At 54.7% G+C, this 57,671-nt stretch carries 50 protein-coding genes (2 of these 50 running past the window's edge); 28 read left to right on the plus strand and 22 right to left on the minus strand.

Annotation, left to right across the window (positions count from 1 at the left end; translation table 11 throughout):
* On the plus strand, nt 1-1,991 hold the 3' portion of the coding sequence (gene glgP / locus WB237_RS19555; RefSeq protein ID WP_336215580.1) for a glycogen phosphorylase. It extends 457 nt beyond the left edge of the window; 1,991 of the gene's 2,448 nt are visible here — the last part of the coding sequence; its start codon lies beyond the left edge, outside the window; the stop codon is at nt 1,989-1,991.
* A gap of 89 nt (nt 1,992-2,080) precedes the next feature.
* Here the strand turns inward: glgP and glpD are convergent, their stop codons facing one another.
* Nucleotides 2,081-3,589 carry a glycerol-3-phosphate dehydrogenase gene (gene glpD / locus WB237_RS19560; RefSeq protein WP_028018040.1) on the minus strand — a complete coding sequence of 503 codons (1,509 nt, stop codon included), beginning with the start codon at nt 3,587-3,589 and terminating at the stop codon, nt 2,081-2,083.
* 188 nt (nt 3,590-3,777) lie between these two features.
* On the opposite strand from glpD, the gene glpE reads away from it, so the two are divergent.
* The 3 genes from glpE to WB237_RS19575 are packed head-to-tail and all read left to right on the plus strand — an operon-like array spanning nt 3,778 to nt 5,763.
* Nucleotides 3,778-4,110, plus strand: coding sequence for a thiosulfate sulfurtransferase GlpE (glpE, locus tag WB237_RS19565; RefSeq protein WP_114979336.1), 333 nt, complete (start codon nt 3,778-3,780; stop codon nt 4,108-4,110).
* A 47-nt stretch (nt 4,111-4,157) separates the two neighbouring features.
* Nucleotides 4,158-4,988, plus strand: a complete 831-nt coding sequence (glpG, locus tag WB237_RS19570; protein WP_336215583.1) for a rhomboid family intramembrane serine protease GlpG — start codon at nt 4,158-4,160, stop codon at nt 4,986-4,988.
* A 16-nt stretch (nt 4,989-5,004) separates the two neighbouring features.
* Nucleotides 5,005-5,763 carry a DeoR/GlpR family transcriptional regulator gene (locus WB237_RS19575; protein WP_248352029.1) on the plus strand — a complete coding sequence of 253 codons (759 nt, stop codon included), beginning with the start codon at nt 5,005-5,007 and terminating at the stop codon, nt 5,761-5,763.
* A 62-nt stretch (nt 5,764-5,825) separates the two neighbouring features.
* Here the strand turns inward: WB237_RS19575 and malT are convergent, their stop codons facing one another.
* The gene (gene malT / locus WB237_RS19580; protein WP_336215588.1) at nt 5,826-8,531 is read right to left on the minus strand and encodes an HTH-type transcriptional regulator MalT; all 2,706 of its coding nucleotides are present in this window, start codon (nt 8,529-8,531) and stop codon (nt 5,826-5,828) included.
* Between the two features lie 587 nt (nt 8,532-9,118).
* Here malT and malP point away from each other — a divergent pair.
* The gene (gene malP / locus WB237_RS19585) at nt 9,119-11,512 is read left to right on the plus strand and encodes a maltodextrin phosphorylase (RefSeq protein ID WP_028018037.1); all 2,394 of its coding nucleotides are present in this window, start codon (nt 9,119-9,121) and stop codon (nt 11,510-11,512) included.
* A gap of 9 nt (nt 11,513-11,521) precedes the next feature.
* Nucleotides 11,522-13,603, plus strand: a complete 2,082-nt coding sequence (gene malQ / locus WB237_RS19590) for a 4-alpha-glucanotransferase (protein WP_336215591.1) — start codon at nt 11,522-11,524, stop codon at nt 13,601-13,603.
* A gap of 38 nt (nt 13,604-13,641) precedes the next feature.
* On the opposite strand, the gene gntT is transcribed toward malQ, so the two are convergent.
* The 3 genes from gntT to gntX form a co-directional block, all read right to left on the minus strand.
* Entirely contained in the window at nt 13,642-14,958 is a 1,317-nt protein-coding gene (gntT, locus tag WB237_RS19595) for a gluconate transporter (RefSeq protein WP_336215593.1), read from the minus strand.
* A gap of 307 nt (nt 14,959-15,265) precedes the next feature.
* On the minus strand, nt 15,266-15,841 hold the full coding sequence (gene nfuA / locus WB237_RS19600) for a Fe-S biogenesis protein NfuA (protein ID WP_028018035.1): 576 nt from the start codon (nt 15,839-15,841) through the stop codon (nt 15,266-15,268).
* A 61-nt stretch (nt 15,842-15,902) separates the two neighbouring features.
* Entirely contained in the window at nt 15,903-16,586 is a 684-nt protein-coding gene (gntX, locus tag WB237_RS19605) for a DNA utilization protein GntX (RefSeq protein ID WP_336215596.1), read from the minus strand.
* 37 nt (nt 16,587-16,623) lie between these two features.
* On the opposite strand from gntX, the gene bioH reads away from it, so the two are divergent.
* Together bioH and WB237_RS19615 are read left to right on the plus strand one after the other, a co-directional pair.
* The gene (gene bioH / locus WB237_RS19610) at nt 16,624-17,397 is read left to right on the plus strand and encodes a pimeloyl-ACP methyl ester esterase BioH (RefSeq protein ID WP_336215598.1); all 774 of its coding nucleotides are present in this window, start codon (nt 16,624-16,626) and stop codon (nt 17,395-17,397) included.
* 111 nt (nt 17,398-17,508) lie between these two features.
* Entirely contained in the window at nt 17,509-17,778 is a 270-nt protein-coding gene (locus WB237_RS19615; RefSeq protein WP_237995682.1) for a YdgH/BhsA/McbA-like domain containing protein, read from the plus strand.
* Between the two features lie 33 nt (nt 17,779-17,811).
* Here WB237_RS19615 and feoC read toward each other — a convergent pair whose 3' ends face one another.
* The 5 genes from feoC to greB all read right to left on the minus strand — a co-directional run bounded on the left by feoC (nt 17,812) and on the right by greB (nt 23,791).
* A complete protein-coding gene (gene feoC, locus WB237_RS19620) occupies nt 17,812-18,048 on the minus strand; it encodes a [Fe-S]-dependent transcriptional repressor FeoC (RefSeq protein WP_041911908.1) in 237 nt (78 codons plus the stop codon).
* Nucleotides 18,049-18,058: 10 nt separating this feature from the next.
* Nucleotides 18,059-20,377 (minus strand): Fe(2+) transporter permease subunit FeoB, encoded by a 2,319-nt coding sequence (gene feoB, locus WB237_RS19625; protein WP_336215603.1) that lies wholly within the window; start codon nt 20,375-20,377, stop codon nt 18,059-18,061.
* 30 nt (nt 20,378-20,407) lie between these two features.
* The gene (feoA, locus tag WB237_RS19630) at nt 20,408-20,635 is read right to left on the minus strand and encodes a ferrous iron transporter A (protein ID WP_010436417.1); all 228 of its coding nucleotides are present in this window, start codon (nt 20,633-20,635) and stop codon (nt 20,408-20,410) included.
* A 265-nt stretch (nt 20,636-20,900) separates the two neighbouring features.
* Complete coding sequence (locus tag WB237_RS19635) at nt 20,901-23,231, minus strand: Tex family protein (protein ID WP_336215605.1); 2,331 nt, start codon at nt 23,229-23,231, stop codon at nt 20,901-20,903.
* An 86-nt stretch (nt 23,232-23,317) separates the two neighbouring features.
* A complete protein-coding gene (gene greB / locus WB237_RS19640; RefSeq protein ID WP_028018028.1) occupies nt 23,318-23,791 on the minus strand; it encodes a transcription elongation factor GreB in 474 nt (157 codons plus the stop codon).
* Between the two features lie 228 nt (nt 23,792-24,019).
* Here greB and ompR point away from each other — a divergent pair, with 228 nt between their 5' ends.
* Entirely contained in the window at nt 24,020-24,739 is a 720-nt protein-coding gene (gene ompR, locus WB237_RS19645; protein ID WP_001157751.1) for an osmolarity response regulator transcription factor OmpR, read from the plus strand.
* On the plus strand, nt 24,736-26,082 hold the full coding sequence (gene envZ / locus WB237_RS19650) for a two-component system sensor histidine kinase EnvZ (RefSeq protein ID WP_023309494.1): 1,347 nt from the start codon (nt 24,736-24,738) through the stop codon (nt 26,080-26,082). The genes ompR and envZ overlap by 4 nt, the downstream gene beginning before the upstream one ends.
* 98 nt (nt 26,083-26,180) lie before the next feature.
* On the opposite strand, the gene pckA is transcribed toward envZ, so the two are convergent.
* From pckA to WB237_RS19675, 5 genes are all read right to left on the minus strand, one after another.
* Nucleotides 26,181-27,800 carry a phosphoenolpyruvate carboxykinase (ATP) gene (gene pckA, locus WB237_RS19655; protein ID WP_336215609.1) on the minus strand — a complete coding sequence of 540 codons (1,620 nt, stop codon included), beginning with the start codon at nt 27,798-27,800 and terminating at the stop codon, nt 26,181-26,183.
* 331 nt (nt 27,801-28,131) lie between these two features.
* Nucleotides 28,132-29,010, minus strand: a complete 879-nt coding sequence (gene hslO, locus WB237_RS19660) for an Hsp33 family molecular chaperone HslO (protein ID WP_023309492.1) — start codon at nt 29,008-29,010, stop codon at nt 28,132-28,134.
* Between the two features lie 23 nt (nt 29,011-29,033).
* Nucleotides 29,034-29,435, minus strand: coding sequence for a ribosome-associated heat shock protein Hsp15 (hslR, locus tag WB237_RS19665; protein ID WP_336215613.1), 402 nt, complete (start codon nt 29,433-29,435; stop codon nt 29,034-29,036).
* Nucleotides 29,432-30,115: a GMP/IMP nucleotidase gene (yrfG, locus tag WB237_RS19670; protein WP_049007368.1), complete on the minus strand. Its 684-nt coding sequence runs from the start codon at nt 30,113-30,115 to the stop codon at nt 29,432-29,434. The genes hslR and yrfG overlap by 4 nt, the downstream gene beginning before the upstream one ends.
* Nucleotides 30,116-30,181: 66 nt before the next feature.
* Nucleotides 30,182-32,317, minus strand: a complete 2,136-nt coding sequence (locus WB237_RS19675; protein ID WP_336215617.1) for an intracellular growth attenuator family protein — start codon at nt 32,315-32,317, stop codon at nt 30,182-30,184.
* Between the two features lie 325 nt (nt 32,318-32,642).
* On the opposite strand from WB237_RS19675, the gene nudE reads away from it, so the two are divergent.
* Entirely contained in the window at nt 32,643-33,203 is a 561-nt protein-coding gene (gene nudE, locus WB237_RS19680; protein WP_114979350.1) for an ADP compounds hydrolase NudE, read from the plus strand.
* Between the two features lie 88 nt (nt 33,204-33,291).
* Here nudE and mrcA read toward each other — a convergent pair whose 3' ends face one another.
* Nucleotides 33,292-35,844, minus strand: a complete 2,553-nt coding sequence (mrcA, locus tag WB237_RS19685; RefSeq protein WP_336215620.1) for a peptidoglycan glycosyltransferase/peptidoglycan DD-transpeptidase MrcA — start codon at nt 35,842-35,844, stop codon at nt 33,292-33,294.
* Between the two features lie 120 nt (nt 35,845-35,964).
* Between mrcA and WB237_RS19690 the strand changes: the two genes are divergently transcribed.
* From WB237_RS19690 to trpS, 12 genes are all read left to right on the plus strand, one after another.
* Nucleotides 35,965-36,741 (plus strand): DNA utilization protein HofM, encoded by a 777-nt coding sequence (locus WB237_RS19690; protein WP_336215622.1) that lies wholly within the window; start codon nt 35,965-35,967, stop codon nt 36,739-36,741.
* Nucleotides 36,738-37,232 carry a PilN domain-containing protein gene (locus tag WB237_RS19695; RefSeq protein WP_336215624.1) on the plus strand — a complete coding sequence of 165 codons (495 nt, stop codon included), beginning with the start codon at nt 36,738-36,740 and terminating at the stop codon, nt 37,230-37,232. The genes WB237_RS19690 and WB237_RS19695 overlap by 4 nt, the downstream gene beginning before the upstream one ends.
* A gap of 3 nt (nt 37,233-37,235) precedes the next feature.
* Complete coding sequence (locus WB237_RS19700) at nt 37,236-37,697, plus strand: HofO family protein (protein WP_336215626.1); 462 nt, start codon at nt 37,236-37,238, stop codon at nt 37,695-37,697.
* The gene (locus WB237_RS19705; RefSeq protein ID WP_336215628.1) at nt 37,687-38,091 is read left to right on the plus strand and encodes a HofP DNA utilization family protein; all 405 of its coding nucleotides are present in this window, start codon (nt 37,687-37,689) and stop codon (nt 38,089-38,091) included. Before WB237_RS19700 ends, WB237_RS19705 begins: the two co-directional genes overlap by 11 nt.
* Nucleotides 38,018-39,241, plus strand: coding sequence for a DNA uptake porin HofQ (gene hofQ, locus WB237_RS19710; RefSeq protein ID WP_442892522.1), 1,224 nt, complete (start codon nt 38,018-38,020; stop codon nt 39,239-39,241). Before WB237_RS19705 ends, hofQ begins: the two co-directional genes overlap by 74 nt.
* 286 nt (nt 39,242-39,527) lie before the next feature.
* Nucleotides 39,528-40,049, plus strand: a complete 522-nt coding sequence (gene aroK, locus WB237_RS19715; protein ID WP_003861630.1) for a shikimate kinase AroK — start codon at nt 39,528-39,530, stop codon at nt 40,047-40,049.
* A 57-nt stretch (nt 40,050-40,106) separates the two neighbouring features.
* The gene (gene aroB, locus WB237_RS19720) at nt 40,107-41,195 is read left to right on the plus strand and encodes a 3-dehydroquinate synthase (RefSeq protein WP_336215632.1); all 1,089 of its coding nucleotides are present in this window, start codon (nt 40,107-40,109) and stop codon (nt 41,193-41,195) included.
* A gap of 92 nt (nt 41,196-41,287) precedes the next feature.
* Entirely contained in the window at nt 41,288-42,589 is a 1,302-nt protein-coding gene (gene damX, locus WB237_RS19725) for a cell division protein DamX (protein ID WP_336215635.1), read from the plus strand.
* A gap of 67 nt (nt 42,590-42,656) precedes the next feature.
* Nucleotides 42,657-43,469 (plus strand): adenine-specific DNA-methyltransferase, encoded by an 813-nt coding sequence (dam, locus tag WB237_RS19730; protein ID WP_028018014.1) that lies wholly within the window; start codon nt 42,657-42,659, stop codon nt 43,467-43,469.
* A 41-nt stretch (nt 43,470-43,510) separates the two neighbouring features.
* Entirely contained in the window at nt 43,511-44,188 is a 678-nt protein-coding gene (gene rpe, locus WB237_RS19735) for a ribulose-phosphate 3-epimerase (protein WP_024907923.1), read from the plus strand.
* Nucleotides 44,181-44,942: a phosphoglycolate phosphatase gene (gene gph / locus WB237_RS19740; RefSeq protein WP_336215639.1), complete on the plus strand. Its 762-nt coding sequence runs from the start codon at nt 44,181-44,183 to the stop codon at nt 44,940-44,942. Before rpe ends, gph begins: the two co-directional genes overlap by 8 nt.
* Nucleotides 44,935-45,939 carry a tryptophan--tRNA ligase gene (gene trpS / locus WB237_RS19745; RefSeq protein WP_336215641.1) on the plus strand — a complete coding sequence of 335 codons (1,005 nt, stop codon included), beginning with the start codon at nt 44,935-44,937 and terminating at the stop codon, nt 45,937-45,939. The genes gph and trpS overlap by 8 nt, the downstream gene beginning before the upstream one ends.
* Nucleotides 45,940-46,021: 82 nt before the next feature.
* On the opposite strand, the gene WB237_RS19750 is transcribed toward trpS, so the two are convergent.
* From WB237_RS19750 to nirB, 4 genes are all read right to left on the minus strand, one after another.
* The gene (locus WB237_RS19750) at nt 46,022-46,192 is read right to left on the minus strand and encodes a YhfL family protein (RefSeq protein WP_028018011.1); all 171 of its coding nucleotides are present in this window, start codon (nt 46,190-46,192) and stop codon (nt 46,022-46,024) included.
* 142 nt (nt 46,193-46,334) lie between these two features.
* A complete protein-coding gene (gene cysG / locus WB237_RS19755) occupies nt 46,335-47,708 on the minus strand; it encodes a siroheme synthase CysG (RefSeq protein WP_336215643.1) in 1,374 nt (457 codons plus the stop codon).
* Between the two features lie 109 nt (nt 47,709-47,817).
* Nucleotides 47,818-48,144 (minus strand): nitrite reductase small subunit NirD, encoded by a 327-nt coding sequence (nirD, locus tag WB237_RS19760; protein ID WP_114979362.1) that lies wholly within the window; start codon nt 48,142-48,144, stop codon nt 47,818-47,820.
* On the minus strand, nt 48,141-50,684 hold the full coding sequence (gene nirB / locus WB237_RS19765; RefSeq protein ID WP_336215647.1) for a nitrite reductase large subunit NirB: 2,544 nt from the start codon (nt 50,682-50,684) through the stop codon (nt 48,141-48,143). Before nirB ends, nirD begins: the two co-directional genes overlap by 4 nt.
* Nucleotides 50,685-50,923: 239 nt before the next feature.
* Here nirB and WB237_RS19770 point away from each other — a divergent pair, with 239 nt between their 5' ends.
* A complete protein-coding gene (locus tag WB237_RS19770) occupies nt 50,924-52,225 on the plus strand; it encodes a cytosine deaminase (RefSeq protein ID WP_336215649.1) in 1,302 nt (433 codons plus the stop codon).
* An 18-nt stretch (nt 52,226-52,243) separates the two neighbouring features.
* Here the strand turns inward: WB237_RS19770 and tsgA are convergent, their stop codons facing one another.
* Nucleotides 52,244-53,428 carry an MFS transporter TsgA gene (tsgA, locus tag WB237_RS19775; RefSeq protein WP_028018006.1) on the minus strand — a complete coding sequence of 395 codons (1,185 nt, stop codon included), beginning with the start codon at nt 53,426-53,428 and terminating at the stop codon, nt 52,244-52,246.
* Nucleotides 53,429-53,705: 277 nt separating this feature from the next.
* Here tsgA and ppiA point away from each other — a divergent pair, with 277 nt between their 5' ends.
* From ppiA to argD, 4 genes are all read left to right on the plus strand, one after another.
* Nucleotides 53,706-54,278, plus strand: coding sequence for a peptidylprolyl isomerase A (gene ppiA, locus WB237_RS19780; RefSeq protein ID WP_014885514.1), 573 nt, complete (start codon nt 53,706-53,708; stop codon nt 54,276-54,278).
* Between the two features lie 104 nt (nt 54,279-54,382).
* Entirely contained in the window at nt 54,383-54,967 is a 585-nt protein-coding gene (locus tag WB237_RS19785; RefSeq protein ID WP_336215654.1) for a putative adenosine monophosphate-protein transferase Fic, read from the plus strand.
* Nucleotides 54,968-54,997: 30 nt separating this feature from the next.
* Entirely contained in the window at nt 54,998-55,561 is a 564-nt protein-coding gene (pabA, locus tag WB237_RS19790) for an aminodeoxychorismate synthase component 2 (RefSeq protein WP_336215656.1), read from the plus strand.
* Between the two features lie 87 nt (nt 55,562-55,648).
* Complete coding sequence (gene argD / locus WB237_RS19795; protein ID WP_336215658.1) at nt 55,649-56,869, plus strand: bifunctional acetylornithine/succinyldiaminopimelate transaminase; 1,221 nt, start codon at nt 55,649-55,651, stop codon at nt 56,867-56,869.
* On the opposite strand, the gene WB237_RS19800 is transcribed toward argD, so the two are convergent.
* On the minus strand, nt 56,866-57,671 hold the final stretch of the coding sequence (locus WB237_RS19800) for a YccS/YhfK family putative transporter (RefSeq protein WP_336215700.1). The gene runs 1,282 nt beyond the window's last position; 806 of the gene's 2,088 nt are visible here — the last part of the coding sequence; the start codon falls outside the window, past its right edge; its stop codon occupies nt 56,866-56,868. The two genes, argD and WB237_RS19800, sit on opposite strands and share 4 nt — an antisense overlap.

The raw sequence follows: 57,671 nt of genomic DNA on the forward strand, positions 1-57,671 counted from the left end.
ACGGCATGTTCAAACAGAACATCGTCGACGGACGTCAGAAAGAGTCGCCGGACTACTGGCTGGAGTATGGCAACCCGTGGGAGTTCAAGCGTCACAATACGCGCTACAAAGTGCGCTTCGGTGGACGTATCCAACAGGAAGGGAAAAAATCCCGCTGGGTGGAAACCGAAGAGATCCTGGCCGTGGCCTATGACCAGATCATCCCGGGTTACGACACCGATGCCACCAATACGCTGCGTCTGTGGAGTGCCCAGGCCAGTAGTGAAATTAACCTCGGTAAATTCAACCAGGGTGACTACTTCGCGGCGGTGGAAGATAAAAACCACTCCGAGAACGTGTCCCGCGTGCTGTATCCGGATGACTCGACCTACTCAGGCCGCGAGCTGCGCCTGCGTCAGGAGTATTTCCTTGTCTCCTCAACGGTGCAGGACATCCTTAATCGCCATTATCAACTGCATAAAACCTACGCCAACCTGGCGGAGAAAACCGCGATTCACCTCAACGACACCCACCCGGTGCTCTCTATTCCAGAACTGATGCGCCTGTTGATCGACGAACATAAGTTCAGCTGGGATGATGCGTTTGAAGTGACCTGTCAGGTGTTCTCATATACCAACCACACGCTGATGAGCGAAGCGCTGGAAACCTGGCCGGTGGATATGCTCGGCAAAATCCTGCCGCGCCATCTGCAGATCATCTTTGAGATTAACGATTACTTCCTCAAGACGTTGCAGGAGCAGTACCCGAACGATACCGGCCTGCTGAGTCGTACGTCGATCATTGATGAGTCGAATGGCCGCCGTGTGCGCATGGCCTGGCTGGCAGTGGTGATCAGCCACAAGGTTAACGGAGTGTCCGAACTGCACTCAAACCTGATGGTACAGTCGCTGTTTGCTGACTTTGCGAAGATCTTCCCGACACGTTTTTGCAATGTGACCAACGGCGTGACGCCACGACGCTGGCTGGCGCTGGCCAATCAGCCGCTCTCTGAGGTGCTGGATGAGAATATCGGCCGCACCTGGCGTACCGATTTGAGCCAGTTGAGCGAGCTGGAACAGCACATTGATTTCCCGACGGTCAACAAAGCCGTGCGTGAAGCCAAGTTGCTGAACAAAAAGCGTTTGTCAGTATATCTTGCACTACACCTGAACGTGGTCGCCAACCCGAAAGCGCTGTTCGATGTGCAGATCAAGCGCATCCACGAGTACAAACGTCAGCTCATGAACGTGCTGCATGTGATCACCCATTACAACCGCATCAAGGCCGATCCTACGGCTGAGTGGGTGCCACGGGTGAAGATCTTTGCCGGTAAGGCGGCTTCCGCCTACTACATGGCCAAGCATATCATTCACCTCATCAATGATGTGGCGAAGGTGGTCAACCTGGATCCGGAAATTGGCGATAAGCTGAAGGTAGTGTTCATCCCGAACTACAGCGTAAGCCTGGCGCAGTTGATTATCCCGGCGGCGGATCTCTCAGAGCAGATTTCCACAGCAGGTACGGAAGCGTCCGGCACCAGTAACATGAAGTTTGCCCTTAACGGCGCGCTGACCATTGGTACGCTGGACGGGGCGAATGTCGAGATGCTGGAGCATGTCGGTGCAGATAACATCTTTATCTTCGGTAACACAACGGAAGAGGTCGAAGCGCTGCGTAAGCAGGGTTACTCACCGCGTAAATATTACGAAGAGGATGAAGAGCTACGCCAGGTATTGACGCAAATCGCCACCGGCGTGTTTAGCCCTGAGGAGCCTGGCCGTTATCGTGACCTGGTGGATTCACTGATTAATTTTGGCGATCACTATCAGGTGCTGGCGGATTATCGCAGCTATGTGGATTGCCAGGATAAAGTGGATGAACTGTACCGGCATCAGGAGAAGTGGACCTGTGCCGCGATGCGCAACATCGCCAATATGGGGTATTTCTCGTCAGACAGGACCATCAAAGAGTATGCCGAGACGATCTGGCATATTGATCCGGTAAGGTTGTAAAAACAAAGCCGGGTGGCGGCTACGACTTACCCGGCCTACTCGATCCCGTAGGCCCGGTAAGCGGTAGCGCCACCGGGCTTTTTTTCACGTCAAGATGCTAACGACAGCTCACGCTTTCCCGCATTTTGCAGTAACCACTGCGCCACGCGAGACTGCTGCTCGGCATCCAGCCACATCCCTTCTTTGGTACGACGCCAGATGGCGTCATCCAGGCGGCGAACCCATTCGTGTTCAACCAGATAACGCAACTCGGCTTCGTACAGTTCATGGCCGAAATGTTCGCCCAGATCGGCAATCTCTTTGGCTTCACCGAGGATCCACTCCGTATTACTACCGTAAGTACGGGCATAATGGCGTGCCATCCCTTCGGTGATGAACGGATAGCGGCGACGCAGCTTCGCGGCATAATCATCGCGGTTATCCCCGATATCTCCGCCAGGCAGCACGGCACCTTTGGTCCATGCCGGGCCAATGCCTTTATAGTACGGCACCAGTTTTTCCAGCGCGTGCTCGGCCAGCTTACGATAAGTGGTGAGTTTGCCGCCAAACACCGACAGCAGCGGTGCCTGCCCATCTACGTCGTGAATATCAAGCGTATAGTCGCGGGTGATGGCCTGCGGTGAATCCGATTCGTCATCGCACAGCGGACGCACGCCGGAGTAAGTCCAGACCACATCATTACGAGACAGCTGTTTCTTAAAGTGCGCGTTATACACTTTCAGCAGGTAGTTGACCTCGCTCTCGTCGATCTCAACGTTTTTCGGATCGCCTTTGTACTCCACGTCGGTGGTGCCGATAATCGAAAACTCGTCCATCCACGGGATCACAAACACGATGCGCTTATCTTCGTTCTGCAGAATATAAGCCTGCTTCTGGGTATGTACGCGCGGCACCACAATATGGCTGCCTTTGATCAGGCGAATACCGTATGGCGAAGGCAGGTGCATGCCTTCGTCAAAGAACTGTTTCACCCACGGACCGGTGGCGTTGACCAGGCCGCGTGCTTTCCAGCTGAATTTCTCGCCGGTATCGATGTCTTCCGCGTCGACAATCCACAGACCGTTTTCACGACGAGCAGAGGTCGCGCGGGTGCGGGTTTTCACCTCGCCGCCTTTCTTCACCACCATCTGTGCGTTCGCCAGAACCAGACGAGCATCGTCTACCCAGCAATCGGAATATTCGAATCCGCGCACGATTTCAGGTTTAAGGACCGATTCTGAACCAAAACGCAAACCGTTCGAACCCGGCAGACTGGTGCGTTTACCCAGGTGATCGTACATAAACAGACCGATTCGGATCATCCAGGCCGGACGCAGATGCGGGCGATGGGGCAGGCGGAAACGCATCGGAATCGCCAGATGCGGTGCCATTTTCAACAATACTTCACGTTCAGCCAGCGCTTCGCTGACCAGGCGGAATTCGTAGTGTTCCAGGTAGCGCAGGCCACCGTGAATCAGTTTGGAGCTGGCGGACGACGTCGCGCAGGCGAGATCGTTAGCTTCCAGCATCAGTACGGATAATCCGCGTCCTGCGGCATCGACCGCAATACCGGCACCGTTGATGCCACCGCCTATCACAATCAGATCTTTGGTTTCCATAACACCCTCATGCACTTTCGTTAAAGCTCAGAAATGTTCGATATCGCTCATAATAGCAAAGGAACGCGCTTTTGGTAACATCAAAAAAACAATTTAGAGTGATATGGATAACATAATGGCGTTTACCCGCCGCCAGGACGTACACTACGGGGTAAAATAGTGCCGTTGACCAATGTAAAGAGAACACCATGGATCAGTTTGAATGTATTAACGTAGAAGAAGCCCACCAGAAGATGCACCAGGGAACGGCGGTGCTGGTGGACATTCGCGACCCGCAGAGTTTTGCGATGGGCCACACGCCGGGCGCGTTCCATCTCACCAACGACACGCTGGGCGCGTTTATGCGCGATAACGACTTCGAGACGCCGGTGATGGTCATGTGCTACCACGGCAACAGCAGTAAAGGTGCGGCGCAGTACCTGATTCAGCAAGGCTACGATGCGGTGTACAGCGTCGACGGTGGATTCGATGCATGGCATCGCCATTTCCCGGCAGAAGTTGAGTACGCGTTTGAGCGCTGATCCCGCTATACTGTCCCCTTTTGTGTGGAAATAAGCGACCGCTACCCATGTTGATGATCACCTCTTTTACCAACCCGCGTGTCGCCCAGGCGTTTGTCGACTACATGGCGACGCAGGGTGTTATTCTGACCATCCAGCAACATACTCAGACTGATGTCTGGCTGGCCGACGAGAGCCAGGCAGGGCGGGTAAACGAGGAGCTGGCGCGTTTTCTTGAGAACCCCGGCGACCCGCGCTATCTGGCCGCCAGCTGGCAATCTGGCCAGACGGGCAGTGGGTTGCATTATCGTCGTTTTCCTTTCTTTGCCACCGTGCGTGAACGTGCAGGGCCGTTTACGCTACTGCTGATGGCGGCCTGTATTGTCGTCTTTATCATTATGAACGTGGTGGGTGACCAGAGCGTGATGATCGCTCTGGCGTGGCCGTACGATCCCTCTCTGGAGTTTGATGTCTGGCGCTACTTTACCCACGCGCTGATGCACTTCTCGGCGATGCACATCCTCTTTAACCTGCTGTGGTGGTGGTATCTCGGCGGTATCGTTGAGAAGCGGCTCGGCAGCGGCAAGCTGATCGTTATCACCATTATTAGCGCCCTGCTGAGCGGCTATGTGCAGCATAAATTCAGCGGTCCGTGGTTCGGTGGGCTGTCTGGCGTGGTATACGCCCTGATGGGCTACGTCTGGCTTCGCGGGGAGCGCGACCCGGAAAGCGGCATCTATTTACAACGCGGGCTAATAACCTTTGCGTTAATATGGCTAATTGCCGGATGGTTTGATCTGTTTGGTATGTCTATCGCCAATGGTGCACACGTCACTGGCCTGGTTGTCGGGTTGGCAATGGCCTTTGCCGACACGCTCCATGCGCGAAAACGAACATAATTCTCAGGGATAATTGATGAAACAAACACAACGTCATGACGCCATTATCGAACTGGTAAAAAAACAGGGATACGTCAGTACTGAAGAGCTGGTTGAGCAGTTTGCCGTCAGCCCGCAAACCATCCGTCGTGATCTGAACGATCTGGCCGATCAGAACCGTATTCTGCGCCACCACGGCGGGGCGGCGTTGCCGTCCAGCTCGGTCAACACCTCCTGGCACGATCGTAAAGCCACGCAGACGGCAGAGAAAGAACGCATTGCCCGCAAGGTCGCCAGCCAGATCCCGAACGGGGCGACGCTGTTTATTGATATCGGCACCACACCGGAAGCGGTCGCCCATGCGCTGCTGGGTCATGAGAACCTGCGCGTGGTCACCAACAACCTGAACGTCGCCAACACCCTGATGCAGAAAGACGATTTCCGCATTATCCTCGCGGGCGGCGAACTGCGCAGCCGCGACGGCGGGATTATCGGCGAAGCGACCCTCGACTTTATCTCTCAGTTCCGCCTCGATTTTGGCATTCTCGGGATCAGCGGCATCGACAGCGACGGCTCGCTGCTGGAGTTTGATTATCACGAGGTGCGTACCAAGCGTGCGATTATTGAAAACTCACGTCATGTGATGCTGGTGGTAGACCATTCGAAGTTTGGCCGTAATGCGATGGTAAACATGGGCAGCATCAGCATGGTGGATGCGGTGTATACAGACGTGATGCCGCCGGCGGGCGTGATGCAGGTGATTAAAGATAATAATTTGCAGTTAGAGCTGTGCTAAGAAACCTTTCTCCCTCTCCCTGTGGGAGAGGGCCGGGGTGAGGGCATCAGGCCGCACCAAACCTAAACTCCGTACCCCATCATCTTCAACAATCGCTGCGCATGCTGCACTGCATCCTGACGATGCGCCACGCCCAGCTTTTGATACAGGTTGCGGATATGCGTTTTGATGGTGGTCGCCGCCACCGCCAGTTCACCCGCAATTTGTTCATTGCTGTAGCCGGAGTAGATCAGCCCCAGTACCTGCCATTCACGCTGGGTGAGCGGGCTGGTGCGGATAAGCTCCGGTACTTCCGGGTGGTTCAACAGACGTTCGACAAAGTTCTCATCGAAATGCGCAAACTTATGGCGATGGTGCTGGTTGATTTCGCGCAGAATACGTTGAGCGCGATGCTGATCCAGCTCCGGCAGCGTATTAAGCTGAATCAACTGACGCAGCTGCTGCGCCATCACTTCACCTTCAATCACAAAGTGGCTGATAAACCCGGTGCGGTTCGCGAGTTGCAGCGCCTCCAGCAGTACACGCTGAGCATCATTTTTACGACCCGCCTGCCAGTAGAGCTGGTTCAGCAGCAGCAGGTTGCGGTTGAGATCGCTCATCAGACGCAGGCCGCGCGCGTTCTCGTTCAGCTCTTCCAGCACAATCTCCGCGGGCTCTAATTCACCGAGCAGGATCTGCGCGCGGGCAATGTTGCGCCACTGGCTCTGCAGGAAGTGGTTGTTAGCAAATTCCGGTTTTGGCGTCTGACGCAGCCAGTTGGCGGCGGATTTTTTATCGCCTGTCATTTGCCAGTAAATCACCCGGACCTTATCGGCGTTCGATACCCAGTCGCTATGATACTGACCGTTGCCCAGCAGGTTTTCGAGACGGTTAAGATGATTACGGGCGTTATCGAGATCGCCACGCGCCAGCGAACACTGCACCAGCAGCGCCAGACACTGCAACTGTTGCTGCGGCTGGAAGCCAGAAAGCACGTCCACACCCTGGCGGGCGCAACTTTCAGCTTCATCCAGACGTGACCATGCCCACAGGAGCTGAGCGCGAATACGCAACAGGAACTCGTGCATCGGCAACTGTTCCAGGTGCTGTTCCCGAATCAGCTGGAAGGCTTTTTCCTGATTTTCCCAGGCAGCCTGCAGGAACCCCTGAGCGAACAGAATTTCGCTTTGCTGGATCAGGCTCCACAACGCGTAGTGCCAGACATCATGGCGCCGTGCCATTTGTTCCGTTTGCTGCATCAGCGAAAGGGAGCGCGTCAGCTCGCCTTTGCAGTGCAGCACTTCACCGTGTACCGACGTGGCAACGATCCGGCTGTAGAAGTTGGCCAGCGGCAGTTCATCCAGTGCGACCATCGCCAGGCGTTCGGCTTCATCCGGGTCGCCGTCGTTAATCGCCACCTGGGCCCGCAGGGCGTTAAATTCACCGTGCAGGGGCGTGTCCATGTTGCTTTCCATCTCCTGCTCCGCACGTGCCAGCAGGGTATTCACTTCGCTATAGCGATGTTGGCTCTGCATCAGCCAGGCCTGCAGCAACACCAGACGCGGGTTCTCCAGCAGACTTTCCCACGGCAGCGCTTTGAGGGATTCTTCAAGCAACGTCAGCTCGCTGTGGTTGAACAAGCCCCACGCATGGTTGAGGAGAATATCACGCAGCATGTTGGCATCGCCTGCGGCCAGCGCATGGTGGATCGCCTCGCTCGGGAAGCCTTGTGCCATCCAGCTTTCGGCGGCAGCGCGATGAATTTCCGGCAGTTCAACCGCAAGCTCCCACTGGCAACGCTGGCGCAGGAAACTGCCAAACAGCGGATGGTAGCTGAACCATTCGCCGGGATCGTCCATACGCGTCAGGAACAAGCCCTGACGTTCAATTTCTTCAAGCTGTAGCTGGCCGTTTTCGCAGCCCGTCACGCGCACAATCAGCGCGTCGTTCATGGAACGCAGCAGGGAGCTTTTCAGCAGGAAGTTACGGGTAGACGGATCGACGCTGTCCAGCACCTCATCCACAAGATAATCAGAAAGATGGCTGGCATTGATCCCTGCCAGTCGACGCGCTGACTGATGCGCCGGGCTGTTGTTTTGCCGGGCAGAGAGGGCAATTAACTGCAATGCAGTGGCCCAGCCTGCGACATCGTCACACATCCGGCTGCTTTCTGATGCCTCAATGGGGGAGGTCAGACGGCAGTCAAAGAACTGTTTCGCTTCCTGATGAGTAAAAGCCAGCTGCTGGCTGCCCACTTCCAGAAGTTGATCGCGCACGCGCAGGTTGGCAATACCCAACTGCGGCAGGTTGCGTGACAGTACCACCAGGGTCAGGTTTTCCGGTTGATGGCGCAGGAAGAAACGCATCGACTCATGGATCACAGGGTTAGTGATGAGATGGTAATCATCAATCACCACATACAGCGGGCGATGCCATTCGGCCAGTTCAATAAACAACTGAGAGAAAAGGGAGGACAGGCTGGCGTACTGGTGCTTTTGCACCATCACCTCACTGGCGACGCAGTGTCCATTGGTGGCCTGTTGAATAGCGGCAATCAAATAGCTGGCAAAACGCTCTTGCTGGTTATCGCCCTCATCAAGGGAGTACCAGCCAAGATCGCTCTTACCTGCGGCCCATTGCGAAATGAGCGTTGTTTTTCCATAGCCTGCAGGGCTCGTAACCAGCGCCAGTCGGAAATTATGCGCGCCGGAAAGTTTAGCCAACAGGCGCTCGCGGACCACTGTATGGTCAAGGCGAACCGGGCGACTTAATTTAGACGGAATCAACATAGGTTTCACTTCACTGTGGGGAACGAGAGATTTTATTTTTTTTGCGCTTCGTAATTAATACGATATAAGGTCGGCCAGAAAGAGAACTATTGCAAGTTATGTCTGGATTTGGTGGCTCTGAATTTGCACTCTGTCACAAAACATTCAGACAGATGATGGAACTTTCTGGAATGGGCTTTAACGCCGCGTCAATGCTGGCTTGTATGGTTCTGGTACGGCTGCGCTGAAACTGGTTTCAGAAAGGGATAGTGACGTCAAATGTAATAAAGTTCGGGTAAAATTATAAGTGATTAATAATCTCCTTAGTTATTACCCGATTGCAGAAATATTATTCTACGTAAGTAATCATTTCAGAGGGGTTTAATTAACCCCCGAAACTGCATTTCATTTCTTTGACATTCTCCCCGGTTACTTTTTTATCTTCAGGGCACACTCGAACTATGCTCTGAGAGTGGCCTCGATCACATTTTTATGCTCATCCCCGCTACTCCTCCCTGTCTAATCCCCCACAGGAGGAGGAAGAGGTGAAATGAGCCAGGCACACTAGCGCCAACTTGTGTTTTCTTTCTAAAGGATGCCGATCCCCTATGTCACAGCCTACCTTCAACAAAGCTCAATTCCAGGCTGCCCTGACGCGTCAGTGGCAGCGTTTTGGCCTTCATGCGGCAAACGAAATGACGCCTCACCAGTGGTGGCAGGCGGTGAGTGGTGCGCTCGCGGAACAGCTGGATGCTCAGCCTTTGGCAAAGCCGGTGAAAAACCAGCGACACGTGAACTACATCTCGATGGAATTCCTGATTGGCCGTCTGACGGGCAACAACCTGCTGAACCTTGGCTGGTATCAGGACGTTGGTGATGTGCTCAAAGAGCATGACATTAATCTTACCGACCTGCTGGAAGAAGAGATTGATCCCGCGCTGGGTAACGGTGGACTGGGACGTCTGGCTGCCTGCTTCCTTGACTCCATGGCAACCGTTGGCCAGTCAGCAATTGGCTATGGTCTCAACTACCAGTACGGCCTGTTCCGTCAGTCATTTGCCGATGGTCATCAGATGGAAGCGCCGGACGACTGGCACCGCAATACTTACCCGTGGTTCCGCCATAACGCGCAGCTGGATGTGCAGGTCGGGATTGGCGGGAAAGTGACGAAGGAGGGGCTCTGGGAACCGGCATTCACCATTACTGGCGAGGCCTGGGATCTGCCAGTACTGGGTTACCGTAACGGTGTGGCGCAGCCTCTGCGTCTGTGGCAGGCGAAGCACGCGCATCCGTTCAACCTGACCAAATTCAACGACGGCGATTTCCTGCGCGCTGAACAGCAGGGTATCGACGCCGAGAAGCTGACAAAAGTCCTCTACCCGAACGACAACCATCTGGCGGGTAAAAAACTGCGTCTGATGCAGCAGTACTTCCAGTGTGCCTGTTCCGTGGCGGATATCCTGCGTCGTCATCATCTGGCGGGCCGCAAGCTGGCGCAGCTGCCTGATTTCGAAGTGATTCAGCTCAACGATACACACCCGACGATCGCAATCCCGGAACTGCTGCGCGTGCTGATCGACGAGCATCAGCTGAGCTGGGATGACGCCTGGGCGATTACCAGCCGCACCTTCGCTTACACCAACCACACCCTGATGCCAGAAGCGCTGGAGTGCTGGGACGAGAAGCTGGTGAAAACACTGCTACCGCGTCATATGCAGATCATCAACAAGATTAACGACAACTTTAAAGTGCTGGTGAAAAAGACCTGGCCTGGCGACAAAGAAGTCTGGGCGAAGCTGGCAGTGGTTCATGACAAACAGGTGCGCATGGCGAACATGTGTGTGGTAAGCGGCTTTGCCGTAAACGGTGTGGCAGCGCTGCACTCGGATCTGGTGGTAAAAGATCTGTTCCCGGAATATCACCAGCTGTGGCCGACCAAATTCCACAACGTGACCAACGGCATCACGCCGCGTCGCTGGATCAAGCAGTGCAACCCACTGCTGGCAGGGCTGCTGGACAAAACCCTGAAAAAAGAGTGGGCCAACGATCTGGACCAGCTCATCAACCTGGAAAAATACGCCGACGACGCGAAATTCCGCGAGCAGTATCGTGCGATCAAGCGGGAAAACAAAGTTCGCCTGGCAGCGTTTGTCAAAGCGCGTACCGGAATTGAGATCAACCCGAATGCCATTTTCGACATTCAGATCAAACGCCTGCACGAGTACAAACGTCAGCACCTGAATCTGCTGCACATTCTGGCGCTGTACAAAGAGATCCGCGAGAATCCGAAAGCCGATCGCGTACCACGCGTGTTCCTGTTCGGTGCGAAAGCGGCGCCGGGCTACTACCTGGCGAAAAACATTATTCTGGCAATCAACAAGGTTGCTGAAGCCATCAACAACGATCCGAAAGTCGGCGACAAGCTGAAGGTCGTATTCCTGCCAGATTACTGCGTCTCGGCGGCTGAAATGCTGATCCCGGCGGCAGATATCTCCGAGCAGATTTCTACGGCGGGTAAAGAAGCATCCGGTACCGGCAACATGAAGCTGGCGCTTAACGGCGCGCTGACGGTTGGCACACTGGACGGTGCAAACGTCGAAATCGCCGAGAAAGTGGGTGAAGAGAATATCTTTATCTTCGGTCATACCGTGGAAGAAGTGAAAGCCATCAAGGCCAAGGGCTACGACCCGGTGAAATGGCGTAAGAAAGATAAAGTGCTCGATGCGGTGCTGAAAGAGCTGGAAAGCGGTAAATACAGCGACGGCGACAAGCATGCGTTTGACCAGATGCTGCACAGCATGGACAAGCATGGCGGTGACCCGTATCTGGTGATGGCGGACTTCACAGCCTATGTCGACGCACAAAAACAGGTTGATGTTCTGTATCGCGACCAGGAAGCCTGGACCCGGGCGTGCATTCTGAATACCGCCCGCTGCGGTATGTTCAGCTCTGACCGCTCAATTCGTGATTATCAGGCCCGTATCTGGCAGGCAAAACGCTAAGGAAGCGCGATGGAGAGTAAACGTCTGGACAGCGCCGCGCAGGCGGCGGGGATCAGCCTCAGTTACATTAATGCTCACGGCAAACCGCAGTCTATTGGCGCAGACACCAAAAGACGTTTGCTGGATGCCATGCACAAAACCGACGCGAAAGCGTCGGTTGCGCCGGTGCCGAATGTGAATGTTTTCACTTCAGGCAAAAAGATGTCGCTTGCGGTGGAGGGGCGTGGTGAATTTAGCTGGCTGCTCACCACCGAAGAGGGGCATCAGCACAAAGGCCATGCCACCGGCGGCAAAATGCTAAACCTTCCGGCAAAACTGCCGGAGGGCTATCACACCTTAACGCTCACTCAGGACGACCAGCGATACCCTTGTCGGGTGATTGTGGCGCCAAAACGTTGCTATGAACCGCAGGCGTTGCTTGAAGGTAAAAAGCTGTGGGGCGCCTGCGTGCAGCTCTACACGTTGCGTTCCGACAGCAACTGGGGCATCGGTGATTTTGGTGACCTGAAAAAAATGCTGGCATCGGTGGGGGAGCGCGGCGGCGCATTTATTGGTCTTAACCCTATTCACGCTCTCTATCCGGCCAACCCGGAAAGTGCCAGCCCGTATAGCCCGTCGTCCCGTCGTTGGCTGAACGTCATCTACATCGACGTTAACGCGCTAGATGACTTCAAAAACAACAAAGAAGCCCAGGCATGGTGGAAACTTCCGACCACCCAGCAGATGCTGAAACAGGCTCGTGACGCGGAATGGGTTGATTACTCGACGGTTACCTCGCTGAAGATGGCGGCTTTACGCCTGGCGTGGAAAAGTTTTGCCCGGCGCGATGATGAGCAGATGGCGGCTTTTCGTCAGTTTGTTACCCAGGAGGGGGAAAGCCTTTACTGGCAGGCGGCATTTGACGCATTGCACGCATACCAGGTGAAAGAGGATGAAATGCGCTGGGGCTGGCCGGTATGGCCGCAAGCGTATCAATCTGTTGATACCCCGGAAGTGAAGGCGTTCTGTAAGAAACATGCAGACGAGGTGGATTTCTACCTGTGGCTGCAGTGGCTGGCGTACAGCCAGTTTGCTGCCTGCTGGCAGGTAAGTCAGGGTTACAAGATGCCAATTGGCCTGTATCGTGACCTGGCCGTGGGTGTGGCTGAAGGCGGGGCGGAAACATGGTGTGACCGTGAGCTTTACTGCCTGAAGGCCTCTGTAGGCGCACCGCCTGATATCCTTGGCCCGCTCGGTCAGAACTGGGGCTTACCGCCGATGGATCCGCATGTGATGGCGGCGCGTGCTTACGAGCCGTTTATCGACCTGCTGCGCGCTAACATGCAGAACTGCGGGGCACTGCGTATCGACCATGTGATGTCCGTGCTGCGTCTGTGGTGGATCCCATACGGTGAAACGGCGGACCACGGGGCGTATGTGCAGTATCCGGTTGACGATCTACTGTCAATTCTGGCGCTGGAAAGTAAGCGCCATCAGTGCATGGTGATCGGTGAAGATCTGGGTACTGTGCCAGTGGAGATTGTCAGTAAACTGCGTGATAGCGGTGTGTATTCCTATAAAGTGCTCTATTTTGAAAACGACCATGAGAAAACCTTCCGCGCGCCGAAAGCGTACCCTGAACAGTCAATGGCAGTCGCGACGACGCATGATCTTCCTACGCTGCGTGGCTATTGGGAAAGCGGTGATCTGACGCTCGGCAAAACGCTGGGGCTGTATCCTGATGAAGAGGTGTTACGCGGTCTGTATCAGGATCGCGAGCTGGCGAAACAGGGCTTGCTGGATGCGTTGCATAAGCATGGCTGTCTGCCGAAACGTGCCGGGCATAAGGCGTCGCTGATGGCGATGACCCCGACGCTCAACCGTGGCTTGCAGCGCTATATTGCTGACAGCAACAGTGCCCTGCTGGGTCTGCAACCGGAAGACTGGATTGATATGGCCGGGCCGGTGAACATTCCGGGAACCAGCTATCAGTACAAGAACTGGCGTCGCAAGTTGTCCGTGAGTCTTGAGAAGATGTTTGCCGATGATGGGGTGAACAAGCTGATTAAGGATTTGGATAAGCGCAGAAGAGCAGTAGTGAAGAAGAAATAAAAAAGAACCCGCCAGTTGGCGGGTTCTTTTTTTTTACATCAGATAACCATATTCAACAGCAGAACCCCGACCAGACCACATACTGAAATAATGGTTTCCAGCGCAGACCAGGACTTGATGGTTTCACCGATAGTCAGGTTGAAGTACTCCTTGAACAGCCAGAAGCCCGGATCGTTTACGTGAGAGAAAATCACGCTACCGGAACCGACTGCGATAACCATCAGCTCAGGGCTAACACCCGTCGTGGCAATCAGCGGTGCAACGATACCACCGGCGGTGATGGCGGCCACGGTCGCAGAACCGAGTGCAATACGCAGAACCGCGGCGATAGACCAGGCCATCAGGAGCGGTGACACGTTAGTTTCATGCATCATGGCCGCGATGTATTTATCCACGCCGCTGTCGACCAGTACCTGCTTGAACGCACCGCCACCACCGATGATCAGGAGCATCATGGCAATGATTTTGATGGAGGAGGTCAGCGTGTCGTTGATCTGATCCATTGAACGACCACGGTTCAGACCGAAGGTGAACATCGCGATCAATACCGCGATCAGGGTTGCCATCACCGGGTCGCCCAGGAACTCCGCAACTGACAGGAACGGGTGACCTTTCGGCAGGATCATCTCTGCCACGGCACGCATCGCCATCAGGATAACCGGCACCAGAGAGGTCCAGACGCTGACGCCAAAGCCAGGCATCTCTTCTTCGGCGAAGGTTTTTGCGCTGTACAGACCTTCCGGGATTGGCTTATCAATGCCTTTCAGGAAGCGGGCATAAACAGGGCCAGCCAGGATCACTGTTGGGATAGCGAGAATTGTGCCGAACAGCAGCGTTTTACCCATATCGGCGTGGAAGATGGTCGCGATAGCGGTTGGACCCGGGTGCGGTGGCAGGAAGCCGTGCGTGACGGACAGCGCAGCGGCCATTGGTACACCGACATACAGCAGAGGGATGTTTGCCGCCGCCGCAATGGTGAACACCAGTGGCAGCATCAGCACAAAGCCCACTTCATAGAACAGCGCGAAACCGACGGTAAAACCGGTTAAAACCACCGCCCACTGGATGTTTTTCTTACCAAATTTGGCAATCAGCGTGGTGGCAATACGTTGAGCACCACCGCAGTCCGCCAGCATTTTACCGAGCATGGCACCGAAGCCCATGATCAACGCCAGGCTGCCGAGTGTCCCGCCGACACCGGCTTTAATGGAGCTGATGACTTTCACCAGCGGCATCCCTTGCATCAGACCGACTGCAAGTGCCACCAGAACCAAAGCGATAAATCCGTTCATTTTGAAACGGATCATCAAGAGCAGTAATAACACAACACCGATAGCAACGATGACTAATGGCATGATTTACCTGGCCTTTGAATTGTTATGGGTAACGTCATTGTTTCAACGACAAATTCCGCTTGTCCCAACTGGGAACAGAGTGATTACGGCACTAGTACTGATACCTTGGAAACCAATAAGTTTAGTCGGCTGTTATGAGAGTGCTTAGTGCCCACGAGAATGATACGGGTAACATGGTGTGATTGAGAATCACCCTGAGAGGCTAAATTTGTATTATGAGACGCAGGTCAACATATGGAGGGAATGAAGGGGGAGAAGCGAGGCCCGGTAAGCATAGCGCCACCGGGCGATACAGACGGGCACTGAATCAGTAGTAAGAGTGCTCGCCGCGCTGGTGTTCGGTCAGATCACGCACGCCTTTCAGTTCCGGGAATTCGTTCAGCAGCTGCTTTTCGATCCCTTCTTTCAGGGTCACATCGACCATGGAACACCCGTTACAGCCGCCGCCAAACTGCAGAATGGCGAAGCCTTCGTCAGTGATTTCCATCAGGGAAACACGACCACCGTGGCCCGCCAGCTGTGGGTTGATCTGGGACTGCAGAAGATACTCTACGCGCTCCATCAGCGGTGCATCGTCTGCCACTTTACGCATTTTCGCGTTCGGCGCTTTCAGAGTCAGCTGAGAACCCAGCTGGTCGGTGACGAAGTCGATCTCCGCATCTTCAAGATACGGTGCGCTCAGCTCATCAACGTAGGCGGTGAGCTGTTCAAATTTAAGGGCAGTGTCAGTTGCTTCTACCGCATCCGGCGGACAATAAGAGACACCACATTCTGCATTCGGAGTGCCTGGATTGATCACAAACACGCGGATCTGCGTCCCTTCTTCCTGATTTGCCAGCAGTTTGGCAAAGTGCGCTTGTGCAGAATCGGAAATACGGATCATAGCTTTGGCCTAATAGTTGACTAAATTACCTGGGTATAATCATACGCCCATTGAAGAAGGGCTACAAGGTACGGCACAGACACCATACCTGAACCGACGCGGCGCCGCTTCGCAAAAGCAGTCGGGAAAGTTCAGCAACGGTACTGCCTGTGGTGACGACATCATCCACAATCGCGATATGGAGGCCTTTGACCGCTAATTCAAGGCGAAAGGCATTTTTGAGGTTTCTTTTGCGAAGTCGGGCGTTGAGCTGGTGCTGGATGGCGGTGGCATGGACACGCGTGATTGCGGCGGCATCATACTCACAGCCGAGCCAGCGGGCGAGTGGTCGACAGAGCAGGTCACTCTGGTTGTAGCCGCGCCGCCAGTGTCGGCGTCGGTATAAGGGGACATTCACCACCCTGTCGATTCTCGGCAGTGTGCGGCTACGCCGAGCCTGTAACACCGCCAGCAATAACAGGCGGGCGAGGGGTTGCGCCAGCGAACTCTGGCCGGAAAACTTCAGGGCGTGAATGAGCCTGCTCAACGGTGGAACATAATCATCCACCGCCACCAGTGCGTTCCACGGCGGGGATTTTTTCAGGCAGCGGCCACAGGGTATATGTCGGCTCGTGGCCGGTAAACCACATTGTGGGCAGACCGTGAGACGTCCTTCCAGCGACCGCGTACAGACGGAACAGATCCCCCACCCACTGAGTGCAAGTGGCATTTGGCATAGCCAGCACAAGCCGGGCACTGTTAGCATGTGCAACCTCCATGTGAAATAAAGAGAACAGTAACTGATGAAGACGCTGTGGTGGCAGACTGTAGGGACAGGAAATTGCCATCTTGTGCTGCTGCACGGATGGGGCCTGAATGCGGAAGTATGGAATTGCATAAACGAGGAACTGGCCTCGCATTTCACGCTGCATCTGGTGGATTTACCGGGTTTTGGTCGCAGCCGTGGTTTTGGCCCTATGTCGCTTGATGAGATGGCGCAGCAGGTTTTGGCCGCCGCACCACAAAACGCCGTCTGGCTGGGCTGGAGCCTGGGCGGGCTGGTGGCGAGCCAGATTGCGCTCACCCGACCTGAACGCGTGAGCGCGCTGGTGACTGTGGCCTCGTCGCCATGCTTTAGTGCGCAAGCGTCGTGGCCGGGTATAAAACCGGATGTGCTGGCGGGCTTCCAGCAACAACTGAGCGAAGATTTCCAGCGGACCGTTGAACGGTTCCTCGCATTGCAAACGATGGGAACCGAAACCGCTCGTCAGGATGCGAGAGCGCTGAAGCAGACCGTGCTTTCCCTGCCGATGCCGGATGTTGAGGTGCTTAACGGTGGTCTTGAGATCCTGAAAACGGTTGACCTGCGTGAACCGCTGTCTGCGCTGACGATGCCGCATCTGCGTATCTATGGCTACCTCGACGGACTGGTTCCACGGAAAGTGGTTCCATTGCTGGATTCACTCTGGCCGGAAAGTGAATCGCAGGTTATTGCCAAAGCGGCGCATGCCCCGTTTATCTCTCATCCGGCGGAGTTTTGTTCAGCGCTCGTTGCGTTAAGTCAACGTTTAGACTGATTAATTTCCATCCAGCCTGGAAAAAGTCATACACCGCAACCATACTCCAGATGTCGTTGCGGTGGTTCTGCCTACGACAATCAAAACAACAATCCTAAGGAGAGTCAGGCTATGAAACTTGTTACAGGTATTGTCACTTCTCTGGTTATTGGGTCACTTTCATTTGGCGTCTTTGCGGCAAAAGAGCTGGAAAAAGATAAAGTTGCCGGGATGAATCTGACCAAAATTGGTGAGATTTCTACGTCTGACACCACCGCGCCGATGGACGCTCGCAGAGAGTTGTCGAAAAAGGCGGATGAACTGGGCGGGACGTACTACGTGGTGACCAGTGCGAATAAAGATACAAAAAACGTGCGCGCAACGGCGGACGTCTATAAGTAATACGATAAAGCCGGGCATCTCTGCCCGGCTTTATTAACGCAAAGCCCACCACTCCCTGAGGCAGGCCTTACCTTCCGGGCAGCTTTTACAACTGCCAGAGAGACAACCTTCCGCTTCTTCCTGAATCCGCACGGCTTTCCCCATGGCTTCCAGCCTTTCCAGCATGGCATCGATCATCGGTTGCGGCGTATGCAGGCTGAGGCTCAGCTGTTTCGCCTCCATCCGCCCTTGTAATGCCAGCAGATCACGAACCTGAATCAACGATGCCATGGCTTACTCCTTAGTGACAGTCACCCGCCGGGCTGCTGCAACAAGTGGCGGCGGTTTTACGGTTTGCCAGCAGGTCGATATCGACGCGGCTGCGTGCCCGGCGTAGCAGACTGATAACTAACACGTTAAACAGGACAACTGCCAGAATACAGACCAGGCTGTAACGCGGGTGCTGGCTAAAGTTAACGGTCTGGTAAAAGAGCGTCGCCAACGAGTAAGCAATGTTTAACCCCCACAGAATGGAGAATCCCATCCAGCCACGGCTGGACTCACGGGAAATCGCCCCCATCACGGAGATGCACGGAATATAGAGCAGGACAAAGATGAGGTAGCTGTAAGCTGCGGACTCGCTGCCAAACTTCTCACTCATCACGCCCATCGCACCCGTCGCCATTTCACCGTCGCCTTTGCTGGCTTCAATGGGGTTTGCCAGTACGCTCAGGCTGAAGGTGTCTTTCAGGCTCTGCCAGGTTTCCTCTACCGCACCCAACAGTTCGTTACCGAGGTGAAACTCTGCCGGATTAAATTCCTGCTCCTGAATGTTCTCAGCGGTGTAAAGCGTGTTCAGGGTGCCGACAACCACCTCTTTTGCCATCGCACCGGTGAACAGCCCGACGGTTGCCTGCCAGTTATCCTCATGCACGCCAATCGGTTTGAAGACCGGCGTGATGACGCGGCTGACGGAGGCAAGAGCAGAATCGTTGATGTTATCTGCTGCTTGTCCACTCAGGGTGAAGCTGTTCAGCGCGCTCAGGAAAATACTGACGATGACGATCACTTTACCCGCGCGCAGCACAAAGCCTTTCAGGCGTTGCCAGGTCTGGATCGCCAGGCTCTTAAGATGTGGCACGTGATAGACCGGCAGCTCCATGACAAAGGGTGACGCTTCGCCACGCATAATAGTGTGTTTCAGCATTAAACCGGTCAGGATCGCCATCACAATGCCCAGCACGTACAGCGAGAAGACTGCCAGCGCCCCTTGCTGACCAAAGAAGGCTGCCGCAAAGACCGCAAAGATGGCCAGGCGCGCACCGCAGGACATAAACGGCGCCATCATGATGGTCATCAGACGTTCACGCGGTGCATCCAGGGTACGTGCGCCCATCACCGACGGTACATTACAGCCGAAGCCAACAATCAGCGGGACGAAGGATTTGCCCGGCAGACCAAGAGCCTGCATCAGACGGTCCATGACAAACGCCGCGCGCGCCATGTAACCGGAATCCTCCAGGAAGGAGAGGAACAGATACATCATGCCGATTTGCGGCACCAGTGGCAGAACGGTGTTGATACCGCCACCGATCCCCTGGGCCAGGAAAATGGTTAGCCATTCCGGGAAGTGCAGGGTGTAACCCACCCACTGAATACCGTGTACGAAGACCGCGACGGAACCCGCATCGAAAATAGGCTGCAGCGCGCCACCGATGTTAATGGCAAGCAGGAACATTATGTACATCACCAGCAGGAAGATCGGCAAACCCAGGAAACGGTTAAGCACAATCTTGTCTACCGCAGCGGTAAAACGACTCGGTTCCGCCGTGAGGGCGTTACTGACAACGTCGCAAATCGAGGCAATTGCCTGGTAACGTGCATCGGCGATGTGCAGGGCCGGGTCATCCAGCTCGTCGCTAAGACGGGCGATTGTGACATCCAGTTTATCTGCCGCATGCCCGGCGTATGCACGGCTGTAGATATCCCCTTCCAGCATCTGCAGGCCGAGCCACAGACGCTGTTTTGCGGGCATGCTTTTGTCCATTTCCTCTGCCAGCAGACCGGCTTCGCGCAGAAGTGGTTGTGCGTAATGCACCAGCTCAACGTCGCGATTCCCCGCATGACGGTCAATCGCCAGCTTCAGGGCATCAATGCCGCGAGCACGCGTCGACACCAGTGGAACCACCGGGCAACCCAGGCGCGCTGAGAGAGCATCGACGTCGATGCGCAGCTTCTGTTTCTCTGCAATGTCGAGCATGTTAAGCGCCACGATGCAGGGAATACCCAGTTCCAGCAGTTGCAGCGTCAGATAGAGGTTACGCTCAAGATTGGAAGCATCGACCACGTTGATCAGGAGATCCGCGTCGCCGCCAAGAATATAGTGACAGGCAATCTGCTCATCGAGCGAAGTTTGCGACGAAATCGTGGTTAAGGAATAGGTGCCGGGAAGGTCAACCAGTGTGACCTGGTTGTCTGTTGTCGTGAACTGGCCTTCTTTACGCTCAACCGTCACACCTGCCCAGTTACCCACGCGCTGACGCGCCCCGGTTAACTGGTTAAATAACGTGGTCTTGCCGGAATTTGGATTACCAATTAAGCCAATAGTTAATTTTTTCATTTTAGTAGACTCACTGAAACCGCTGGCTTGTTATTGAGATAAGGCTTCGACTTCTATTAATGCGAGGTCTTTCTTACGCAGCACCAAATTCACGCGGCGGGTTTCGATATGAACGGGATCACCTAACGGGGCAACGCGCACGACCTGGAAAGACGAGCCGGGTAGCATGCCCAGCGACAGCAGCTTTTGCCGATAGGCTGGGCTAATTTCACGGGTAAAACCGGTAATTTTCCATGCACTGTCTGGAGTGAATTGCATAATGCCTGATCCCACGAAGGTTAAATAATCTACTATGCGATGATAATGAGAATAGTTTGTATCAGCAATAATAAAACTGTGACGGAATGTTGTTTGCGGGATTAATTTACGGCCTGTTTGACCTTGCTCAATATTTGCTGAATATGCGGCGACGAGAGAAGCGGCCTATTTGTTAATGGCGTGCTAATTATTGGTTTAAATAAAGGAGTGAGAGAATAAACCGTACTGCGCGATCCCCTCTCCCCTGTGGGGAGAGGGTGAGAGGTTAGCGTTTTTTACCCATCGCGGCCGCCAGCGCATCCATCATCGCGCTGTTGCCTGCAGGCTGAGTATCACGTCCACGCGGTTTCGCGGTTTTCGCGGCCGGGCGCTGCTGCTCGCGGCCACCGCCATTGCCGCTACGGCGTGCGTTGGTTTCGCCTGGTTGTTCATCCAGACGCATGGTCAGGGCAATTCGTTTGCGCTGTAAATCCACTTCCAGCACTTTGACCTTCACGATATCGCCCGCTTTGACCACGGTATGCGGGTCTTCCACGAACTTGTCAGCGAGGGACGAGATATGGACCAGGCCATCCTGATGCACGCCGATATCCACAAATGCGCCAAAGTTGGTGACGTTGGTCACCGCACCTTCCAGCACCATGCCTGGCAACAGGTCGTTCATGGTCTCGATGCCGTCGGCAAAGGTCGCGGTTTTGAACTCAGGACGTGGATCGCGGCCCGGTTTTTCCAGCTCTTTGATGATGTCAGTGACGGTTGGCACACCAAATTTATCGTCGGTGAAATCCGCGGCTTTCAGGTTGCGCAGCGCACTGTTATCACCCATCAGGTCTTTCAGTGCCTGTTGAGTGGCAGCCAGAATGCGTTCTACCACCGGGTACGCTTCCGGGTGAACGGTTGAGGCATCCAGCGGGTTATCACCGTGGTTGATGCGCAGGAAGCCCGCACACTGCTCAAAGGCTTTCGGTCCCAGACGGCTCACCTTCAGCAGTTGCTGACGGTTCTGGAACTGACCGTTCTCATCACGCCAGGCGACGATGTTCTGCGCCATCATGCGGGTTAAGCCTGCAACACGGGTCAACAGGGGAACTGAGGCGGTATTCAGGTCTACACCGACGGCGTTTACGCAGTCTTCCACCACCGCATCTAGCTTACGGGCGAGCTGAGTCTGGCTCACGTCGTGCTGATACTGGCCCACACCGATGGATTTCGGGTCAATCTTCACCAGTTCTGCCAGCGGATCCTGCAGACGACGAGCGATAGAGACCGCGCCGCGCAGAGAAACGTCCAGGTCCGGGAACTCCTGCGCCGCCAGTTCAGATGCGGAATAGACGGATGCCCCCGCTTCACTGACGATCACTTTCTGCGCCGTTACTTTCGGGAACTGCTTCTGCACGTCGAGGTAGAAACGTTCGGTTTCGCGGGACGCCGTACCGTTGCCGATAGCAACCAGCTCCACGTTGTATTTCTCGCACAGTGCCGCCACTGCGACAGCCGCTTTCGCTGCCTGGCCGGTGTGTGGATAGATGGTGTCGGTTGCCACCAGCTTACCGGTGCCGTCAACTACCGCCACTTTTACGCCTGTACGCAGACCCGGATCGAGACCCATGGTGGCGCGAAGGCCCGCCGGGGCGGCCATCAGCAGGTCGTGCAGGTTGCGGGCAAACACATTGATCGCTTCGTCTTCGGCGCGCTCGCGCACGGTGCCCATCAGCTCGGTTTCGAGGTGCATCAGCACTTTTATACGCCACGTCCAGCTCACCACGCCTTTACGCCAGCTGTCTGCCGGGGCGTTGTTCAGACGCAGGCCGAGGTGATCGATGATGATCTGCTCGCAGTGGCTCTCTTTCGGCGGTTCGTCAAACTGCGGGTCGGCATTCAGGGAAAGCTGCAGCACGCCTTCGTTGCGGCCGCGGAACATTGCCAGCGCACGGTGAGACGGGGTCGTTGAAATCGGTTCGTGGTGATCGAAGTAGTCTCGGAATTTCGCACCTTCGTCCTCTTTACCCGCGACGACGGTCGAGACGATGTGGGCATTCTTCCACAGGTAATCACGTACTTTGGCGAGCAGGGCGGCGTCTTCTGCAAAGCGTTCCATCAGAATATAACGCGCGCCGTCGAGGGCGGCCTTGGTGTCCGCGACGCCTTTGTCAGCGTCGATGAATTTCGCCGCTTCGGTATCTGGATCGTGGGAAGGTTCGTTCCACAGCAGGTCGGCCAGCGGCTCAAGACCCGCTTCAATCGCAATCTGCCCGCGCGTGCGGCGCTTTGGTTTGTACGGCAGATAGAGGTCTTCGAGTTCGGTTTTGCTCAGGGTACCGTTAATAGCGCTTTCCAGCTCGCTGGTCAGTTTACCCTGTTCGCCGATGGATTTGAGGATCGCCTGACGACGTTCTTCCAGTTCGCGCAGATAACCCAGACGGGTCTCCAGGTTACGCAGCTGTGTGTCATCCAGACCGCCGGTGACTTCCTTACGATAACGTGCAATAAACGGCACGGTGTTCCCTTCATCAAGCAGGCGAACGGCAGCTTCTACCTGTTCGGCTCTGGCCTGAAGTTCACCCGCAATAATGCGGCAGAGCGAATCTTTCATCATGGCTTTATCATCTTGTGGGTCAAAAATCAGGGGATAGTTATACGGGCTGACACGGCAAAATGCCAGCCGGGGAGGGCGCTCTCGGACTATTTTACGTACTCGATCTCATTGACGTACCAGCTGGCTTCACCGCCGGGTGTCTGAACGACGGCTAAATCGCCCACTTCTTTTTTCAACAGCGCACGGGCCATAGGGGAGTCGATGGAGATGTAATCCTTACGACCAAAAATTTCATCATAGCCGACGATGCGAAAACGCAGGGTATCGCCGTTATCGTTTTCAATCTCCACCCATGCGCCGAAGAACACTTTGCCCTCTTGCTGCGGGGAGTAATCGACAATTTTAAGGTTCTCAAGGCATTTCGTCAGATAGCGTACCCGACGGTCGATCTCACGCAGCCGCTTCTTGTTGTACTGATAATCAGCATTTTCGCTGCGATCGCCGAGGCTCGCGGCCCAGGTGACTTTTTTCGTCACTTCTGGACGCTCTTCGCGCCACAGGTAATCCATCTCTTTTTTGAGTTTTTCGTACCCTTCGCGGGTGATCAGGGGCGTTTTCATGGTAAAGCCTTTGCTGCCGGTTTTCTGTCTTGCGCACAATACGTACCACACAGTGTAACAGACAGGATTAATAATGATTTATGTGATGAAATGAGCAGATAAGCTGCTGTTAAATATGCTTTGTAACAATTTCGACTAGAATTTATACCAGAATTAGCTGGTCGAACACGTGCACTTTTTTAGAATACGCTGTTACAAAGACTATCCGAACCTTTGGGAGTAAATACAATGCAAGAGAACTACAAAATTCTGGTCGTGGATGACGACATGCGCCTGCGTGCGCTGCTGGAACGTTATCTGACCGAGCAGGGCTTCCAGGTTCGTAGCGTCGCGAACGCTGAGCAGATGGATCGTCTGCTGACCCGTGAATCTTTCCACCTGATGGTGCTCGACCTGATGCTGCCAGGTGAGGACGGGCTCTCTATCTGCCGTCGTCTGCGTAGCCAGAGCAACCCGATGCCGATTATCATGGTGACGGCGAAGGGCGAGGAAGTTGACCGTATCGTGGGCCTCGAAATTGGTGCTGACGACTACATTCCAAAACCGTTTAACCCGCGTGAACTGCTGGCACGTATTCGCGCTGTGCTGCGTCGTCAGGCAAACGAACTGCCTGGTGCACCATCGCAGGAAGAAGCGGTTATTGCCTTCGGTAAGTTTAAGCTGAACCTCGGCACGCGCGAGATGTTCCGTGAAGACGAACCTATGCCACTCACCAGCGGCGAGTTCGCCGTTCTCAAAGCGCTGGTTAGCCACCCACGTGAGCCGCTGTCCCGTGACAAGCTGATGAACCTGGCGCGTGGCCGCGAATACTCCGCAATGGAACGCTCCATCGATGTGCAGATCTCTCGTTTGCGCCGCATGGTGGAAGAAGATCCGGCGCATCCTCGTTATATTCAGACCGTTTGGGGTCTGGGCTACGTGTTCGTTCCGGACGGCTCTAAAGCATGAGGCGAATGCGCTTCTCACCGCGAAGCTCGTTTGCCCGCACCCTGTTACTGATCGTCACCCTGCTGTTCGTCAGCCTGGTGACGACCTATCTGGTGGTGCTGAACTTTGCGATCCTGCCAAGCCTCCAGCAGTTTAATAAGGTCCTGGCCTACGAAGTCCGTATGCTGATGACCGATAAACTGCAGCTGGAGGATGGCACGCAGCTGGTTGTCCCCCCTGCCTTCCGTCGTGAAATTTACCGTGAGCTGGGCATTTCGCTCTACTCAAACGAAGCGGCGGAAGACGCGGGACTGCGCTGGGCGCAGCATTATGAATTCCTTAGCCAGCAGATGGCGCAGCAGCTCGGCGGCCCGACGGAAGTGCGCGTCGAGGTCAACAAAAGCTCGCCTGTCGTCTGGCTGAAAACCTGGCTGTCACCCAATATCTGGGTACGCGTTCCGCTGACCGAAATCCATCAGGGCGACTTCTCACCTCTATTCCGCTACACCCTGGCGATTATGCTGCTGGCGATAGGCGGAGCCTGGCTGTTTATTCGTATACAGAACCGACCGCTGGTCGACCTGGAGCACGCTGCGCTGCAGGTCGGTAAAGGGATTATTCCTCCTCCATTGCGTGAGTATGGTGCCTCTGAGGTCCGTTCGGTGACGCGTGCGTTTAACCATATGGCGGCCGGTGTGAAACAACTGGCGGATGACCGTACGCTGCTGATGGCCGGTGTGAGTCATGACCTGCGCACGCCGCTAACGCGTATCCGTCTGGCGACGGAGATGATGGGGGAAGAGGACGGCTATCTTGCCGAGTCCATCAACAAAGACATCGAAGAGTGTAATGCCATCATTGAGCAGTTCATCGACTACCTGCGCACCGGCCAGGAGATGCCAATGGAGATGGCGGATCTGAACGCGGTGCTGGGCGAAGTGGTGGCGGCGGAAAGCGGCTACGAGCGCGAGATTGATACCGACCTTCAGGCGGGTGAGATCCAGGTCCGCATGCACCCGCTCTCTATCAAACGTGCGGTTGCCAACATGGTGGTCAATGCGGCGCGCTACGGCAATGGCTGGATTAAAGTCAGTAGCGGGTCTGAACTTAACCGCGCCTGGTTCCAGGTGGAAGACGATGGTCCGGGCATCAAGCCTGAGCAGCGTAAGCATCTGTTCCAGCCGTTTGTACGTGGCGACAGCGCGCGCAGCACCAGCGGTACAGGCTTAGGTCTGGCGATTGTACAGCGTATCATCGATAACCATAACGGGTTGTTGGAGATTGGGACCAGCGAGCGGGGTGGGTTGAGTATTCGTGCCTGGTTGCCGGTACCGGTGACGCGGGGACAGGTGAAAGAGAGTTAACAAAAGGGTGCGGCCTGATGCCCTTACCCCGGCCCTCTCCCACGGGGAGAGGGAGAAAACATTAAAAAAGGCAACTTTCGTTGCCTTTTTGCTTTTACCTACAGCTTCGGTCCCGCACTCACCAGCGCTTCACCTGCCGGGGTATCGGTGTACTTCTCGAAGTTCTCAATAAACAACTTCGCCAGCGATTCCGCTTTCTCGCGCCACTGTTCCGGCGAACCGTAAGTGTTGCGTGGGTCGAGGATATGCGTATCCACACCCGGCAACTCTGTTGGGATCGCCAGATCAAACATTGGCAGCGTGAAGGTTTCAGCGTTATCCAGAGAACCATCCAGAATGGCGTCGATAATGGCGCGCGTATCTTTGATAGAGATACGTTTACCGGTACCGTTCCAGCCTGTGTTCACCAGGTACGCCTGCGCACCGGATGCCTGCATGCGTTTTACCAGCACTTCAGCGTAATGCGTCGGGTGCAGCGACAGGAATGCCGCGCCGAAGCAGGCGGAGAAGGTTGGGGTGGGTTCAGTCACGCCACGCTCGGTACCCGCCAGCTTGGCGGTGAAACCAGAGAGGAAGTGGTACTGTGTCTGGCTGGCGGTCAGGCGAGACACCGGAGGCAGCACGCCGAACGCATCCGCCGTCAGGAAAATGACCTTTGTGGCATGACCCGCTTTTGACACCGGCTTCACGATATTGTCGATGTGGTAGATCGGGTAAGAAACACGGGTGTTTTCCGTTTTCGACGCATCGTCGAAGTCGATGGAGCCATCGGCACGCACGGTGACGTTTTCCAGCAGCGCATCGCGACGAATAGCGTGGAAGATATCCGGCTCGGCCTCTTCAGACAGGCGAATGGTCTTCGCGTAGCAGCCACCTTCAAAGTTGAATACACCATCGTCATCCCAGCCGTGTTCGTCATCGCCAATCAGACGACGTTTCGGATCGGTGGACAGAGTGGTTTTCCCGGTACCGGACAGTCCGAAGAACACCGCCACGTCACCTTTTTCACCAACGTTAGCCGAGCAGTGCATGGAGGCGATGCCCCGCAGCGGCAGCAGGTAGTTCATGACGGAGAACATCCCTTTCTTCATTTCGCCGCCGTACCAGGTACCGCCGATCAGTTGGATACGCTCGGTCAGGTTGAAGGCAACAAAGTTTTCGGAGTTCAGACCCTGCTCTTTCCACTGTGGGTTAGTGCATTTCGCACCGTTCATCACGATGAAATCCGGGGTGAAATTCTTCAGCTCTTCGTCGGTTGGACGAATAAACATGTTTTTCACGAAATGCGCCTGCCAGGCCACTTCGGTGATAAAACGTACGGAGAGACGGGTGTCGGCGTTTGCGCCACAGAAAGCATCGACAATGAACAGACGCTTGCCGGAAAGTTGATGGGTGACGAGCCCTTTCAGATGCTGCCAGGTTTCCGGGGAGAGCGGTTTGTTATCGTTCTTCCCTTTGCCCTTGTCAGCCCACCACAGCGTATCGCGGGTGGTTTCGTCGCGGACGATATACTTATCTTTCGGCGAACGACCGGTAAAGATACCGGTATCGACGGCGATAGCACCAAGATTCGTCAACACACCGCGCTCGTATCCTTCCAGGGCTGGATTGAGCTCTTCCTGATACAGCGTATCGTAGTCGGGGTTGTAGACGATTTCCTGGACGTCGTTAATACCATAAGCCTTGAGATCTTGCGGGGTTAAACCAGTAACACGCATATCACTGCTCCTTAGCCAATATGTACTGCCTGAAATTGTAGGGTTTTTCTGAGGTTGTTAACCGCGACGGGGCTCATAGATTTACGCATCTGGACAAAACCCTTACTAACGGAAAACGCTGCGACTCCAGTCACAGGGCAGGCGGATTATCGCAGGAATCGCTTTTTGGTTGGGGAAAATGTTCCGAAAAGGTTAAAGGCTGGTGATATTATCGGAAGGAATGTGAATGTAATCGCATACACGTAAGAAAATTACGTAAGAGTTACATTATGAAAACGATTCAGCATGGGCGGGGATTTTACCCCTCCCCCAAAGGGGAGAGGGGAAAGTACTAGTGAACCTGTGGGTCTGCCGGGGAGGCGTTATTGCGGATCTCAGCGATATCCATCGAATTGAACACATAGTGCGTACCGCAGTAGTCACAGTGCATATCAATTTCGCCATCTTCCGCCATGATGCTGTCGATCTCTTCGTCCGGCAGTGTCTTCAGTGCGCCAGCACAGCGTTCACGTGAACAGGTGCACTTAAACTCCACTGACTGCGGGTCGTAAACGGTCACTTCTTCTTCGTGATACAGACGCCACAGTACATCGGTCGCCGACAGGTTGAACAACTCTTCCGCTTTGATGGTTTCAGTCAGCGTCGCCAGGTGTTCAAAATCATTGGTCTGCGCGTCCTGAGCCGGCAGAACCTGCAGCAACATACCGCCTGCAGCTGGCTGACCATCCACTTCACCGGTGCGAATGAACAGACGGGTTGGCAGCTGTTCAGAACGCATAAAGTAATCTTCCAGGCAGGCCGCCAGCGTATCGCCTTCCAGACCGACCACGCCCTGATAGCGTTCACCTTCCTCAGGAGAGATAGTGATCACCAGGTAGCCATTACCTACCAGCGTTTTCAGATCTGCATTTTCAGGTACATCGCCCTGAACGCGTGCCACGCCGCGCATCTGCTGCTGGTTATTGCCGTTGATCACCGCCAGCGTCATCGGGCCATCACCCTGTAATTGTACGGTAATATCACCAGCGAATTTCAGCGTTGCCGTCAGCAAGCTGGTGGCAACCAGCAGTTCGCCCAACAGGGTCTTCACCGGCAGCGGGTAGTTGTGGTTTTCCAGAATCTGTTTCCAGGTTTCGGATACGGTGACCAGCTCGCCGCGCACGGCGAATTGTTCAAACAGATAGCGGTGTAATTGGTCGTGTTGGGCCATTTTAGTCTCTCGTGCGGGTGAGGTTACTCAGTCTCACCGTGTTTAAATTTCATCAGATCGCGGCGCTCTTTTTTATCCGGCCGCCGGTCCGGGTGTGGCATAGTCAGCGCGTTCATTTTGCGCGCCAGCGCGGTTTTCTCTCGCTTTTCAATGCTTTCAGCCGTCTCTTCATAAAGCAGTACGGCTTCGGTTGCGGGCCGTCGTTGTTCGGTAATGGCTTTAATCACCACCGCGCGTTCATCGTTGCCCTGACGCAGCGTCAGGGTGGCATTCACCTCAACCAGCTTGCTCGGTTTGCTGCGCTGGCCGTTGTAATGCACTTTCCCGCCGTCAATCATCTCGCGGGCAAGGGCGCGCGTTTTATAAAAACGGGCTGCCCACAGCCATTTATCCAGTCTTACCCCGTCAGAGGGTTTTTCTTTCATGGCGTCTCCTTCACGGTGAGTGAGGGGATCATCTGGCGGTAGTCGTTCAGCCCCGGATGGCGCAGATAGCTTTTTTCAGCCAGACCAGAGTCAGGATTAGTGACCCCCAGACAATAGCGAATGCCAAAGGTGGCTGCGGAATCCAGAATGGGCTCGCTGTCGTCAATAAACAGCGTGCGTTCAGGCTGCAAACCCGTCTCTTCCTTCACCGCGTGCCACAACCGTTGATCCTCTTTCGGATAACCAAATGTGTGGGTAGAAAGTAATAAATCAAGGTGTGACGCCAGACCCGTATGTTCCAGCTTTACCGCCAGATTATGAGGATGCGCATTGGTCAGCAAAATACGGCGCTTGCCGCTGGCTTTCAGCGCATCCAGGAAGGGTACGGTATCTTCACGCAGCACGGCGCGTGGGCCCTGAGCAGTAGTCATGGCACAAATATCCAAACCGAGGCGTTCGCTCCAGTAGTCAAGACAGTACCAGTTTAGCGTATGCTGCACCGCGCTATATTGCGAACGAATGAATGCCTGCGCTTCTGCCGGGGAGATCCCCTGCTGTTCGCCATAGGTTTCCGGAACCAGCTTTTGCCAGAAATAGTTATCAAAGGCGAGATCGAGCAGTGTGCCGTCCATATCCAGCAGAACGGTATCAACCTCCTGCCAGGCGATATCAAGATGCATAAGGGGTACTCCAGCCAGAAGAAACGTGCGCGACAGGGTAGCACATCTTGTCGCGCGAGGACGTTATCAGATCAGGCTCTCAGAGGAGGGGAGCAGCTTAGGATTGAGGCAATTTTCGTAATACTGCTGGATGTCAGCCAGCCGGGTACGTGAGCGCTGGTAGCGACGCAGGGCCATAAAACCGTTCCAGAAAATGGAGAACAGCATGGCTAACATTAACAGCGAGGTACCAATGTAGCGCCACAAACCTGCGCTATCCGGCATCCGGTGCAGGCCGATATGACGGGTACCGTTGGCATCAGTATAAATACTCGTGACGATCCCTTCGGCACTGAACGGTGTTTGCATCAGCATCTGTGCCAGGCGCTGAAATTGGCCCCACTGCTCTTGTGCCGGGTAATCATAAAGCGCAACCTGCGGATAAGGTTGATCGACCAGGTCGCTGCCTTCATCACTGACAATGACAAAGCCACCCGGTGCCGGGCTGTTCAGCGCCTGAGCCGCACGGGTGGTTTCACGCATCATGAACGGTGCTGTCGAGGTGGCTACCAGATTATCCAGCGATTCCGCGCTAACCGGACGCAGCAGCACGTTTACGCCATCCAGTCGACCCGCTTCGGCACGTTTCACCAGCGAGTCCCAGTCTTTGCTGTTCCCCAGATTTACCAGGGCGTTTTTGAGACGCACACACTCGTCTTGCGAGGAGCATAAATCCTTCGTTTTCAGGACGATGTCGCCAAAATCATCCAGTAGAACCATACCTGATTTCTGAATGGCTGAGCGCAGCGCAGGGCTGACGCGCGAATCATCATCCGGCTTCGGATGTAACTGACGGTTGACCGTCTGAGTGAGGGCGGTGGCTTTATTCACCACTTCGGATTCCGGCAACGGCAGCGGCGGCGCGTCGTTCCAGATGATTTGCGAGCAATCGAACGGCATGAACGGTGAGTTCTGGCGCGTATTCCACGCCCCTGGGGTGTGAATATTACACATCCCGGTTCCCTTCAGGCGCAGCGTGTCTCCTACGCGCACACCGGCTTCATCCAGTTTGTTGACGCTGGTCGCTTCGATGGTTTGCGCCCCTTTGATCCACGAAAGGGTGAATTTGATGGGCATATCCAGCGGCACGAAAAGCAGCAGCATGACAAAGACCAGCGCGGCGCCTCCGGCAATAACCGTGCTACGTAGCCAGTGCTGGAGCGGGAAATTTTTCACTTCATCATGCAGAGATAAAAAGCGCCCCTGACGCACAACGTGGCGGTCAAGGTAGATATCAATATCGGTTTTCTGCCCTAAATCCTGTGCAATCCATGGTTGCCAGTGGCGCGGATAGATAAGGTCGATAATGCCGAGTGAGATATTGTTGAGATGCTCCTGATCGTTTTCGCCGAACAGACCCCAGCGCTTTGGTGTACCGCGCAGGCAGTGGATCTCTCGCAACGAGGTTTTTGCTGGTGGGGCAAAAAGCCCCCAAAGCCCGGCAGCCAACAGTAACACCGCTCCGCCAGCCAGCCAGGGCACAAACACATCCGGCGTCAGCAGACAGCAGAAAAAGAGCAGGAAAGCGGCAACGATCAGGATGGCTTCACGAATGCCATCCGGACGGCTCAGGGCGTATTCTTCATGCGTCTCCTGGCGGATATTCAGCAGCTCGATCTGCTCTGACTCTTCGCCACGGATGGAAGCCTGGGTTGAACTTGCACGCTCCAGCGCAAAGCGCGGTGCTTCCTGAAGGTATTCACTCAGCGTGTGACCGTTAAGCGAGATGACCAGAGGTAATGAATCGGTGTGGATCAGTTCAACGCTGTTTTCGTCAGTAATGTATTGCTCCCAGGAAGGGGGCAGATGTACTTCGACAGAATCAAGGTAATAGCGCCATTTGTTGGGATCATCGGTGGTGATGCCATAGCGCGTGATGGAGCGCGTCAGGCACAGCACGGTATCACTTTGCGCATTAAGCTTAAGTGAGACTGGCGCAGCAGTGGCTCCCGTCGGCCCAGGGGTTAACTGAGAACGGTTCAGCGTTTCGAGATAGTTTTCAACTGTATCGCGCTCGTCTTGCGTGAGTTTACGCGTCGTTGCGCCAGCGAACGCATTTAAAAAAGGCAACCGGTAACGGCGTTGTATGCGACGCCTGTATACCCATCCTGCAAACAATGCGCCGGCCAGCATAGCAGCGAGAACAATCAAAATGGTGCTCATGCTTTCCCCATCTTACTTATCTTCTTACAGGTGTAGTCTGTAGCACCTTTAATATTGAATGAGAGTCTGTGGTTGGCTATCGGCAAGTATGGAGTCGAACTTGAGCATTCTGAAGCGCATCCCAGTGACCGATGATGATAGCAAAGCCTGTTATGGCGCGATATCAGCAAATTCCTGGAAACATTTCAACCTCTTGACATTTGTTTTGAATTGAGGATTGATCTTTATTACGTTGCATAAATGTAAATAAAGAACGATTGACATTGCCGAAACCGTGCGGCATATCGCACAATAAAGCCCGTTCTCACTGCTAAGACCCATCAAGATGAGCAAACCACTACAAAAACCCACCATTCTGAATGTTGAAACTATCGCCAAATCGCGCCTGTTTAATGTCGAAAGCGTGGACCTGGAGTTCAGCAACGGTGTGCGTCGCGTTTATGAGCGTATGCGCCCCTCTGCGCGCGAAGCGGTGATGATTGTTCCTATTGTCGACGATCATCTGATTTTGATCCGCGAATACGCTGTGGGAACGGAGTCTTACGAGCTTGGGTTTTCGAAAGGACTTATCGACCCGGGTGAAACCGTCTTTGAAGCGGCAAACCGTGAGCTGAAAGAAGAGGTGGGTTTTGGTGCAAATGAGCTGTCGTTCCTGAAAAAACTGAGCCTGGCACCGTCCTATTTTTCCAGCAAAATGAATATTGTGGTGGCTGAGGATCTCTATCCAGAATCGCTGGAGGGAGACGAACCGGAGCCACTGCCGCAGGTTCGCTGGCCGCTAGCACACCTGATGGATTTGCTGGAAGACCCGGACTTTAACGAAGCGCGTAATGTGAGTGCACTGTTCCTGGTACGTGAGTGGTTGAAGGGGCAGGGGCGACTGTAGTGGCCTGATGCCCTCACCCCAACCCTCTCCCACGGGAGAGGGAGCAAACACCAAAACGGCAACCAGAGGTTGCCGTTTTGCTTTGTTGTCAGAACAACTCGTGCGTTTCGCCGTTATCAATAATCTCTGTACCCACCTCGTGCACCGCCTGTGTGGTTGGCTGTGTGCCCTCGATGAAATACTCTTCGCGACTATTCCCGCCGTTGGCGAGCTGGCCTGTACTGCGGTCGATATTGACTGTCACCACGCCTGGCGGTGGCGTCAGCGGCTGTTCCGGAACACCTTCAAGAACAGACTTCATATACGCATCCCAGGCAGGCTGCGCACTTTTCGCACCGCCTTCGTAGCCAGAAATCTGATCTTTAATCGCTCCTGACGCCGTTGTACGGCCTAAGTCACGACGATGATCGTCGAAACCGATCCAGACTGAGGTCACCACCCCCGGGCCGTAGCCGGAGAACCACGCATCTTTCGAGCTGTTGGTTGTCCCTGTCTTACCGCCGATGTCATGACGCTGCAAATCACGTCCTGCACGCCAGCCGGTACCTTGCCAGCCTGGTTCACCGAAGATGTTAGTGTTCAGTGCACTTTTGATCAGGAACGACAGCGGCGTGTTGATCACATGCGGGGCGTACTCCTGCACACCAGTCTGCGCGACCAATGCCTGGTTCGCCTGTTCCAGTTGCGGCTGTGGCACAACGCCATTCTGCTGCTCCTGAGACACAGCAACGTCTTCCATGTCCTTATTTTCAAGCACGTCAGATTTTGGCGTATTGCCGTAAATGACCGGAATATCACAGTCAGGACAGGCAATTTTCGGCTTCGCTTCAAACAGTACGCCGCCCTGATCGTTCTCGATTTTACTGATGAAATACGGATCAATCAGGAAGCCACCGTTGGCCATTACCGAGTATCCACGTGCAACCTGAAGCGGCGTAAAGGAGGCTGAGCCTAACGCCAGAGATTCGGTACGAACGATGTTCTGCGCCGGGAAACCGAAGCGTTGCAGGTACTCGGCAGCATAGTCGACGCCCATCGCGCGCATGGCACGCACCATCACCACGTTTTTCGACTGTCCCAGGCCCTGACGAAGACGAATAGGGCCGGCATATTCCGCCGGGGAGTTCTTCGGCTGCCAGTCGGAACCTGCACCGGCATCCCAGCGAGAGATGGGCACGTCGTTAAGGATGCTGGCGAGGGTCAGGCCCTTATCCATCGCGGCAGTGTAGAGGAACGGCTTGATATTGGAACCGACCTGACGCAGTGCCTGGGTGGCACGGTTAAATTTGCTCTGGTTAAAATCGAACCCACCGACCAGGGCCATTACAGCACCGTTCTGAGGATTAATGGAGACCAGAGCCGAGTTAACGTCCGGAACTTGCGCCAGCCACCAGGCCTCACCTACCTTGCGCACCCAGATTTGCTGTCCGGTTTGTACCGCATCGGTCACTTTACGCGGCGTTGCGCCTTGCAGGGTATCTGAACGGTACGGACGCGCCCAACGGATGCCATCCATACGCAGGGAGACTGAGGTGCCGTCCGCGAGCGTCGCAACGGCTTCCTGAGGATCGGCTTGAGTGACTACGGCAGGAAGGAGCGGACCATAGGTTGGCAGCGCTTTCAGCGTACCGGTGATTTTTTTGCTGTCCCACGCGCTTTCGCCCACTTTCCAGAGCACGTTTGACGGGCCGCGATAGCCGTGACGCATATCGTAATCCATCACGTTATTACGCACCGCTTCCTGTGCTGCCTGCTGAACCTTGCGGGTAACAGTAGTGTAAACGCGATAACCATCTTCGTAGGCCTTATCACCATAACGATTCACCATTTCCTGGCGAACCATTTCGGTCAGATAGGGGGCAGAGAAGGCGATCTCAGGGGCGTGATAGTTGGCATCAATGACATCATTACGCGCCTGGTCGTACTCGCTCTGGCTGATATAGCCTTCACTCAACATACGGGACAGAACGACGTTACGACGCGCGGTGGCGCGATCGAGCGAGTAGAGCGGGTTAAACGTAGAAGGCGCTTTCGGCAGACCCGCGATGGTTGCCATTTCGCTTAAGGTGAGTTGCTCAACTGGTTTACCGAAGTACACCTGTGCGGCAGCCCCCACACCATAGGCGCGGTAGCCCAAATAGATTTTATTGAGGTACAGCTCAAGGATCTCGTCTTTGCTCAACAGCTGCTCGATACGGATCGCAAGGAAGACCTCTTTGATCTTACGGATCAGCGTCTTTTCCGGACTGAGGAAGAAGTTACGTGCCAGCTGTTGCGTAATGGTACTCGCCCCCTGAGAGGCATGACCGGAGAACAACGCAATGCTTGCTGCACGGAAAATCCCTATCGGATCGACACCATGGTGCTCGTAAAAACGGCTGTCCTCAGTGGCGATAAAGGCTTTCACCATAACAGGTGGAATTTGGTTTAAGGTCAGCGGAATACGGCGCTTCTCGCCATACTGCGCCATCAACTCGCCATCGGCGCTATAGACTTGCATCGGGATCTGGAGTCGCACATCGCGAAGCGTAGCGACATCAGGTAGCTGTGGCTCAATATATTTGTACAAACCGTAAATCGAGCCTGCTCCCAGCAGAATGCAACAGACTGCAAGGATGAATAAATACTTTACGAACTTCACCGGAGATTTCCCATTTGGTTTCACTTGGGCAGTTTCTAAACAATCGCGCGGTAGTATAAAGGCAAGCCTGATTCATTGATATAGCCGTCACGGTGACGGGCGATAAGGAGATCGTGAAGCATGGCTTTCAAAACATGGCAAACGGGCGTTCATATTCAACAGGATAGGGTGCTTATCGTTGCATTGGCCCGGGAGAGAACGGACTGGTGCTTGCGTCGCTGGTGGGCAATCCCTCTGACCGAAGGCGTTATTCGGGAAGGTAAAATATGCCAGCCAGAACAGCTGGTTGATGCGTTGCGCGACTGGCGGAAGACGTTGCCGCACCACCACCGTGTGTTCCTCTCTTTCCCGGCAGCACGCACCCTGCAACGCTCACTTCCCCGCCCGGGCATTGCGCTGCGCGACAGTGAGCAACTTTCATGGCTGGGCGCGGCGCTCTCTCGCGAACTGGAGATGCCAGCAGAAACGCTCTGTTTCGATTACGTGCAGGACACGTTCAGCAACACATTTCATGTTACCGCCGCACAAAACAAAGAGGTTGAAACTCTTCTGGCGCTGGCGAAAACGCTACGTTTGCGGCTGGTGACGATTACTCCGGATGCCAGCGCACTGGCGAACCTTCTTCCCGCAGTTGCCCCGGCACATTGCGTCGCCTGGCGAGATGAACATCAGTGGCTTTGGGCTATGCGCCACCAGTGGGGACGCCGCTTTACCACAGAAGCTGCAAACGCGACGGAACTGGCGGCGCTGCTGGCCCTGAGTCCGGGCGATATCGCACTGTTTGATAGCCGACGTGATCCATGGGAAACCCTGGATCGCTGCCATGCCCCACTACCGGATTGCGGTGCTGATTACACCGTCGCGCTGGCGTTGGCCATGAGCGAGGTTCCTGAGTGAACATGACGAACTTTATGCCGTGGCGACAGCAACGGCGGGCGCGATGCCTGCGTTTCTGGGGCGCGATGTTTGTCGGCGCATGGCTGGTGATGCTGATGATCATTTTCGGTCTGAGGATAAACCACCAGGTGAGACTGCACGCTCTACGAGCTGAACTGGCGGGAATGCAGTCCGTGCGTCACGCGCTTATGTCTCGCCAGACGCTGACCACAGAGGTGCCGATGCCTGCACTGAAACGTCAACGACACGCATGGCAACCGGTGCTGGAATCACTTGCCAACGTCATCCCGTCGCAGGTCTGGCTGACAGAACTGCGTTATCAGCCTCCTGCTCTGATGCTTATTGGGTATGCCACTACCCTGCCTGCCCTTTCTGCGCTGCGTGATGTACCTGGACAACTCGACGGGTTCACGACAGGACCCGCAGGGGAGATCCGCCAGGATAGCCAGGGACACTGGATGTTCACATTTAATCTGAAAAGTGAGAGGTAACCTGTGGACACCCTGTTGGAACGCTGGTGCGAAAACCGTCCATGGCATCGGGTGCTTTGCTGGTGTCTGAGTATTCTCTTTGCCGGGCTGGCTGCATGGAGCACCTTGCTCCGTCCAGTAGACAGGCTGTGTGCTGAACTCCAGCGGCAACTGATGCAGGATGCGCGAGCTAATGCATCGCTATGGCCAGCAGCCAGTAAGATACCTTTTAGCCCGGAATCCCAGGAATTGCAGGAGATGCATCCCTTTTCACCGCTCGATTTTCAGGGGAACGGTGTGAAATTGGTTCACTGGAAGCCGTCTCAAAGGGGAGGAGAACTGACGCTGGATGCTGAATGGCCGGCGATCCCGACCGTTTTTTCCCTGCTGGCACAGCAGGATGTGCAGGTCGCGGCTTTCGCGATTGCGCCACAGGATGCGTTGTTACGCCTGCGGCTGGAGCTGGAGTCGGATCATGCGAAATAGTACCCGCTGCTTGCTGGTTTGTTCGGTGCTGTTATTGACCGGCATGCGCGATCCGTTTCGCCCGCCGGACGATCCTTGCAGTAGTAGTCAACTGGTGCAGTGGCACTACCGCGGTATGGTGGCGGGTCATGAAACGGTTGGCATCTTACAGGATGGGCAAAAGCGCTGGTATCGCCTGAAAACGCATCAGCGCTTCCCGGTGGGCTGGCAGGTAAAAGCCATCAATGAGTCAGCTCTGGTTGTTGATGTGGGTGATACATGTGAACCTGGACAATGGACGTGGCAACGAGAAGGAACGAATAAAAATGAACTTGAGGATAATGCTGTTGCTGCTGGCGTTCTGCCAACCGCTGTGGGCCACAGTACCAAAACCCGTCACGCTGGTGGTGGATGATGTTCCTGTGGTTCAGGTGCTACAGGCACTGGTCGCGCAGGAGAACCGTAATCTGGTGATATCACCGGATGTTAGTGGCTCGCTTTCACTTAACCTGACGCGCGTCCCCTGGCGACAAGCGCTACAGACGGTGGTCAACAGCACCGGGCTCGTTTTACGAGAGGAGGGTGGCATTTTTTATGTCCATACTGCGGCCTGGCAGCGCGAACAGCGGGAGCGTTCAGAGCAGGAGCGGACGCGCCGGCAACTGGATGCCCCACTGGTCTCACAGAGTCTCTCTTTTTCTTACGCCGATGCCGGGGAGTTACAAAAAGCAGCCGAAAAACTCCTGAGCCCAAAGGGGAGCTTATCACTCGACAAACGCACTAACCGCCTGTTGGTTAGGGATAATCAGACTGTACTGGAGATGCTGCAGCGCTGGGCCGCTCAGATGGATATTCCCGTCGAGCAGGTAGAGCTTGCGGCGCATATCGTGACCATCAATGAAAAAAGCCTGCGTGAGCTGGGAGTGAAGTGGAGTCTCGCCGACGCCACCGACGCGGGCAAAGTTGGTCAGCTTACCACTCTTGGCAGCGATCTTTCCGTAGCCAGCGCCACCAGCCACGTCGGTTTTAATATCGGGCGAATTAATGGTCGGCTGCTGGATCTGGAGTTGTCAGCACTGGAGCAAAAACAGCAGGTTGATATCATCGCCAGCCCGCGACTGCTGGCCTCGCACATGCAACCGGCCAGCATCAAACAGGGGAGTGAGATCCCCTATCAGGTCTCAAGCGGTGAAAGCGGGGCGACCTCCGTTGAGTTTAAAGAGGCGGTATTAGGGATGGAGGTGACGCCCGTGGTATTGCCGGGGGGGCGTGTGCGTCTGAAATTACACATCAGTGAAAATATGCCGGGGCAGGTGCTTCAGCAGGCTGACGGTGAAACGCTGGCGATCGACAAACAGGAGATCGAAACGCAGGTGGAGGTAAAAAGCGGAGAAACACTGGCGCTGGGTGGAATTTTTTCTCAGAAGAACAAAACTGGCAGCGACAGCGTGCCGGGGCTGGGGCGCATCCCCTGGATTGGGCAGCTTTTTCGTCATGATGGAAAAGACAACGAACGACGTGAGTTAGTGGTGTTTATTACACCACGTCTGGTCGGTATTCACTGACGGGTAACGATCCCCGCAATGATTTTGCATTCAGTTTGTTGCAGATGTTTGACGTGGGGCATGAATTAGCATACAAGGAGTACCGATTTGAGTTGGACTTACGTCTTATTACCTTATGCGCCCGGCGCGGTGATTTAATCAGTTGCCAAACAAGCCGGAGTATTGAGATAATTTTTAGTCTGACTCTCGCTCTATTGCATATGAGGTTTCAGTTCATGTCCTGCTACGCTGGGTGTCTGCGAAGCGGGGATTACCATTAACGAATAGTCTTAGTAGTACCGATAAAATGGCAGAGAAACGCAATATCTTTCTGGTTGGGCCTATGGGTGCCGGCAAAAGCACTATTGGGCGTCAGTTAGCTCAACAACTCAATATGGAATTTTACGATTCTGATCAAGAGATTGAGAAACGAACCGGAGCTGATGTGGGCTGGGTTTTCGACGTAGAAGGCGAAGAAGGTTTCCGTGACCGAGAAGAAAAAGTGATCAACGAACTCACGGAAAAACAGGGCATTGTGCTGGCAACAGGCGGCGGCTCTGTAAAATCTCGCGAAACCCGCAACCGTCTCTCCGCCCGTGGCGTAGTGGTCTATCTTGAAACGACCATCGAGAAACAGCTGGCACGTACGCAGCGTGATAAAAAGCGCCCGCTGCTGCAGGTTGAAACGCCACCACGCGAAGTTCTGGAAGCGTTGGCCGATGAACGCAATCCGTTGTACGAAGAGATTGCTGATGTGACCATTCGTACTGACGATCAGAGCGCTAAAGTGGTTGCAAACCAGATTATTCATATGCTGGAAAGCAACTGATTCTGGCTTTATATACACTCGCCTGCGGGTAAAAGCATTAAAGGTGGATGTCGCGTCATGGAGAGGATTACAGTTACTCTCGGGGAACGTAGTTACCCTATCACCATCGCGGCTGGTTTGTTTAACGACCCAGCTTCCTTTTTACCACTGAAAGCGGGTGATCAGGCGATGCTGGTCACCAACGAGACGCTGGCTCCGCTTTATCTTGACCGTGTACGCCACCTGCTAGAGCAGGCAGGCGTAAAAGTCGACAGTGTCATTCTGCCCGATGGCGAGCAGTATAAAAGTCTGACGGTACTGGATACCGTCTTTACCGCATTACTGCAAAAACCGCATGGTCGCGATACAACACTGCTTGCCCTGGGCGGCGGTGTTGTGGGCGATCTCACCGGCTTTGCGGCTGCAAGCTATCAACGTGGTGTCCGTTTTATTCAGATTCCAACCACGTTACTGTCTCAGGTCGACTCTTCTGTTGGCGGCAAAACTGCGGTCAACCATCCGCTTGGCAAAAATATGATTGGTGCGTTCTACCAGCCCGCTTCGGTGGTGGTGGATCTCGACTGTCTGAAAACGCTGCCGAAGCGTGAGCTGGCTTCTGGTCTTGCTGAAGTGATCAAATACGGCATTATTCTGGATAGCGAGTTCTTTGACTGGCTTGAAGAGAATATGGATGCGTTGCTGCGCCTGGATGAGGCTAAACTGGCATATTGCATCCGTCGTTGTTGTGAGCTAAAAGCGGAAGTTGTCGCTGCGGACGAGCGTGAAACGGGCTTACGTGCTTTACTGAATCTGGGGCATACGTTTGGTCACGCGATTGAAGCCGAAATGGGTTACGGGAACTGGCTTCACGGTGAAGCGGTTGCTGCCGGAATGGTGATGGCTGCTCGCACCTCTGAACGCCTGGGGCAGTTTAAACCGAATGAGACGGCACGCATCATCGCGCTGCTTGAGCGTGCAGGCTTGCCAGTAACCGGGCCGCAAGAGATGTCGGCACAAGCGTATTTACCCCACATGATGCGCGATAAAAAAGTATTGGCAGGTGAGATGCGTCTTGTACTCCCGCTTGCAATAGGGAAGAGTGAAGTGCGCGGCGGAGTGCCGCACGATGTCGTTCTTGGCGCTATCGCTGATTGTCAGCAGGCGTAACAACTAGAAAGGTCAGGCCACTGTTGCAGGTGGTCGTTTAGCTTCAGGTGAAATGCAAAGTCGTTGGCATAAGCCTTTGAGTGGGGTGTTAAATGGATGAATTCAAACCAGAAGACGAGCTGAAACCCGATCCCAGCGATCGTCGTACTGGTCGTTCTCGTCAATCTTCAGAACGTGATAACGAGCCGCAGATCAACTTTGACGATGTTGATCTGGATGCAGACGATCGTCGCCCTTCGCGCAGCCGCAACGCGCGTGATGAGCGAGAAGAAGAGGATTATGAGTCCGAAGAAGATTCAATGGACGAAGAGCCTGTAGAGCGTCGCCCGCGTAAACGTAAGAAAGCTGCTGCACCAAAACCGGCTTCCCGCCAGTATCTTATGATGGGACTTGGCGTGTTGGTACTTGTGCTGCTGATTGTCGGCATTGGTTCTGCACTTAAAGCACCATCAACGAACTCAACCGAGCAAACCGCCTCCGCTGAGAAGAGCATCAACCTCTCCGGTAACGATGCGGCAAATCAGGCAAATGGCGCGCAACCTGCACCGGGTACCACCCCGGCAGAGCAGACCGCAGGAAACACCGCAGCACCACAGGATGTTTCTCTGCCGCCGGTTTCCTCAAACCCAGCTCAGAGCCAGGCACCTGTTACGCCTGAAGGTCAGCAGCGTGTAGAAGTTCAGGGAGACCTGAATAATGCACTGACGCAGCCGCAAAACCAGCAGCAGATTGATAACGCCGTAGTTAACTCGACACTGCCAACTGAACCTGCAACCGTCGCACCGATTCGCGGTGGTAACGCTCAGCCGCAAACTGCTGCGACGGAAACGAAACCGCGCCAGACACAAACTGCGACACGTCCTGAACGTAAGCAGGCAGTGATTGAGCCTAAACGCGAAACTAAACCTCAGGCAGTGGTGAAAGCGCCTGAAGTGAAAGCTGTTACGGCGCAGCCGAAACATACTGAAACGGCTGCAGCGAGCGAGCCAGCAAAAGCGCCAGTCACACAGACTGCGCCGAAAGCCACGGCGAGCACGACAGCACCGACGACGACTGCTGCACCTGCAGCGTCTGCTACAGCTTCCAGCACCGCAGCAGGCAAAACAGCAGGTAACGTAGGTTCGCTGAAATCTGCGCCTTCCAGCAATTACACGCTGCAGCTGAGCAGTTCGTCTAACTATGACAACCTCAACAGTTGGGCGAAGAAATCGAATCTGAAAAACTACGTGGTTTATCAGACGACCCGTAACGGTCAGCCGTGGTATGTGCTGGTGAGCGGTGTGTATGCGTCCAAAGATGAAGCGAAACGCGCCGTGGCGACACTGCCAGCAGACGTTCAGGCAAAAAACCCGTGGGCGAAGCCAATTCATCAGGTTCAGGCCGATCTGAAGTAATGTTTAAAGCGCAGGATGCTGTCGGAGCTTTCTCCACAGCCGGAGAAGGTGTAATCAGTTAGTCAGCATGAAAAAAAATCGCGCTTTTCTGAAATGGGCAGGGGGGAAATACCCCCTGCTCGATGATATTAAAAAGCACCTGCCGAAAGGTGAGTGTCTTATCGAGCCCTTCGTGGGCGCAGGATCGGTGTTCCTGAACACCGATTTTTCTCGTTATATCCTGGCGGATATCAACAGCGACCTTATCAGCCTCTATAACATCGTCAAACTGCGTACCGATGAGTATGTCGCAGAGGCGCGTAAACTGTTTACGCCTGAGAACAATAACCCGGACATTTACTACCAGTTCCGCGCGGAGTTCAATCAGAGTGAGGATTCGTTCCGCCGAGCCTTGTTGTTCCTCTATCTTAACCGACATGGCTACAACGGCCTGTGTCGGTATAATCTTCGTGGTGAATTCAACGTACCTTTTGGCCGCTATAAGCGCCCGTATTTCCCACAGGACGAGCTGTATCACTTTGCTGAAAAAGCACAGAATGCTGAGTTTCACTGCCTCTCCTATGAAGAGTGTATGGAACTGGCAGGCGTAAACTCGGTGGTTTACTGTGACCCCCCTTACGCGCCGCTGTCTGCGACGGCGAATTTCACTGCCTATCACACTAACAGCTTCAGCCCGGCCGAACAGGCTCGTCTGGCAGAGATGGCGGAAAAGCTGGTCAGTAAAAGAATTCCGGTGTTAATTTCGAATCACGACACGCCTGATACGCGCGAATGGTACAAAGCCGCGAAGCATTTTCAGGTTAAGGTGCGGCGTAGCATCAGCAGCAACGGCGGCACACGTAAAAAGGTGGACGAACTCCTGGCTCTTTATCGCCCCTGAGCCGTTTTGCCCGCCGGTAAATACATTTCAAGGAGATGCGGATGAAACAGTTTTTGATTGCTCCCTCAATTCTGTCGGCCGATTTTGCCCGCCTGGGTGAAGACACTGCTAAAGCTCTCGCGGCTGGCGCAGATGTCGTCCATTTCGACGTGATGGATAACCACTACGTCCCCAATCTGACCATTGGCCCAATGGTGCTCAAGGCGCTGCGTAATTACGGCATTACCGCCCCGATCGACGTACACCTGATGGTGAAACCTGTTGACCGCATCGTGCCGGATTTTGCCGCAGCGGGAGCCAGCATCATCACCTTCCACCCGGAAGCCTCTGAACATGTGGATCGCACGCTGCAGCTGATCAAAGAGAACGGCTGTAAGGCGGGTCTGGTGTTTAACCCGGCAACGCCGCTGAGCTATCTCGATTATGTGATGGATAAGCTGGACGTAATTTTGCTGATGTCCGTTAACCCAGGCTTTGGCGGTCAGTCGTTCATTCCTCATACGCTGGATAAACTGCGTGAAGTGCGTCGTCGTATTGATGAGTCAGGCTACGACATTCGTCTGGAAGTGGATGGCGGTGTGAAAGTGAATAACATTGGTGAAATTGCGGCAGCGGGCGCGGATATGTTCGTTGCAGGTTCGGCAATTTTCGACCAACCGGATTACAAAAAAGTCATTGATGAAATGCGCCGTGAACTGGCGAAGGTAAGTCATGGATAAATTGCAAACAATTCGGGGTGTGGCATTCGACCTCGACGGCACGCTGGTCGACAGCGCACCGGGCTTAACAAGCGCCGTTGATCAGGCGCTGTATGCGCTTGAACTCCCCGTTGCGGGTGAAGAGCGCGTGGTAACGTGGATCGGCAACGGTGCTGACGTGCTGATGGAGCGTGCGTTGACGTGGGCTCGCCAGGAGCGTGCGTCGCAGCGTTCGGCGCAGGGTAAACCGAGCGTCGATCATGCCGACATCCCGAAGGACGAGCAACTGCGTATTCTGCGCAAACTGTTCGATCGTTTCTATGAAGAGACTGTCGAGGAGGGGAGTTTCCTGTTCCCGGACGTCATGGAAACGCTGAGCACACTGCATGCGAAAGGCATCCCGCTGGGGCTGGTAACCAACAAGCCAACGCCGTTTGTTGCACCTCTGCTTGAAGCGCTGGATATCGCGAAGTATTTCACCGTCATTGTCGGCGGTGATGACGTACAAAACAAAAAGCCGCATCCGGAACCGCTTCTGCTGGTGGCAGGAAAATTATCCTTAACGCCTGCGGAGCTGCTCTTTGTTGGTGATTCCCGCAATGATATTCTGGCTGCCCGGGCGGCTGGGTGTCCCTCCGTCGGGTTAACCTACGGCTACAACTACGGTGAGGCCATCACGCTAAGTGAGCCGGACGTCGTGTTTGACCACTTCAAAGATTTGTTGCCCGTACTCGGGCTTTCACACAGTGAACATCAGGAATTGAATAATGACTAAGCCCATCGTTTTTAGTGGCGCACAGCCTTCAGGTGAATTGACCATTGGTAACTACATGGGTGCGTTACGTCAGTGGGTCAGCATGCAGGATGACTACCATTGCATTTATTGCATCGTCGATCTCCATGCGATTACCGCGCGTCAGGATCCTGAGAAACTGCGTAAAGCCACGCTGGACACCCTGGCGCTGTATCTGGCCTGCGGAATTGATCCTGAGAAGAGCACCATTTTTGTTCAGTCGCATGTACCTGAGCACGCACAGCTGGGCTGGGCGCTGAACTGCTACACCTACTTCGGCGAGCTGAGCCGCATGACCCAGTTCAAGGATAAATCCGCGCGCTACTCTGAAAACATCAACGCCGGTCTGTTCGACTATCCGGTACTGATGGCTGCAGACATTCTGCTGTATCAGACTAACCAGGTTCCTGTTGGTGAAGACCAGAAGCAGCACCTGGAGCTGAGCCGTGATATTGCCCAGCGCTTTAATGCGATTTATGGCGATGTGTTTAAAGTGCCTGAGCCCTTCATTCCGAAGTCCGGCGCGCGCGTGATGTCGCTGCTGGAGCCGACCAAAAAGATGTCTAAGTCTGACGATAACCGCAACAACGTTATCGGCCTGCTGGAAGATCCGAAATCAGTCGTCAAAAAGCTCAAGCGCGCGGTCACCGACTCCGACGAGCCGCCTGTCGTGCGCTACGACGTGCAGAACAAAGCGGGTGTCTCCAACCTGCTGGATATTCTTTCCGGGGTTACCGGTCAGAGCATCCCTGAGCTGGAACAGCATTTTGAAGGCAAGATGTACGGCCACCTGAAAGGTGAAGTGGCGGATGCCGTTTCTGGCATGCTGACTGAGCTGCAGGAGCGCTATAACCGCTATTGTAACGACGAAGCTTTCCTGCAGAAGGTGATGAAAGACGGCGCGGAAAAAGCCAGTGCGCGCGCATCTGAAACCCTGAAAGCGGTGTATGAAGCGATTGGGTTTGTGGGTAAGCCTTAAGCTTGCTTTGTCGCCACCTGACAAAAAATCGACTAAATAAAAAAACCGGGAAATTCCCGGTTTTTTTACGCCTGAAAAACGCTTACTGCTGTGCCGCCGGGCCGCAACCACCGATGATCTTCGAAATGGAGATCGCCGGGTGCAGCAGATAATCGTAGCTGCAGTTATTTTTCGTGTTTTCTACACGACCGGTGCAAGCCGTCAGAGTCGATAACAGGCCGACCAGAACGGCGGCTTTTGCCAGTTTAAACATACGCATTCCTTGTCTGAAAACGAAAATGAGATGTAACTCAAGGGAATAAAGGGGAAAGTTCCACTTCGGGGCGGTATGTTATCGACAGCAGTAAGAGGGGAGTAGTCCGCTTAAAGACTACTCAGGGAAGGAATAATATGCGTTAGTGGTTGGAGAACCAGTTGAGTTTACCGCGCAGTTCCACCACGCGACCCACTACAATCAGAGCCGGGCTTTCAACCTGTTGCGCCAGTTCACCAAGCTGCGTCAGCACGCCATTTACCACGCGCTGCGTAATGGCGGTACCGTTTTCCACCAGTGCGACAGGCATATCTGCATCCATGCCGTGCTCAAGCAGTTTCGCCTGAATTGTGGCGGCCTGGTTCAGCCCCATATAGAACACCAGCGTCTGTTTTTCTGCGGCCAGGTTATGCCAGTCCAGCTCGCTGCCGGTTTTCAGGTGGCCCGTCACCAGACGCACGCTCTGAGCGTAGTCCCGGTGTGTCAGCGGAATGCCTGAGTAGGCTGAGCAACCGGATGCCGCCGTAATGCCCGGCACGACAGAGAACGGAATACCCGCGTCACACAGGGTTTCCAGCTCTTCACCGCCACGGCCAAAGATAAACGGATCACCACCTTTCAGACGCACCACGCGTTTTCCCTTTTGCGCCTCGCGCAGCAGGATCTGGTTAATCTCTTCCTGCGGCACGCAATGGTAGCCCGCGCGTTTGCCTACGAAAACACGGTCGGCGTCGCGGCGAACCAGGTTCATGATGTCATCGGAGACCAGACGATCGTAAACCACGATATCGGCCTGCTGGATCTGCTGGAGACCTTTCAGTGTCAGTAAGCCCGCATCTCCCGGCCCTGCACCCACCAGCACCACTTCACCGCGGTGATCCAGCGGTTCGCTCAGCAACTGTTCGGTCGTCTCTTCAACGGCTTTCGTGTCCTGATTCGCCAGCGACTGCGCCAGCCTGTCGTTGACAAAGAATTTTTCCCAGAACCGACGTCGCTCAGCTACGGTTGCGAAGGTTTGCTTCACGCGTGAACGCAGCTGCCCGGCATAATGCGCAATCTGACCAAGATGCTGTGGCAGCACGGCCTCCAGTTTTTCCCGCAGCAGACGAGCAAGTACCGGCGAGCGGCCACCGGACGACACCGCAATCATCAGCGGGGAACGGTCGATAATCGACGGCATGATAAAGCTGGCTTCCTGTGGCGCATCCACCACGTTACAGAAGATACGGCGCGCTTCGCAGGCATCGCTGACGCGCTGGTTAACGGCATCATCGTCCGTCGCGGCAATCGTCAGCCAGCAGGTATCCAGCAGGGATTCATCAAACGCCCCCCGCTCCAGCGTGAGCATTCCTTCCTGGGCCCAGACCTCAAACTGTGGCGCAAAGTCGAGGGCGTTGACAGTCAAACGGGCACCCGCTTCTAACAGCAGACGCGCTTTGCGTTCGGCCACATCGCCGCCGCCCACGAGCAGGCAGTCGCGGTTGCGTAATTGACAAAAAATCGGCAGGTGATCCACGACGTTACCTCGCAGCATTCATGGAGGGGGTAAGAATTGACGTCAGGATAACAGCAGGAATCGTAAGGAACATACGAATTTCCTGCCGTTATCCCTAAAAGGGCGGAGGTTAGCCTTTCAGCTGCACCTTGCCGTCCTTCACGCGAACGTCGTAGTGCTTCACGGAGTGGCTGGCATCTTCCATACAGTGTCCGTCGCTCAGGCGGAAACGTTGTTTTTTCAGCGGGCTGGCAACCCACAGTTCGCCCTGATGCTCCGCAATCAAGCCGCGGGAAAGGACGCTGGCCTCAAAGAACGGGTCGATATTGCTGATGGCAAAAACCTGTTCATCGTGGCGGGGACGGAAAATCGCGACCTGCTCTTTACCCAGCAGCGCGCAGACACCGGTGGCAGGCAGGATGTCGTTAATATTGCAGATGTTTACCCACTGGCTCATGCGTTTTCCTCCACCAGCGTGACCGGAATTCGTTCATACGATGTCGCCGGACGATGCTGTTCGCGCTCTGCCACAACCTGTACGTTAGGGTCGCGCTGGGTGCTGTTGATAAAGTGTTTGAAGCGCGTCTGTGCCGCCGGGGTGTTCACGGTTTCGGTCCATTCGCAAATCACCGCTTCGCGCAGGCGAGCCATCTCGGTTTCAAGCTGTTCGTTAAGGCCCAGTTTGTCGTCGATGATGACTGACTTCAGGTAGTCGATGCCGCCTTCCAGGTTGTCCAGCCAGGAAGCGGTACGGGTCAGCTTGTCGGCGGTACGGATGTAGAACATCATGAAGCGGTCGAGATACTGAATCAGTGTATCGTGGTCGAGATCTGCCGCCAGCAGGTCTGCGTGGCGTGGTTTCATCCCGCCGTTACCGCACACGTACAAGTTCCAGCCTTTCTCAGTGGCAATAATACCCACGTCTTTACCCTGCGCTTCCGCACATTCACGGGTACAGCCGGAGACGCCAAACTTCATTTTGTGCGGTGTACGGATGCCTTTGTAGCGATTTTCCAGCTCCACGCCGAAGCCCACGCTGTCGCCGACGCCGTAACGGCACCAGGTGCTGCCCACGCAGGTTTTGGCCATACGCAGCGCTTTGGCATACGCGTGGCCGGTTTCGAAGCCCGCTTCAATCAGCTGACGCCAGATTTCTGGCAGGTCGTCTTTCTGCGCACCAAACAGGCCGATACGCTGGGAACCGGTAATTTTGGTGTACAGGTTAAATTCACGTGCGATGCGACCTACGGCGACCAGCCCTTCCGGGGTGATTTCGCCACCGGCAGAGCGTGGGATAACGGAATATGTCCCGTCTTTCTGGATGTTTGCCAGGAAGTTGTCGTTGGTGTCCTGAAGCGGCGTATGTTCTGGTTTGAGAACGTACTCATTCCAGCAGGAGGCCAGCAGAGAACCGACGGTCGGTTTACACACTTCGCAGCCATAACCCTGGCCGTGTTTTGCCAGCAGTTCGTCGAAGGATTTGATGCCCTCCACGCGGATCAGATGGTAAAGCTCCTGGCGAGAGTAAGAGAAGTGTTCGCACAGGTTGTTGTTCACTTCGATGCCCTGTTTCGCCAGTTCGGCGTTCAGCACCTGGGTGACCAGTGGAATACAACCGCCGCAGCCGGTACCGGCTTTGGTTTCCGCTTTCAGTGCTGCTACAGTGTGGCAGCCTTTGTTGATAGCTGAAATCAACATGCCTTTGGTGACGTCGAAGCAGGAGCAAATTTGCGCGCTGTCTGGCAGTTTATCAACGCCGATAGACGGTTTGCCGCTTGAGGCGTGAGCAGGCAGGATCAGGGCGTCCGGGTTTTCCGGCAGTTCGATGGCATTCAGCACCAGTTGCAGCAGGTTGCCGTAATCGCTGGTATCACCCACCAGCACCGCGCCGAGCAGAGTTTTGTTGTCCTGGCTGACGATCAGGCGTTTATAGACTTCTTTGCTTTCATCGAGGTAGACGTAGCTGCGTGAGTTCGGGGTACGACCGTGCGCATCACCAATACCGCCAACGTCTACGCCCAGCAGCTTCAGCTTGGCGCTCATGTCTGCACCTTCGAAGGCGTTCTCCGTTCCGAGGATATGGTCTACGGCGACCTGCGCCATTTTGTAGCCCGGGGCGACCAGCCCATACACACGGTTGTTCCAGCTGGCGCACTCGCCAATTGCGTAGATGTCCGGATCAGAGGTCTGGCAGGTATCGTTAATCATGATACCGCCTCGCTGAGCAACGGCCAGGCCACACTGGTTAGCCAGCTTGTCGCGAGGACGTATCCCGGTGGAGAAGACGATAAAGTCCACTTCCAGCTCGCTGCCGTCGGCAAAGCGCATAGTTTTGCGCGCTTCAGTGCCTTCCTGGACGATCTCTTTGGTGTTTTTGCTGGTGTGAACCTTCACGCCCATGCTTTCGATTTTACGGCGCAGCTGGTCACCACCCATGTGGTCAAGCTGTTCTGCCATCAGCATTGGGGCAAATTCGATGACGTGAGTTTCAACACCGAGGTTTTTCAGTGCGCCTGCGGCTTCCAGACCCAGCAGGCCGCCACCAACTACTGCACCGCGTTTGCTGCGACGTGCACAGTTTTCGATGGCCTTGAGGTCTTCAATGGTACGGTAGACGAAACAATCCTGGGTTTCCGAGCCTTTAATTGGCGGGATCCACGGATAAGAGCCAGTCGCCATGATCAGCTTGTCGTAAAAAACCGTGCGTCCGGCGCTGGAGTGGATCACTTTTTCCTGGCGGTTGATGGTGATAGCGCGTTCTCCCACCAGTACTTTTACGCCATGCTTCTCGTAAAAACCCTCACGCACCAGAGAGAGTTCTTCGGCGGTATGATGGGAGAAGTAGGAAGAAAGATGCACACGGTCGTACGCCTTGCGGGGTTCTTCACAGAACACGGTAATATCGAACTGGGCAGCGTCAGCTTTATCGAGAAGATCCTCAATAAAGCGGTGGCCGACCATGCCGTTACCGATGATAGCGAGTCTGACTTTGCTCATTATTGCCTCGATTTCTTTTCTATTACTGCCTACCTTAACGATTCAGCTACAGCGCTTATTGATGCAAATCAAATACGTCTTCGCCTACTCCTTAGGTGGTATATGACTGATTTGTCAGGATTTTTATAAGTGGCGGAAATCGAAGGCTTTTCGTTGTCGTTGAATTTGTGTACAACTCAGAGACGATCGTTGAAAAATCGGTACGCCTGAATATCAGCTGCATTTTTTAGGGGGAAGGTATGTCTACAACACCGTTATGGCTTGTTCAGAATGTTCGTTTACCGGGTCGGGAAGGGCTGTGGCAACTTGCCATTGAGAACGGGCGATTTGGTGACATTACCCCAATGGATGATACCCACGACGAAAGTTATGAAGTCTTAAATGCCCGTGGAGGGCTGGCGATCCCGCCGTTTATCGAGCCGCATATTCATCTTGATACAACCCAGACGGCAGGTGAGCCGAACTGGAACCAGTCCGGCACGCTGTTTGAAGGGATTGAGCGCTGGGCGGAGCGTAAGGCATTGCTCAGCCATGACGATGTCAAAGTGCGTGCCTGGAAAACGCTGAAGTGGCAAATTGCCAATGGTATTCAGTTTGTCCGCACCCATGTGGATGTCTCCGACCCGACGCTTACTGCTCTTAAGGCGATGCTGGAGGTGAAGCAGGAGGTTGCCCCGTGGGTGACGCTGCAAATTGTCGCGTTCCCGCAGGAAGGTATTCTTTCGTACCCGAGTGGCGCGGCACTGCTGGAAGAGGCGTTAAAACTGGGGGCTGACGTGGTGGGGGCGATCCCGCACTTCGAATTCACCCGGGAATATGGCGTGCAGTCTCTGCATATCGCCTTCGAGCTGGCGAAGAAATATGACCGTCCGCTGGATATCCACTGTGATGAAATCGACGACGAGCAGTCCCGCTTTGTGGAGACTGTTGCCACGCTGGCGTATGAGGCCGGTATTGGTGCGCAGGTAACGGCCAGCCATACCACCGCCATGCACTCATACAATGGCGCGTACACCTCGCGGTTGTTCCGGCTGCTGAAGATGTCGGGCATTAACTTTGTGGCGAATCCGCTGGTGAACATTCATCTGCAGGGACGCTTTGATGATTATCCGAAGCGTCGCGGCATCACCCGGGTGAAGGAGTTACAGGAAGCGGGCATCAACGTCTGCTTCGGCCATGATGATGTGTTTGACCCGTGGTATCCGCTTGGCACCGGCAACATGCTGCAGGTGCTGCATATGGGACTGCATGTTTGCCAGATGATGGGCTATCCGCAAATCGACAGCGGGCTGAACCTGATTACACACAACAGTGCCAGAACCTTTGGCCTGAGTGATTACGGTATCGCAACGGGTAACCCGGCAAACCTGATAATCCTGCCGGCGGAGAGCGGATTTGAAGCGGTGCGCTGCCAGGTGCCGGTGCGCTGGTCGATTCGTCAGGGGCGGATTATTGCCACCACGCAGCTGGCGCAGACGTGGATCCAGATGGATAACGGGGGAGAAGAGGTGAGTTTTGCCAGAAACAGCCCCTCTGCTTAACGCAAAGGGGCAAGGCGATTAGTGAGAAGCTGCCGCCACGTTATGCTGGCGGTGGCGGGTCACGAAGCCCAGGACGAGGCACATGATAAACACTACGGCATACAGACCGTTCGCGGTGTGCAGCGCTGCCAGAGGACCGCTGTGCGCAACAATCGGGCCTGTGACGACGAAGGTCAGCATGGTGCCGATGGTGCCGCAGGTCAGCACGAAGTTAACCAGTTTTGGCGAGGCCACTTTGGTCTGCAGCGAGCCCAGGGTAATGATGGACGTGTAAATTGCGCTGGAGAAGAAGCCCAGGGTCAGAATGAACCACGGCATATGTTCCGGGGAACCGTTGATGAACAGATACATCAGCACGGTTGCCAGGCCTGCCAGCACGGTCAGGATGCGCTGCAGATCGAAGAAGCGCAGGATGAAGCTAAACGCCCACATGCCAAACATGTAAGACATCCAGAAATCACTCACCAGTTTGCCCGCATCGTTCAGGCTCATGCCGAGACCTTTAGCGTATTCCGGTACCCATGAGATAAAGCCCAACTGACCCAGGATGTAGCACAGGGCTGCAATGGAGAGGAACAGCACGCCGATGCCCCATTTCTCTTTCGCGACAGGTTCTGCCGTGGTCTGGGCTTTTTTGCCCAGCACCGGGAATTCACAGCCGAAGGTCAGAATAAAGATCGCCACGTAGACCAGCCCGATGCAGGCATAGACCCAGTACCACTCAATGCTGCGCGCCAGCAGAACAGCGGCGACCATCGGGAAAATCATCCCGGCCATGCTGAAGAAGGAGTCAGTAAACAGCAGACGTGCGCCGCGCTGACGGCCTTCATACATGTGGGTAATCAGGAAGGTACCAATCGACATGGTGATCCCGCTCACCAGACCGAGCACGAACATGGCGGCCGAGAACAGGGCGATGCTGTGGCTCAACATCAGACCCGCCACGGCGGCGACCATCAGCACAAAGCCAAAACGCAGCTGCGTTTTCAGCGGAACAATTTCCATCAGCCAGGCATTCAGGAAGATAGAAATCAGGATCCCCGCGTTGAGGAAAGTGAAAGTGTTACTCATGCTGGATACGGGCAGCTGGAAGTAGTCTGCGATGTTCCCCATCACCATCCCGGTGACGATCACCAACGCGCCGGTCAGGGCGTAGGAGAAGAAGCTGATCCATGTGAGCTTGATGCGATTGCTGTTAGTCATGTCTGGCCTGTTCAAAAAAGAAAAGCGCCCATCGGGCGCTGAGAGCGGGCAGATTTTAGACATTAAAGTGATCTATTCATATCTTTTCAGAGAAATTCATGATTCATTGCATATTTTTATGTGACTCAGATCACATAAAGTGGCGCTTAAACCAATCGTTTGCGTGGTTACAACTGTTTCAATTTCGTAAAATTAGGTAAAAGGCTGGTCTCCGTTCATACTGCTCTTTAGAATCAAGCCATTCGCTTTTTATACTGCGCTTTGTTAAGGAATTCTCATGCTCAAATCAACACTGGCGGCTGTCGCAGCTGTGTTTGCTCTTTCTGCCGTTTCCCCTGCTGCGCTGGCAGCAAAAGGAGATCCTCACGTCCTGCTGACCACCTCCGCCGGGAACATTGAGCTGGAACTGAATAGCCAGAAAGCCCCTGTTTCCGTGAAAAACTTCCTCGACTACGTGAACAGTGGTTTCTATAACAACACCACTTTCCACCGCGTGATCCCGGGCTTTATGATTCAGGGTGGCGGCTTCAACGAGCAAATGCAGCAGAAGCAGCCGAACCCGCCTATTAAAAACGAAGCGGACAACGGTCTGCTGAACAAGCGCGGTACCATTTCCATGGCGCGTACAGCAGATAAAGACAGCGCGACCAGCCAGTTCTTCCTCAACGTAGCGGATAACGCCTTCCTCGACCACGGCCAGCGTGACTTCGGTTATGCCGTCTTCGGTAAAATTGTGAAAGGGATGGATGTGGCGGACAAGATCTCTCAGGTGCCTACCCATGATGTCGGCCCATACCAGAATGTGCCGTCAAAACCTGTCGTTATCCTCTCCGCAAAAGTTCTGCCATAACGTTTTTTGACACGGGCGTCCCCCGCCCGTGTTTTGCCCCTCCCTGCGAAAGCGCGTTTTGCTGCTTATACTTGTGGCAAACGGACTATTCAGGGAGGCGTTAAGTGAAAAAACTCACCGATAAGCGAAAATCCCGTCTCTGGGAACAGCAACGTAACGTCAATTTTCAGGCCAGTTGCCTCCTTGAAAAAGGTAATGGTCCTTCAGAACCTCACATTGAGACGTTTGAACTGGGGCCTTCAGCTCCCGGTTTGCCCCATCTGTGCCATATTCACCGCCATTTGTATCGCAGAGAGATGAAACGGGCAGGCGAGTTCCGCACCGCCGATATTGCTAAGGGCGACATTCCTTTTTGTCATTTCGAGTACATCGAGAAGATGGGGAATGAACTGATGGAGGCACTGGAAAACGACAAATATCTGGTCGGCCTTCCGAAAGAAGCGTTTACAGGCAAAGTTAGCCATTACTATTGTGAAATCAACATGCTGCATCCTTTTATGAGCGGCAATGGCATTTCTCAGCGCATCTTCTTTGAACAACTGGCGATCCACGCCGGTTACATGCTGGACTGGCGCGATATCGATCCGGAGCAATGGGTGGTGGCCAACCAGAGCGGTGCAATGGGGGATTTGACGGCCCTGAATGCTATCTTTGCCAAAGTAGTGAGCGAAGCACGGGAAACTGAGTAGAATAGGGCGGCATTTTTTTCGGGAGCCGCCATGATTCTGCTGATTGATAACTACGATTCCTTCACCTGGAACCTTTACCAGTATTTTTGCGAGCTGGGTGCAGAGGTGGTTGTCCGCCGCAACGACGAAATTAGCCTGGCGGATATTGAAACACTGGCTCCGCAGAAAATCGTGATTTCACCGGGGCCGTGTACGCCGTCGGAATCGGGCATTTCTCTGGATGTTATCCAGCAGTATGCCGGCAAGCTGCCGATCCTCGGCGTCTGTCTTGGCCATCAGGCCATTGCCCAGGTGTTTGGTGCCACTATCGTGCGCGCTGCTAAAGTGATGCACGGTAAAACTTCTCCGGTCACCCACACTGGCGTTGGGGTATTTACCGGGCTCAATAATCCGTTAACCGTGACGCGCTACCATTCACTGGTGATTGACCCGTCGACGCTGCCTGACTGCTTTGAGGTGACCGCCTGGAGCGATACGCAGGAGATCATGGGGATTCGTCACCGCGAATGGGATCTCGAAGGCGTGCAATTCCACCCGGAAAGCATCCTCAGCGAGCAGGGACACGCGCTGCTGGCAAATTTCCTTAATCGCTGAATATCTGTTGCCTTGTTGTGATTTTTTATGCATATTTTGTGATTATATTTTCACAATCAATGTGGCATAAAAATGGATGGTCATGACATGGCAACTGAACAACCCGCAATTACCCGCGCAACATTTGATGAAGTAATCCTGCCGATTTATGCACCGGCTGAGTTTATCCCGGTAAAAGGAGAAGGTAGCCGCGTTTGGGATCAGCAGGGCAAAGAGTATGTTGATTTCGCGGGCGGTATTGCAGTGACGGCGCTGGGCCATTGCCATCCTGCCCTGGTTGAGGCGCTGAAAACCCAGGGCGAAACGCTCTGGCACACCAGCAACGTTTTTACCAACGAGCCGGCATTACGCCTCGGCCGCAAGATTATTGATGCGACGTTTGCCGAGCGCGTGCTGTTCATGAACTCGGGCACCGAAGCCAACGAAACCGCCTTCAAGCTGGCACGCTACTACGCAACCACGCGCCACAGCCCGTACAAAACCAAAATCATTGCCTTCCACAATGCCTTCCACGGACGCTCCTTCTTTACCGTCTCCGTCGGCGGCCAGCCGAAGTATTCCGACGGATTTGGCCCGAAACCGGCCGACATCGTCCATGTGCCGTTTAACGATCTGCATGCGGTGAAAGCGGTGATGGACGACCACACCTGCGCGGTTGTTGTCGAGCCGATCCAGGGGGAAGGCGGCGTGACGGCGGCCACGCCGGAGTTCCTGAAAGGCCTGCGTGCGCTGTGCGATGAGCATCAGGCGTTGCTGGTGTTTGATGAAGTGCAGTGCGGGATGGGACGTACCGGCGATCTGTTTGCCTATATGCACTACGGCGTGACGCCGGATATTCTCACCAGCGCCAAAGCGCTCGGCGGTGGTTTCCCGGTGAGTGCGGTACTGACGACTCAGGAGATTGCCTCCGCGTTCCACGTTGGTTCTCACGGTTCCACCTATGGCGGGAACCCGCTGGCGAGTGCCGTGGCGGGCGCGGCATTTGATATTATCAATACACCTGAGGTTCTGAACGGCGTCAGCGCCAAGCGCGAGCTGTTTGTGAAACACCTGCAGCAGATTGACGATCAGTTTGATGTGTTCAGCGAGATCCGCGGGATGGGGCTGCTGATCGGTGCCGAGCTAAAACCGCAGTACAAAGGTCGTGCGCGCGATTTCCTGCATGCCGCCGCCCGCGAAGGGGTGATGGTGCTGAACGCGGGACCGGATGTGATGCGTTTTGCACCGTCGCTGGTGGTAGAAGACAAAGACATTGAAGATGGATTAACCCGTTTTGCCGCGGCAGTCGAGAAAATCGTAAAAGGTTAATACTCCGTCCGCTTTAATATCCGCGTTAACCAAATCCCGTGATGCGGACGCTGACGCCATGCCACCGACGAAATGGTGTGCATGGTGTTCAGATGCCCCAGAACGCGCTGTAAATGCTGCTCCAGGGTGCTCATTGGCCCGTGGGTTAACGTCTCCGGCGCTTCCAGAATATTCGAGTCGCCCGACTCGCCCGGCGCGTCATACTCCAGACGCTGCTGACACCGCTGCAATGCAATTTCACACGACTGCAAATAGCGCTGCGCCAGATCCGGCGTCAACATCGTGTGCTCGCGCGCCAGCGTGGTCATGGCGTTAATGTGCTCGACGATAAACTGGCTGTGTGTCACCCAGAGTTTCATATCCGCCAGATAGTGTGAATTAAAGCCCGGCTCCTGCATTGCCTGGTTGAGTGAGTTAAACAGGGCGTTGTGCGCCTGGTTAACCTTCATCCGCTGATACGCCAGCGGAGAGGGTTGCGGATCGTCGCTCAGGATCAGACGAATGGCCTGCTGGTCGGCCTCCAGTGCATCGTGGGCGTTCTGGCGCAACAGTCCGCTTTGCCATTGCGGCCACAGCCAGACCATGCCGCCAAAGGCAATCAGGCAGCCAATCAGGGTATCGATCAGTCTGGCGACAATAAACTGTTCGCCATTGAGCGTGAGCAGTTGCAGGGTGTATACCGCCGTTACCGTAAAGCCCACCATCGCCCAGCCGTAGTTTTTGCGGATAATCAGGTAGCTTACCAGCGTAATTATCAGCATTCCCGCCAGGGTATAACCTTCCGGTACGTGAAAGTGCAGCG

This window comes from Enterobacter sp. P82, from assembly GCF_037053385.1.
Classification (GTDB): domain Bacteria; phylum Pseudomonadota; class Gammaproteobacteria; order Enterobacterales; family Enterobacteriaceae; genus Enterobacter.

What these genes read in the sequence shown, in the direction of transcription:
- gntT (WP_336215593.1), bottom strand. Translation starts at nt 14,958, where the DNA reads ATGCCATTAGTCATCGTTGCTATCGGTGTTGTGTTATTACTGCTCTTG.
- WB237_RS19750 (WP_028018011.1), bottom strand. Translation starts at nt 46,192, where the DNA reads ATGTTTAAACTGGCAAAAGCCGCCGTTCTGGTCGGCCTGTTATCGACT.
- trpS (WP_336215641.1), top strand. Translation starts at nt 44,935, where the DNA reads ATGACTAAGCCCATCGTTTTTAGTGGCGCACAGCCTTCAGGTGAATTG.
- glpG (WP_336215583.1), top strand. Translation starts at nt 4,158, where the DNA reads ATGTTGATGATCACCTCTTTTACCAACCCGCGTGTCGCCCAGGCGTTT.
- WB237_RS19575 (WP_248352029.1), top strand. Translation starts at nt 5,005, where the DNA reads ATGAAACAAACACAACGTCATGACGCCATTATCGAACTGGTAAAAAAA.
- nudE (WP_114979350.1), top strand. Translation starts at nt 32,643, where the DNA reads ATGAGCAAACCACTACAAAAACCCACCATTCTGAATGTTGAAACTATC.
- greB (WP_028018028.1), bottom strand. Translation starts at nt 23,791, where the DNA reads ATGAAAACGCCCCTGATCACCCGCGAAGGGTACGAAAAACTCAAAAAA.
- nirB (WP_336215647.1), bottom strand. Translation starts at nt 50,684, where the DNA reads ATGAGCAAAGTCAGACTCGCTATCATCGGTAACGGCATGGTCGGCCAC.
- gph (WP_336215639.1), top strand. Translation starts at nt 44,181, where the DNA reads ATGGATAAATTGCAAACAATTCGGGGTGTGGCATTCGACCTCGACGGC.
- aroB (WP_336215632.1), top strand. Translation starts at nt 40,107, where the DNA reads ATGGAGAGGATTACAGTTACTCTCGGGGAACGTAGTTACCCTATCACC.
- aroK (WP_003861630.1), top strand. Translation starts at nt 39,528, where the DNA reads ATGGCAGAGAAACGCAATATCTTTCTGGTTGGGCCTATGGGTGCCGGC.
- WB237_RS19770 (WP_336215649.1), top strand. Translation starts at nt 50,924, where the DNA reads ATGTCTACAACACCGTTATGGCTTGTTCAGAATGTTCGTTTACCGGGT.
- envZ (WP_023309494.1), top strand. Translation starts at nt 24,736, where the DNA reads ATGAGGCGAATGCGCTTCTCACCGCGAAGCTCGTTTGCCCGCACCCTG.
- feoC (WP_041911908.1), bottom strand. Translation starts at nt 18,048, where the DNA reads ATGGCATCGTTGATTCAGGTTCGTGATCTGCTGGCATTACAAGGGCGG.
- hslR (WP_336215613.1), bottom strand. Translation starts at nt 29,435, where the DNA reads ATGAAAGAAAAACCCTCTGACGGGGTAAGACTGGATAAATGGCTGTGG.
- WB237_RS19675 (WP_336215617.1), bottom strand. Translation starts at nt 32,317, where the DNA reads ATGAGCACCATTTTGATTGTTCTCGCTGCTATGCTGGCCGGCGCATTG.
- feoB (WP_336215603.1), bottom strand. Translation starts at nt 20,377, where the DNA reads ATGAAAAAATTAACTATTGGCTTAATTGGTAATCCAAATTCCGGCAAG.
- argD (WP_336215658.1), top strand. Translation starts at nt 55,649, where the DNA reads ATGGCAACTGAACAACCCGCAATTACCCGCGCAACATTTGATGAAGTA.
- ompR (WP_001157751.1), top strand. Translation starts at nt 24,020, where the DNA reads ATGCAAGAGAACTACAAAATTCTGGTCGTGGATGACGACATGCGCCTG.
- glpD (WP_028018040.1), bottom strand. Translation starts at nt 3,589, where the DNA reads ATGGAAACCAAAGATCTGATTGTGATAGGCGGTGGCATCAACGGTGCC.
- WB237_RS19705 (WP_336215628.1), top strand. Translation starts at nt 37,687, where the DNA reads ATGCGAAATAGTACCCGCTGCTTGCTGGTTTGTTCGGTGCTGTTATTG.
- dam (WP_028018014.1), top strand. Translation starts at nt 42,657, where the DNA reads ATGAAAAAAAATCGCGCTTTTCTGAAATGGGCAGGGGGGAAATACCCC.
- tsgA (WP_028018006.1), bottom strand. Translation starts at nt 53,428, where the DNA reads ATGACTAACAGCAATCGCATCAAGCTCACATGGATCAGCTTCTTCTCC.
- gntX (WP_336215596.1), bottom strand. Translation starts at nt 16,586, where the DNA reads ATGCTAACAGTGCCCGGCTTGTGCTGGCTATGCCAAATGCCACTTGCA.
- WB237_RS19635 (WP_336215605.1), bottom strand. Translation starts at nt 23,231, where the DNA reads ATGATGAAAGATTCGCTCTGCCGCATTATTGCGGGTGAACTTCAGGCC.
- hslO (WP_023309492.1), bottom strand. Translation starts at nt 29,010, where the DNA reads ATGGCCCAACACGACCAATTACACCGCTATCTGTTTGAACAATTCGCC.
- hofQ (WP_442892522.1), top strand. Translation starts at nt 38,018, where the DNA reads ATGCTGTTGCTGCTGGCGTTCTGCCAACCGCTGTGGGCCACAGTACCA.
- bioH (WP_336215598.1), top strand. Translation starts at nt 16,624, where the DNA reads ATGAAGACGCTGTGGTGGCAGACTGTAGGGACAGGAAATTGCCATCTT.
- ppiA (WP_014885514.1), top strand. Translation starts at nt 53,706, where the DNA reads ATGCTCAAATCAACACTGGCGGCTGTCGCAGCTGTGTTTGCTCTTTCT.
- malQ (WP_336215591.1), top strand. Translation starts at nt 11,522, where the DNA reads ATGGAGAGTAAACGTCTGGACAGCGCCGCGCAGGCGGCGGGGATCAGC.
- nirD (WP_114979362.1), bottom strand. Translation starts at nt 48,144, where the DNA reads ATGAGCCAGTGGGTAAACATCTGCAATATTAACGACATCCTGCCTGCC.
- malP (WP_028018037.1), top strand. Translation starts at nt 9,119, where the DNA reads ATGTCACAGCCTACCTTCAACAAAGCTCAATTCCAGGCTGCCCTGACG.
- pabA (WP_336215656.1), top strand. Translation starts at nt 54,998, where the DNA reads ATGATTCTGCTGATTGATAACTACGATTCCTTCACCTGGAACCTTTAC.
- WB237_RS19690 (WP_336215622.1), top strand. Translation starts at nt 35,965, where the DNA reads ATGGCTTTCAAAACATGGCAAACGGGCGTTCATATTCAACAGGATAGG.
- WB237_RS19615 (WP_237995682.1), top strand. Translation starts at nt 17,509, where the DNA reads ATGAAACTTGTTACAGGTATTGTCACTTCTCTGGTTATTGGGTCACTT.
- damX (WP_336215635.1), top strand. Translation starts at nt 41,288, where the DNA reads ATGGATGAATTCAAACCAGAAGACGAGCTGAAACCCGATCCCAGCGAT.
- rpe (WP_024907923.1), top strand. Translation starts at nt 43,511, where the DNA reads ATGAAACAGTTTTTGATTGCTCCCTCAATTCTGTCGGCCGATTTTGCC.
- pckA (WP_336215609.1), bottom strand. Translation starts at nt 27,800, where the DNA reads ATGCGTGTTACTGGTTTAACCCCGCAAGATCTCAAGGCTTATGGTATT.
- nfuA (WP_028018035.1), bottom strand. Translation starts at nt 15,841, where the DNA reads ATGATCCGTATTTCCGATTCTGCACAAGCGCACTTTGCCAAACTGCTG.
- feoA (WP_010436417.1), bottom strand. Translation starts at nt 20,635, where the DNA reads ATGCAATTCACTCCAGACAGTGCATGGAAAATTACCGGTTTTACCCGT.
- malT (WP_336215588.1), bottom strand. Translation starts at nt 8,531, where the DNA reads ATGTTGATTCCGTCTAAATTAAGTCGCCCGGTTCGCCTTGACCATACA.
- glpE (WP_114979336.1), top strand. Translation starts at nt 3,778, where the DNA reads ATGGATCAGTTTGAATGTATTAACGTAGAAGAAGCCCACCAGAAGATG.
- yrfG (WP_049007368.1), bottom strand. Translation starts at nt 30,115, where the DNA reads ATGCATCTTGATATCGCCTGGCAGGAGGTTGATACCGTTCTGCTGGAT.